This window comes from Variovorax beijingensis, assembly GCF_003951285.1.
In the GTDB taxonomy this organism is placed as follows: domain Bacteria; phylum Pseudomonadota; class Gammaproteobacteria; order Burkholderiales; family Burkholderiaceae_C; genus Variovorax; species Variovorax beijingensis.
In genome coordinates, this window is record NZ_RXFQ01000002.1 from 1 (window position 1) to 57,671 (window position 57,671).

The 57,671-nt window shown below is 69.3% G+C and carries 40 protein-coding genes (1 of these 40 running past the window's edge); 18 read left to right on the forward strand and 22 right to left on the reverse strand.

Features of this window, described 5'->3' with window-relative positions:
• Window positions 1-572 (reverse strand): nucleotidyltransferase family protein (locus EJO66_RS03160; protein WP_164547766.1); only part of this gene is annotated, 572 nt, incomplete at its 3' end.
• A gap of 47 nt (window positions 573-619) precedes the next feature.
• Between EJO66_RS03160 and pdxH the strand changes: the two genes are divergently transcribed.
• Window positions 620-1,300 carry a pyridoxamine 5'-phosphate oxidase gene (gene pdxH, locus EJO66_RS03165; RefSeq protein WP_206168829.1) on the forward strand — a complete coding sequence of 227 codons (681 nt, stop codon included), beginning with the start codon at window positions 620-622 and terminating at the stop codon, window positions 1,298-1,300.
• Between the two features lie 6 nt (window positions 1,301-1,306).
• Here pdxH and EJO66_RS03170 read toward each other — a convergent pair whose 3' ends face one another.
• Entirely contained in the window at window positions 1,307-2,512 is a 1,206-nt protein-coding gene (locus tag EJO66_RS03170; protein WP_223262150.1) for an OmpA family protein, read from the reverse strand.
• Window positions 2,513-2,536: 24 nt separating this feature from the next.
• Here EJO66_RS03170 and EJO66_RS03175 point away from each other — a divergent pair, with 24 nt between their 5' ends.
• Window positions 2,537-2,890 carry a hypothetical protein gene (locus EJO66_RS03175; protein WP_125964604.1) on the forward strand — a complete coding sequence of 118 codons (354 nt, stop codon included), beginning with the start codon at window positions 2,537-2,539 and terminating at the stop codon, window positions 2,888-2,890.
• A gap of 89 nt (window positions 2,891-2,979) precedes the next feature.
• Here the strand turns inward: EJO66_RS03175 and EJO66_RS03180 are convergent, their stop codons facing one another.
• From EJO66_RS03180 to msrA, 4 genes are all read right to left on the reverse strand, one after another.
• The gene (locus EJO66_RS03180) at window positions 2,980-3,930 is read right to left on the reverse strand and encodes an AEC family transporter (protein WP_124955965.1); all 951 of its coding nucleotides are present in this window, start codon (window positions 3,928-3,930) and stop codon (window positions 2,980-2,982) included.
• Between the two features lie 46 nt (window positions 3,931-3,976).
• Window positions 3,977-6,085, reverse strand: a complete 2,109-nt coding sequence (locus EJO66_RS03185; RefSeq protein ID WP_125964605.1) for a TonB-dependent receptor — start codon at window positions 6,083-6,085, stop codon at window positions 3,977-3,979.
• Window positions 6,086-6,161: 76 nt separating this feature from the next.
• Window positions 6,162-6,560, reverse strand: a complete 399-nt coding sequence (locus EJO66_RS03190) for a hypothetical protein (RefSeq protein ID WP_125964606.1) — start codon at window positions 6,558-6,560, stop codon at window positions 6,162-6,164.
• A 25-nt stretch (window positions 6,561-6,585) separates the two neighbouring features.
• Window positions 6,586-7,137, reverse strand: coding sequence for a peptide-methionine (S)-S-oxide reductase MsrA (gene msrA, locus EJO66_RS03195; RefSeq protein ID WP_124955971.1), 552 nt, complete (start codon window positions 7,135-7,137; stop codon window positions 6,586-6,588).
• Window positions 7,138-7,237: 100 nt separating this feature from the next.
• Between msrA and EJO66_RS03200 the strand changes: the two genes are divergently transcribed.
• The 4 genes from EJO66_RS03200 to EJO66_RS03215 all read left to right on the forward strand — a co-directional run bounded on the left by EJO66_RS03200 (window position 7,238) and on the right by EJO66_RS03215 (window position 10,596).
• Complete coding sequence (locus tag EJO66_RS03200; protein WP_125964607.1) at window positions 7,238-7,915, forward strand: TetR/AcrR family transcriptional regulator; 678 nt, start codon at window positions 7,238-7,240, stop codon at window positions 7,913-7,915.
• 90 nt (window positions 7,916-8,005) lie between these two features.
• Window positions 8,006-8,683: a protein-L-isoaspartate O-methyltransferase family protein gene (locus tag EJO66_RS03205; RefSeq protein WP_125964608.1), complete on the forward strand. Its 678-nt coding sequence runs from the start codon at window positions 8,006-8,008 to the stop codon at window positions 8,681-8,683.
• A 14-nt stretch (window positions 8,684-8,697) separates the two neighbouring features.
• A complete protein-coding gene (locus tag EJO66_RS03210; RefSeq protein WP_124955977.1) occupies window positions 8,698-9,036 on the forward strand; it encodes a rhodanese-like domain-containing protein in 339 nt (112 codons plus the stop codon).
• A gap of 21 nt (window positions 9,037-9,057) precedes the next feature.
• The gene (locus tag EJO66_RS03215; protein ID WP_125964609.1) at window positions 9,058-10,596 is read left to right on the forward strand and encodes a TolC family outer membrane protein; all 1,539 of its coding nucleotides are present in this window, start codon (window positions 9,058-9,060) and stop codon (window positions 10,594-10,596) included.
• A gap of 15 nt (window positions 10,597-10,611) precedes the next feature.
• Here EJO66_RS03215 and EJO66_RS03220 read toward each other — a convergent pair whose 3' ends face one another.
• Both EJO66_RS03220 and EJO66_RS03225 read right to left on the reverse strand, forming a co-directional pair.
• Window positions 10,612-11,988 carry a 3-deoxy-D-manno-octulosonic acid transferase gene (locus EJO66_RS03220; RefSeq protein WP_125964610.1) on the reverse strand — a complete coding sequence of 459 codons (1,377 nt, stop codon included), beginning with the start codon at window positions 11,986-11,988 and terminating at the stop codon, window positions 10,612-10,614.
• Window positions 11,989-11,993: 5 nt separating this feature from the next.
• Window positions 11,994-13,376, reverse strand: coding sequence for a phosphomannomutase/phosphoglucomutase (locus tag EJO66_RS03225; RefSeq protein ID WP_125964611.1), 1,383 nt, complete (start codon window positions 13,374-13,376; stop codon window positions 11,994-11,996).
• 112 nt (window positions 13,377-13,488) lie between these two features.
• Here EJO66_RS03225 and EJO66_RS03230 point away from each other — a divergent pair, with 112 nt between their 5' ends.
• The 3 genes from EJO66_RS03230 to EJO66_RS03240 are packed head-to-tail and all read left to right on the forward strand — an operon-like array spanning window position 13,489 to window position 16,590.
• The gene (locus EJO66_RS03230; RefSeq protein WP_124955985.1) at window positions 13,489-15,093 is read left to right on the forward strand and encodes a DNA-3-methyladenine glycosylase 2 family protein; all 1,605 of its coding nucleotides are present in this window, start codon (window positions 13,489-13,491) and stop codon (window positions 15,091-15,093) included.
• A gap of 6 nt (window positions 15,094-15,099) precedes the next feature.
• Window positions 15,100-15,594, forward strand: coding sequence for a methylated-DNA--[protein]-cysteine S-methyltransferase (locus EJO66_RS03235; protein ID WP_124955987.1), 495 nt, complete (start codon window positions 15,100-15,102; stop codon window positions 15,592-15,594).
• 27 nt (window positions 15,595-15,621) lie between these two features.
• Window positions 15,622-16,590, forward strand: a complete 969-nt coding sequence (locus EJO66_RS03240) for a DMT family transporter (RefSeq protein ID WP_124955989.1) — start codon at window positions 15,622-15,624, stop codon at window positions 16,588-16,590.
• On the opposite strand, the gene EJO66_RS03245 is transcribed toward EJO66_RS03240, so the two are convergent.
• Window positions 16,565-17,218: a DUF1345 domain-containing protein gene (locus tag EJO66_RS03245; protein ID WP_124955991.1), complete on the reverse strand. Its 654-nt coding sequence runs from the start codon at window positions 17,216-17,218 to the stop codon at window positions 16,565-16,567. The two genes, EJO66_RS03240 and EJO66_RS03245, sit on opposite strands and share 26 nt — an antisense overlap.
• 218 nt (window positions 17,219-17,436) lie before the next feature.
• On the opposite strand from EJO66_RS03245, the gene EJO66_RS03250 reads away from it, so the two are divergent.
• The 4 genes from EJO66_RS03250 to EJO66_RS03265 all read left to right on the forward strand — a co-directional run bounded on the left by EJO66_RS03250 (window position 17,437) and on the right by EJO66_RS03265 (window position 20,256).
• Window positions 17,437-18,276 carry a hypothetical protein gene (locus tag EJO66_RS03250; protein WP_124955993.1) on the forward strand — a complete coding sequence of 280 codons (840 nt, stop codon included), beginning with the start codon at window positions 17,437-17,439 and terminating at the stop codon, window positions 18,274-18,276.
• A gap of 183 nt (window positions 18,277-18,459) precedes the next feature.
• Window positions 18,460-19,164, forward strand: a complete 705-nt coding sequence (locus tag EJO66_RS03255) for a glutathione S-transferase N-terminal domain-containing protein (protein ID WP_125964612.1) — start codon at window positions 18,460-18,462, stop codon at window positions 19,162-19,164.
• Between the two features lie 240 nt (window positions 19,165-19,404).
• Complete coding sequence (locus tag EJO66_RS03260) at window positions 19,405-20,022, forward strand: RNA polymerase sigma factor (RefSeq protein WP_124955997.1); 618 nt, start codon at window positions 19,405-19,407, stop codon at window positions 20,020-20,022.
• Between the two features lie 15 nt (window positions 20,023-20,037).
• Window positions 20,038-20,256 (forward strand): iron dicitrate transport regulator FecR, encoded by a 219-nt coding sequence (locus tag EJO66_RS03265; protein ID WP_124955999.1) that lies wholly within the window; start codon window positions 20,038-20,040, stop codon window positions 20,254-20,256.
• A 10-nt stretch (window positions 20,257-20,266) separates the two neighbouring features.
• Here EJO66_RS03265 and EJO66_RS03270 read toward each other — a convergent pair whose 3' ends face one another.
• On the reverse strand, window positions 20,267-20,503 hold the full coding sequence (locus EJO66_RS03270) for a hypothetical protein (RefSeq protein ID WP_047785419.1): 237 nt from the start codon (window positions 20,501-20,503) through the stop codon (window positions 20,267-20,269).
• Complete coding sequence (locus EJO66_RS03275; protein ID WP_125964613.1) at window positions 20,500-22,191, reverse strand: cyclic peptide export ABC transporter; 1,692 nt, start codon at window positions 22,189-22,191, stop codon at window positions 20,500-20,502. The genes EJO66_RS03270 and EJO66_RS03275 overlap by 4 nt, the downstream gene beginning before the upstream one ends.
• Window positions 22,192-22,389: 198 nt before the next feature.
• On the opposite strand from EJO66_RS03275, the gene fhuF reads away from it, so the two are divergent.
• From fhuF to EJO66_RS03300, 5 genes are all read left to right on the forward strand, one after another.
• Window positions 22,390-23,169, forward strand: a complete 780-nt coding sequence (fhuF, locus tag EJO66_RS03280; RefSeq protein WP_223262151.1) for a siderophore-iron reductase FhuF — start codon at window positions 22,390-22,392, stop codon at window positions 23,167-23,169.
• A gap of 101 nt (window positions 23,170-23,270) precedes the next feature.
• Window positions 23,271-24,116 carry a formyltransferase family protein gene (locus EJO66_RS03285; protein ID WP_124956004.1) on the forward strand — a complete coding sequence of 282 codons (846 nt, stop codon included), beginning with the start codon at window positions 23,271-23,273 and terminating at the stop codon, window positions 24,114-24,116.
• Complete coding sequence (locus EJO66_RS03290) at window positions 24,113-25,153, forward strand: GNAT family N-acetyltransferase (RefSeq protein WP_125964615.1); 1,041 nt, start codon at window positions 24,113-24,115, stop codon at window positions 25,151-25,153. Before EJO66_RS03285 ends, EJO66_RS03290 begins: the two co-directional genes overlap by 4 nt.
• 43 nt (window positions 25,154-25,196) lie before the next feature.
• A complete protein-coding gene (locus tag EJO66_RS03295) occupies window positions 25,197-26,540 on the forward strand; it encodes a lysine N(6)-hydroxylase/L-ornithine N(5)-oxygenase family protein (RefSeq protein WP_125964616.1) in 1,344 nt (447 codons plus the stop codon).
• Between the two features lie 162 nt (window positions 26,541-26,702).
• Window positions 26,703-28,871, forward strand: a complete 2,169-nt coding sequence (locus tag EJO66_RS03300; RefSeq protein WP_124956010.1) for a TonB-dependent siderophore receptor — start codon at window positions 26,703-26,705, stop codon at window positions 28,869-28,871.
• A gap of 77 nt (window positions 28,872-28,948) precedes the next feature.
• On the opposite strand, the gene EJO66_RS03305 is transcribed toward EJO66_RS03300, so the two are convergent.
• The 11 genes from EJO66_RS03305 to EJO66_RS03355 form a co-directional block, all read right to left on the reverse strand.
• Entirely contained in the window at window positions 28,949-33,022 is a 4,074-nt protein-coding gene (locus tag EJO66_RS03305; RefSeq protein ID WP_125964617.1) for a non-ribosomal peptide synthetase, read from the reverse strand.
• Complete coding sequence (locus EJO66_RS03310) at window positions 33,019-40,899, reverse strand: non-ribosomal peptide synthetase (RefSeq protein WP_125964618.1); 7,881 nt, start codon at window positions 40,897-40,899, stop codon at window positions 33,019-33,021. Before EJO66_RS03310 ends, EJO66_RS03305 begins: the two co-directional genes overlap by 4 nt.
• A complete protein-coding gene (locus tag EJO66_RS03315; RefSeq protein ID WP_125964619.1) occupies window positions 40,899-44,240 on the reverse strand; it encodes a non-ribosomal peptide synthetase in 3,342 nt (1,113 codons plus the stop codon). Before EJO66_RS03315 ends, EJO66_RS03310 begins: the two co-directional genes overlap by 1 nt.
• Window positions 44,237-48,799: a type I polyketide synthase gene (locus tag EJO66_RS03320; RefSeq protein ID WP_125964620.1), complete on the reverse strand. Its 4,563-nt coding sequence runs from the start codon at window positions 48,797-48,799 to the stop codon at window positions 44,237-44,239. The genes EJO66_RS03315 and EJO66_RS03320 overlap by 4 nt, the downstream gene beginning before the upstream one ends.
• Window positions 48,799-54,108 (reverse strand): non-ribosomal peptide synthetase, encoded by a 5,310-nt coding sequence (locus tag EJO66_RS03325; protein WP_125964621.1) that lies wholly within the window; start codon window positions 54,106-54,108, stop codon window positions 48,799-48,801. Before EJO66_RS03325 ends, EJO66_RS03320 begins: the two co-directional genes overlap by 1 nt.
• Window positions 54,109-54,128: 20 nt before the next feature.
• Window positions 54,129-55,121 (reverse strand): TauD/TfdA family dioxygenase, encoded by a 993-nt coding sequence (locus EJO66_RS03330; RefSeq protein ID WP_125964622.1) that lies wholly within the window; start codon window positions 55,119-55,121, stop codon window positions 54,129-54,131.
• Complete coding sequence (locus EJO66_RS03335) at window positions 55,118-55,807, reverse strand: 4'-phosphopantetheinyl transferase family protein (RefSeq protein ID WP_125964623.1); 690 nt, start codon at window positions 55,805-55,807, stop codon at window positions 55,118-55,120. Before EJO66_RS03335 ends, EJO66_RS03330 begins: the two co-directional genes overlap by 4 nt.
• Complete coding sequence (locus tag EJO66_RS03340; protein ID WP_125964624.1) at window positions 55,785-56,522, reverse strand: thioesterase II family protein; 738 nt, start codon at window positions 56,520-56,522, stop codon at window positions 55,785-55,787. Before EJO66_RS03340 ends, EJO66_RS03335 begins: the two co-directional genes overlap by 23 nt.
• 5 nt (window positions 56,523-56,527) lie before the next feature.
• Window positions 56,528-56,785, reverse strand: coding sequence for an MbtH family protein (locus tag EJO66_RS03345; protein WP_124956028.1), 258 nt, complete (start codon window positions 56,783-56,785; stop codon window positions 56,528-56,530).
• Between the two features lie 102 nt (window positions 56,786-56,887).
• Window positions 56,888-57,091, reverse strand: a complete 204-nt coding sequence (locus tag EJO66_RS03350; RefSeq protein ID WP_124956030.1) for a DUF4880 domain-containing protein — start codon at window positions 57,089-57,091, stop codon at window positions 56,888-56,890.
• A gap of 96 nt (window positions 57,092-57,187) precedes the next feature.
• Window positions 57,188-57,671 carry the 3' portion of a sigma-70 family RNA polymerase sigma factor gene (locus EJO66_RS03355; RefSeq protein WP_124956032.1) on the reverse strand. It continues 62 nt past the right edge of the window, so 484 of the gene's 546 nt are visible here — the last part of the coding sequence; its start codon lies off the right edge, out of view; it ends in the stop codon at window positions 57,188-57,190.

Below are 57,671 nucleotides of genomic sequence, written 5' to 3' on the forward strand. Positions count from 1 at the left end.
CTCGCCGGCCCCGCCGAGCGCGCCAGCCAGAGCGCCTCTGCAGCTGCCAGGGCCTCGGGCGTATCGATGTCGGTCACGATGCCGACATCGTCCACCACGAGGTCGGCCACGGCATCGATGGCGCGCATCGCCTTCAGGATGGAGGATGCGCCCAGAGGCCCCTTCAGCGCCGCGAGCTGCGCGCCGCAGCCGGCCGAGAAGCCGACCGGATGGCCGCGCTCGCCCCTGTATTGCGGCTGCACCGCGCGCACCCGGCCGGCCAGCGCGCCGGCCACGGTCCGCAGCGTCTCGGGGCGCACCAGCGGCAGGTCGCCCGGAAGAATGAGCCAGCCGGCGGCATCCGGCGTGGCACGCACCGCGGCGGCAATCGAGTCGCCCATGCCTGGATGGCCGGCGTCTTCGAGCCGCCACGGCAGGCCGCTCGCACGCACCGCGTCCAGCGTGCGTTCCAGCAGCGGCTTGCCCGCCAGCGGCGCCTGCAGCTTGGGGCCGGCGCCGCCGGCCGCGATGAATCGCTCGCCGCGGCCCGAGGCCAACACGATCACCAACGGGGAATTCGCCTTTGTCGCCATGCGCCGAGTATGTCCGCGGAATGCCCGCGGTGCCTTGCGGCGGCGCAATGCGCAACAATGCCGGCATGAGTTCTGCATCTTCTTCTCCAACCAGCGAAACGCTGGCCGCGCTGCGCAAGAGCTACGAGCGCGCCGAACTCGGCGAAAACCACAGCGCCGAAGATCCGCTGAAGCAGTTCGAGCGCTGGCTCGGCGAAGCCATCGACGCGCAGGTGCCCGAGCCCAACGCCATGACGCTGTGCACCGTGGGCGGCGACCTGCGGCCTTCCAGCCGCATCGTGCTCATCAAGGGCTATGACGCGCGCGGCATCGTCTGGTACACCAACTATGAAAGCCGCAAGGGCCGGGAGCTCTCGGGCAATCCGTACGCGGCCCTGCAGTTCCACTGGGTAGAGCTCGAACGCGTGGTGCGCATCGAGGGCCGCGTGGAAAAGGCGAGTGCAGAGGAAAGCGACGCCTACTTCGCGAGCCGCCCGCTCGACTCGCGCATCGGCGCCTGGGCCAGCCCGCAGAGCGAGGTGATCAGCGGCCGCGACGTGCTGGTCAAGAACGCGGCCGTGGCCGCCGCCAGGCACCTGCTCTCGCCGCCCCGCCCGCCGCACTGGGGCGGCTACCGGCTCGTGCCGGACCGCTGGGAATTCTGGCAGGGCCGCAAGAGCCGCCTGCACGACCGGCTGCGCTACCGGCTCGAAGGCGCCGACTGGGTGCGCGAGCGGCTGGCCCCCTGAACCGCGTCAAGCCTCGCAGGGAGCGACTTTGAACTCGACGCGGCGGTCGAGCGCATCGCTGGCATCGTCGGCACCGGTGCCCACAATGTTCTCGCGGAAGCCCATGCCGGACTCGCGCAGCTTCTTCGACAGCGGCGGTGCCTCGCCCACCAGCCGGGTCTTCACGCTGAGCGCGCGCTGCAGCGAAAGGCGCTCGTTGACCGACTCCGAGCCGGTGCGGCTCGTGTGGCCGGTGACCACCACGCAGGAGTCGATCTGCGCCGCCTGGCGCGCGATCTGCCGCAGCCACATCGGATAGGCGGCGCTGATCTTCGGGTCGGCCAGGAAATCGGTCGAGCCGGGCTTGAACAGGAACTTCACGCTCAGGTTGTTGGTTTCCAGCCCGAGCCGCGCCAGGGTGCCGAAGGTCTTCTCCGCATCGGCCGTCCGGCCTAGCTGGGACTGCGTCAGATACAGGCCGCTGTAGATGCGCAGCTGCTGGCCGTCGGGCCGGCGCGAAGCGGCCTCGTAGCGGCTGAGCGCCTCGCTCATGCGGCCGGCTTCGTAGGCGGTGGTGGCCTCCTGCAGCACGGTCGACGTGGGCAGCCGCTCCAGGTAGAGCGCATCGGCGGCCTGCCCGGGCTGCGTTTCGGCGGTGCGGATGTAGCCTTCCACGCCGCGGTCCTTGCCGTTCACCGGGCTGTCGCGGAAGAAGGCCGTGGGCCGCGTGTCGAGCGTCGCGTCGCTGATGCGCGCCACCGATTGCGCGATGACTACGCCGCTCCTGATCTCGGTCAGCGCCAGGTTCAGGCGATAGCGGCCCTCCGCCGAGTCCTTGTCGCGCACCAGCGTGCCGTTGAGCACGTACTGCGCGCGCTCGATCTCGGCGTTGTTGAAGGGCGTGACGGTGAACTGCCTGAACTGCGACTGCATGCGCTGCACGATGCGCTGCTCGGCCACGCGCGTGACCTCGGTCTGCTGGCCGCTCGCGCCCTCGAGCAGAGGGTCGATCACGATGCGGCTCTGCTTGATCGACGACTCCACCTTGGCCAGGAAGGCCGGCAGCTTCTGCGTCTGCACGATCAGGTCGTCCACCGCCTGGTTGACGGCCTGCTCGAATGGCATGGCATTGCCCGGCGCCGGCCGGTGCGCGCAGGCGGCGCAAAGCAGCGCGGCGCACGACAGCGCCAGCGCGCGCATGGCCGTACGGATCGGGTGGGTGGTCTTCATCATCAGCATTGGCTCCTCAAGATCTTCATGTCTTCGTCCGACAGCGGCTCCCCCACCGCTGCGCGCATGTTGATTTCGCTGCAGCGCCTGGCGGATGGCGGCCTTTTCGGGGCCGGGGCCTTCTCCGCCTCCAGCGGCTGTGGCACAGCCACGGCAACCGCCTGCGGCTTCGGCCTGGCGCTCGGCTTCGAAGCCGGAGCGGGCGGCGGCTTCGGCTGCACCGGGCTGGCCACGGGTGCTGGCTCGCGCGGCACAGCGGCTGAAAGGCAGGGCGTTCGACACGGCTTCGTATCGGCGGCCGCCGGCATGGCGCCGCCGCACAGCGCGATCACCATCGCAATCGGCGCCATGGCGGAAAACGGCGAAGACCGCGGCTGGTAAATCATCAGCGGGCAAATGTAGAGCGAGAGGCGCCGCCCGCCATCTCGCCAAATGGCCACCCTGCCGAATGGCCTAGGCCGGGAAAAGCCTCAAGGCAGCCATTGCACCAGGGTCATGACCAGCGTCAGCGTCGCGAGGGCAAGCACCGTCGACACCGCGACGCTGGCCGTGACCAGGTCTTCCGATGTGCGGTAGCGCTGCGAAAAGAGAAAGACGTTGGCGCCGATCGGCAACGCCGCCGCCACCACCATCACGGTGAGCGGTGTGCCGTGCACGCCCAGCAGCCAGCCGATGCCGGCCACCAGCAGCGGATGCAGCAGGTTCTTCACCAGCGCCTGCACCGTCGCTTCGCGCCAGTGCCGCCCGACGGGTGTCAACGCAAGCGTGATGCCCACCATCACCAGCGCTACCGGACCGAAGGCCTGGCCAAGCAGCAGGATCGGCTTGTCGAGGAAATCGGGCATTGCGAGCCCGGTCTGCGCGAACAGCAGCCCCGCGATGATCGGCATCGGCACCGGATGGATGATGGCGTTGCGCAGCGCGCGCAGCACCGTGCGCGCCATGGGGCGCTTCTCGTGGCCGTCCCGCTGCGCATGCTCGCGCGCCACCGCCAGTTCGAGCACGACCGTGGCGCTGGTCAGCAGCACCAGCGAATGCAGCGAGATCAGCGTGAGCAGCACCACCATGCCCTGCTCGCCATAGGCAAGGCCGACCAGCACGATGCCGATCATCACCGTGTTGCTGTAGGTGTTGGCCAGCGCAATGACGGCTGCCGTGCGGTTGAAGCCGCGCAGCGCCAGCGTGCCCGCGAACAGCAGGCCCGAGGCGATGAAGTACGCCGCCACGGGCTTCAGGCTCAGCTCCTGCACGTGCACCGTGCTCATCGCGCGGAAAAGCAGCGCCGGCGCAAGCAGCAGGAAGATCAGGTTGGAAAGGTCCTTGACGGCGTTGCCGCCGATCCAGCGGCGCCGGCCGGCCAGGTAGCCCGCCGCGATCAGGACGACGACCGGCAGCAGCGAAGAGATGACAAACGAATTCACCCGCCGAGGATAGCCCCTTGCCTGCGGGCAACGCCGGCGGGTTCGTTCAGAAGGTCACGCGCAGGCCGAGCTTCAGCGAACGCCCCGGCAGCGGCGCGTTCGGGTACACCGTCGTCGTCAGGATCGAGGTCGGGCTGTAGGCCAGCTTGTTCGTGATGTTGTCGATGCGCGCATACCAGGTGAGGTTGGCGCGCTGCACCTTCATGCGGTAGGCGATCGAGGCATTCCAGAGCGTGTAGGCATCGGTTTCGCGCGCGCCGACGCTCGGCACGTGGCGCTGCGCCGCGTTGTAGTCGAAGCCCAAGCGTGCGCTCCAGGGGCCGTTGCCGTAGGCCAGCGTCGCGCCCGCGCGGAACGGCGCGATGCGCGGCAACGGCTCGCCGGTGTCGAGGTTCTTGGCACGCACCACGTCGCCGCGCCATTCGAGGTCGAGCGTCGAGGCATCGGCCAGCCGCCCGAAACCGTCGGTGCCCAGCAGGCGCAGGTTGCCGCTCGCCTCGATGCCGGTGAAGCGCGCGCGCACGCCGCTGTAGAGGTACTCGGCCAGCGTGTCGGTGGCTTCGGGATCGGTCACCACCTGGCCTTCTTCGTCGAGCGTGCGGCCCGATGCCGTCAGGCCGATGTAGTTGCGAAAGCGCGTGACGTAGGCATTGACGCGGGCCGTGTTGGCGCCCGACTTCCATTGCGCGCCGACGTCGAAGCCGACCGACTTTTCCTTGTCGAGGTTCGGGTTGCCGACCTCCCAGGCGGCCGTTGCCACGTGCGGGCCGTTGGCGAGCAGCTCGTAGTCCTTCGGAGCCCGCTCGGTGTAGGCCAGGTTCGAGGTGAGCTGCCACTGCGGCGTCAGGTTGACCAGCGCGCCCACGGCCGCGCTGTGCGGGTTGAACGTGCGCTCGCCGATGGCAAAGCGCGTCACGGTCGGATCGTCGGGATAGCCGAGCGAAGCGACGCGGACCTTCTCGGTGCGTGCGCCAAAGCTCAGCCGGCCCCAGGAAGTGCCGAGTTCCTCGTACAGGAACAGCGCATTGGAACGCGTGCGGCTGTGCGGCGCAAAGGCTTCCGCGCCGTCCGCGGCAAAACGGTTGCTCTCGCTCGCGAAGCCGACCAGGCCCTCGAAGTTGCCGATCTTCTGGTGGCGCGCCTCGATGCGCAGGTCGTTGCTCATGTTCGAGAAGGTGGTGCCGGCCTCGCGGCCTTCGTACTCGGTGTGGCGGTAGTTGGTGTGGCTGGCCTTGACGTGGATGCTGCTGATGAAGCCGCCCGGGCGCCACTCGCCTTCGATGGCCTGGCGGTCGGACTTCATGCCGATGGTCACGTCGTCCTCGGCCACGGTGCCATAGGTGCTGCGGTAGGTGCTGGCCGAGGCGCCGATCCAGCCCTGATCGAAGAACAGCGTGCCGCCCACCGCGCCGCCATGCGCCTCGTTGGCCGAATTGCAGATCTTGCGCGCGAGCCAGGGCCGGCCGGGCTTGCTGCACTCCAGGTCGATGGGCACCGAGACATCCTTGGAGTCGCGGTTGAACGCATCGACGTGCAGTGCGAAGCGGTCGTTGCCGCCTTCGAGCACCACGCCGCCGTTCTTCTCCTTGTTGCCGGTGGAAAAGCCCAGGTCGGCACGGCCGCCGAAGCCGTTGATCGGCTCGCTCGGAATGCGGTTGTCGATCACGTTGACCACGCCACCCACCGCGCTGCCGCCGTACTGCAGCGCCGACGGGCCGCGCAGCACCTCGACGCGTTCGGTGACCAGCGCGTCCATTGGCACCGCATGGTCGTAGCTCAGCGACGAGGCGTCGGGCGCGCCGCCGCCGTTCTGCAGGATGCGGATGCGGTCGCCGTCCAGCCCGCGGATGATCGGCCGGCTGGCGTTGGGGCCGAAGTAGCTGCTGCTCACGCCGGGCAGGTTGTCGAGCGTTTGGCCCAGTGTCGATTCGGAGCGCATCAGGAGCCTGTCGCCCGATAGCGTGGTGGTGGGCGCGATCAGTTCGCTCGCGCCCAGCGGATTGCCGGTGACGGCAATCTCCGGCAGGACTGGTGCAGCTGCCTCGGCGGGCTGCGCCTGGAGTCCCGGTTGGGGCTGGGCCTGGGCCATGGCCGCGAAGGAGGCCAGCGAAAGAACGGCAGCGCCGATGGCGTTGCGACGGAAATTGGGAATCATGATGAACACTCGTTGAACCAAGGGGCGATCGCCGCCATCCGCAAGGCGCGGAGCAGCAACCGGAACACAGGGGGATTCAGCGAGTGGAGGGCGGGCCGCGCGCGTCGAACAGCGCAACCCAGCGGGCGATGGCCTCGCCCTGCAGGTAGGCAAAGGTGGCCGAGGGCAGCAGCACCGGCAGCACCACCATCGGCACGCCGGGCGCGCCCGAACCGTGCGAGAGCTGGTCGTAAAGCCGGCATTCGGCGTCGGAGTGGTCGCCGAACAAGTCGCCGACGCCGTGGGCCGCATGCTCGTGCGCGCCCTCCGGGTGCGCCGCCAGCGCAGCCGCGTGGGCCTGCGCCATGCCGGGCACGTGCAGCGTCCGGTGGATCAGCCCCAGCGTTCCCGCGAACCACAGCGCAACCACCAGCGCGACGGCGATCGCGCGGATCGGCAGGATCGGCCGGTTCGGGGCGGGGCTGGCGATGTGCACGGAAACAGGGCCTGGAAAGGAACGATCAGGCCTTGACGCGCGATGCGAAGGTCTTCTGGAACTTCTCGACCTTGGGCCCGACCACGAAGGCGCAGTAGCCCTGGTTCGGGTTGTTCAGGAAGTAGTCCTGGTGGTAGGCCTCGGCCGCCGAGTAGTTGGCGAGCGGCGCCACCTCGGTCACGATGGGAGAGCCGTAGGTCTTGCTCGCCTCGATCTCGCGGATGACCTCCTGGGCCGCCTGCTTTTGCGCATCGCTCATGAAATAGATGCCGCTGCGGTACTGCGTGCCCACATCGTTGCCCTGGCGGTTCAGGCTCGTGGGGTCGTGCACCACGAAGAATATCTCGAGAATCTCGCGCAGGCTGATGGCCGCAGGGTCGAATTCCACCTTCACCACCTCCGCATGCCCGGTGCGGCCGGTGCAGACCTGCTCGTAGCTCGGGTTGACGGTCTGGCCGTTGCAGTAGCCCGACTCGACGTCCACCACGCCCTGCACCCGGTCGAACACGGCCTCGGTGCACCAGAAGCAGCCTCCGCCAAGCACGATGGTCTCAGTGGGCGACGATGAAGAGGACATGGCTGCTCCGGCAGGTGGGGAAAAAGCGAACCCGATATTGTCGCGGCTTGACGGGCCGGATGCTGGTCACTACATTACTAACCCGTTAGTCATTAACATCATGCCGACCCCCCGATTCTTTGCCGACAAGATCTGCCCGGTGCGCGCCAAGCGCGAGCGCCGCAAGGAGGCGCGTCCGGGCGAACTGCTGGCGGCGGCGCTCGACCTGTTCGTCGAAAAAGGCTTTGCCGCCACCCGCGCCGAGGAAGTGGCGGCGCGCGCGGGCGTCTCCAAGGGCACCCTCTTTCTTTACTTTCCCAGCAAGGAAGAACTCTTCAAGGCCGTGGTGGTCGAGAACCTCGGCGGCCGGTTTGCCGAGTGGAACGACGAGTTCGAGGCCTTCGAGGGCACGACGGCCGACATGCTGCGCTATTGCATGCGCGTCTGGTGGGAGCGCGTGGGCATGACCAAGGCCTCGGGCCTGACCAAGCTCATGATGAGCGAAGGCACCAATTTTCCCGAGCTGGCCGAGTTCTACCGCAAGGAGGTGGTGCGGCCGGGCCATTCGCTGCTGCGGCGCATCCTGCAGCGCGGCATCGACCGGGGCGAATTCGCGCCGGTCGACATCGACCACGCCATCTACGCGGTGGTGGCGCCCATGGTCTTCCTGATGCTCTGGAAGCACTCGGCCATGGTCTGCGTCGACGCGGAAACCTCGCTCGACCCTGAAAAATACCTCGCCACGCAGGCCGAGACCGTGCTTTACGGCCTCACCCGGCAGCCCGGAGCCGCCGCATGACGCGCAAATGCATCGCCGGGCGGCCGCGGGCCCGCGCCACGCAACCTAAAATTGAAGGTTTGTCCTGAGCCCCACAAGGAAAAGCCTCCCATGAACCCCACCCCCTCCCTCGAGCGCCTGCGCTTCAACATGATCGAACAGCAGATCCGGCCCTGGGATGTGCTCGATCTGGAAGTCCTCGACCTGCTGGCCTCGATCCGGCGCGAAGACTACGTGCCGGCCGAGCACCGCGCGCTGGCCTTCTTCGACATGGAGATTCCGCTGGGCGACGGCTCCGTTCCCGGCCAGGTGATGCTCTCGCCCAAGGTCGAGGCGCGCATGCTGCAGGACCTGCATGTGCAAAAGCACGAGTCGGTGCTCGAGATCGGCACCGGATCGGGCTTCATGGCCGCCCTGCTCGCCCATCGCGCGGCCCAGGTGCTGTCGCTCGAGATCGATCCCGCGCTGGCCGCCCGCGCCGCCGAAACGCTGCGCCGCAACGGCGTGTCCAATGTCGAGGTGCGCAATGCCGACGGCGCCGTGCCGCTGCCGAGCGGCCCGAGCTTCGACGTGATCGTGCTCAGCGGCTCGGTGGCGCGCATTCCGCAGAACCTGCTCGGCTCGCTCAAGGTGGGCGGCCGCCTTGCCGCCATCGTGGGCGAGGAGCCGATGATGCGCGCCCACTTCGTCACCCGCACCAGCGAAAGCAAGTGGGACACCGTCCAGCCCTGGGACACCGTGGCGCCGCGGCTGCTCAACTTTCCCGAGCCCTCGCGCTTCTCGTTCTGAACGGGTATCACCGAATGATCGACCAAGTCCGCCCCGCCGATCTTGCCGCCTGGTTTGCGCAAAACCCGGAGGCGGCGCCCGTGCTGCTCGACGTGCGCGAACCCTGGGAGCTGCAGACCGCCAGCGTTGCGCCGCAGGGCTTCACGCTCGTGGCCATCCCGATGAACGAGATTCCGGCGCGGCTTGCCGAGCTCGACGAGGGCCTGCGCATCGCATGCCTGTGCCACCACGGTGCGCGCAGCCAGCGCGTGGCGGCCTTCCTGAGCCAGAACGGCTTTGCCGAGTTGGCCAACGTGGCCGGCGGCATCGACGCCTGGTCCGCACAGCACGATCCCTCCGTGCCGCGCTACTGATTCTTTCTTCAAGGACGTTCAATGCCTTTCAGGCCCAGGCTTTTGCCTCTTTCCGCAGCGCTCGCAAGTCTCTTTGCCACCCTGTTCGCGCTGCCGGCCCAAGGCCAGACACTGAACGAACTCTACGAATCCGCACGCGGCTTCGACGCCACCTACCAGGGCGCGCGGGCCCAGTACGACGCGAGCGTGGCGCGCGCCGCGCAGGCCAAGGCCGGCATTCTTCCGGCCGTGGGGCTCACGGCCGGCGCCACGCGCAACAACCTGGACATCGACACGCTCACCGGCACCGGCCGTGGAACGACCACGCCGCGCGACTTCACCACGCAGAACATCGGCATCAACGCCACGCAGCCGCTGTACCGGCCCGCCAACTGGGCCACCTATGAACAAGGCAAGCGCCAGGCCGAGATCGCGCAGGCGGTGCTCACCATTGCCGAGCAGGACCTGATCGTGCGCGTGAGCCAGGCCTACTTCGACGTGCTCGCAAGCCAGGACAGCCTGACGCTGGTGCGCGCGCAGAAAGTGGCGGTGGCCGAGCAGCTCGCATCGGCCAAGCGCAACTTCGAGGTCGGCACCTCCACCATCACCGACACGCGCGAAGCCCAGGCCCGCTACGACCTCGTCATTGCGCAGGAAATCGCCGCCGAGAACGACCTGCAGGTGAAGAAGGTCGTGCTCGACCAGCTGGTCGGCCGCCCGGGCAGCGTGCCGGTGCCGCTGGCACAGCCGGTGGTGCTGCCGACCGCCACGCCGGCCAACATCGAAGCCTGGGTGGCGCAGGCCGAGGAGGCGCACCCGGCCATCCGACAGGCGCAGCTCGGGCTCGACGTGGCCGGGCTCGAAATCCGCAAGGCCGAAGCCGGCCACAAGCCCACGCTCGACGCCAACCTGGGCTACAACATCACGCGCAATCCGCACGGCACCAGCACCAGCACCGTGGGCACGCGCATCGATGCCGCCTCGGTCGGCGTGGTGTTCAACCTGCCGCTTTTCGCGGGCTTTGCCACCGAGAACCGCATCAAGGAAACGCTCGCGCTCGAGGACCAGTCGCGCAGCGTGCTGGAAGGCACCCGCCGCAGCGTCGCGCAGGCCACGCGCGCGGCCTACCTCGGGCTGGTGTCCGGTGCGGGCCAGGTCAAGGCGCTCGAGGCGGCCGAGGCATCGAGCCAGAGCGCGCTCGATGCCAACCGGCTCGGCTACCAGGTGGGCGTGCGCATCAACATCGACGTGCTCAATTCGCAGAGCCAGCTCTACCAGACCAAGCGCGATCTCGCGCAGGCGCGCTACAACGTGCTGCTGGGCAACCTGAAGCTGCGCCAGGCCAACGGCACGCTGACGGTCGACGACATGAACGCGATCAACGCGACGCTGGCGAAGAACGGCAGTACGGCAGCTTCACCTGCGCCCGGCGAACAGCCGCAGGCCGCGCCTTCGGTGCCCGTGGCACCGCCGCCCATTCCCGTGGTGCCGCCGGTGCCGGTGCAGCCGTTCAACCCGCCGGCACCGACGATGCCTTCGGCACCGCCGCCGCCGGTCATCCTGAATCCGCCGGTGCGCTGAGGATCCGGCCCGCGGCTACTCGAGCGTGGGTTCTGCCCGCGCATCCTCGAGCGGCGCGGCTTCGGTTGCCACCGGGTCGGCGGCCTGCGCGATAGCCAGCACCGCCGCTGCCGTGCGTTCGGCGGCGCCGCGGTTCGACGACGAGAAAGCCAGCGCGGCCTCGGCCATGGCAGCGCGCCGCTCGGGGTTCTCGACCAGCTTGAGCGCCGCGGTCACCGCCTGCTCCATGTTCTCGACACGCAGCGAGGCACCGGCCGCCAACGAGAGCTGCGCCGCTTCGGCAAAGTTGAAGGTCGAGGGGCCCATGACCACCGGGCAGCCGCAGGCGGCCGGCTCGATGAGGTTCTGTCCGCCCAGCGGTTCGAAGCTCCCGCCCAGCAACGCGACGTCGGCCAGGCCGTAGTACAGCGCCATTTCGCCGAGCGAATCGCCCAGCCAGATCTCGGCGTCCGACGGCTCGCCCGCGGCGCTGCGGCGCGCCACCACAAAGCCTTCGGCTTCGATCAGCGCGGCCACTTCGTCGAAGCGCTGCGGATGGCGCGGCACGATCATCCACTGCACGTCGTGCACGCGCTTGGCGATGGAGCGGATGGCGCCCTGCTCGGGCGGCACGGGCGCCGTGGCGCCGAAGCGCCTGAGCACGTCGAGCAGCATGCGCTCCTCGCCGTCGCGCGAACTCGCGAGCACCACCATGGGCTTGGGCAGCCGCTCGCGCAGCGTCACGGCCGCGGCCAGCTGGCGCGCATCAGGCGAAGCGTCGAACTTGAGGTTGCCGTAGATGCCGGCCACCTTGGCGCCCAGCGACACCAGCCGATGCGCGTCGGCCTCGGTCTGCGCCCACACGGCGGCCAGCGCCGAGTACGCGGGCCGCGCGAGCCAGCCGAGGCGTTCGGCCGCGGCCAGCGATTTTTCGTTGAGCCGCGCATTGGCCAGCACCAGCGGAATGCGGCGCTCGGCGCAGGCGGCGGCCATCTCGGGCCAGACCTCGGTTTCCATCAGCACGCCGATGCGCGGCTGGAAGCGATCGAGAAAGCGCTGCACCGCGCCGGGCATGTCCCAGGGCTGCCAGACCTGCGTGTCGCCGGGTTCGAGCAGCTTGGCGCCCTCCTCGCGGCCGGTCGCGGTGCCGTGCGTGAGCAGGATCGGTATGCCCGGGTATTGCCTGCGCAGCTCAGCGATCAGGATGGCGGCGGCGCGCGTTTCGCCGAGCGAGACCGCATGCACCCAGCACTGGCCCTCGCCGATGGTTGCATCGTCGTAGCGGCCGAAGCGCTCCTCGACGGCCACGCCGTAGCCGGGCTCGGCCTGCGCCCTGCGCCGCAGCTTGCGGCGAACCAGCGGTTGCACGGCGGTGGTGAAGGCGCCGTAGAGGCGCAGCAGCAGCGAACGCACGGTGCTCAGTGCGACGCTTCGGCCAGCGTCGCGTCAGCCTTGACGGTTTTGAGGAGCGCGAGCATCTCGGCTTCGATGCGCTTGAGGGCTGCATCGGTCTGGCCTTCGAACCGCAGCACCAGCACCGGCGTGGTGTTGGAAGCGCGAATGAGCCCGAAGCCGTCGGGCCAGTCGACGCGCAGGCCGTCGATGGTCGAGACCACCGCGGGGGCCGCGAAGCTCGCGCCTGCGACGAGCTTGTCGACCACCGCATGCGGTTCGCCCTCGGCGCATTTCACGTTGAGCTCGGGCGTCGAGAAGCTGGTGGGCAGCGCATTGAGTGTGTCGCTCGCATTGGGTGTCTTGCTCAGGATCTCGAGCAGGCGGCAGCCCGCATAGGTGCCGTCGTCGAAGCCGAACCAGCGCTCCTTGAAGAAGATGTGGCCGCTCATCTCGCCGCCCAGCGGCGAATCGATTTCCTTCATCCTGGCCTTGATCAGCGAATGGCCGGTCTTGAAGATCATCGGCTTGCCGCCTGCGGCCTCGATGGCCGGCGCCAGGCGCTGCGAGCACTTCACGTCGTACACGATGGTGCCGCCCGGCACGCGCGAGAGCACGTCCTGCGCAAAGAGCTGCATCTGGCGGTCGGGGAAGATGTTCTGGCCGTCTTTCGTGACGATGCCCAGCCGGTCGCCGTCGCCGTCGAAGGCCAGGCCGAGTTCGGCGTCGCCCGAGGCCAGCGCGGCCATCAGGTCCCTGAGGTTCTCGGGCTTGCTCGGATCGGGGTGGTGGTTGGGAAAGTCGCCGTCGACTTCGCTGAACAGTTCGGTCACTTCGCAGCCGATGGCACGGAAGATGGCCGGGGCCGAGGCGCCCGCAATGCCGTTGCCGGAATCGACCACGATCTTCAGCGGGCGGGCCAGCTGGATGTCGCCGACGATGCGCTTCGTGTAGGCGTCGGTCACGTCGACCTTGCGCACGCTGCCGCCGGGGGCGAGCCTGGCGGTGCCTTCTTCCATCACCTTGCGCAGGCCCTGGATCTCGTCGCCGTGGATGGCGCGTCCCGCCAGCACCATCTTGAAGCCGTTGTAGTCCTTGGGGTTGTGGCTGCCCGTGACCTGGATGCCGCTGGTGCACAGCGTGTGGGCCGCGAAGTAGAGCATCGGCGTGGTCACCGCGCCCACGTCGATCACCTCGATGCCGGCGGCCACCAGGCCGCTGATCAGTGCTTCGGCGAGCGCGGGCCCCGAGAGGCGGCCGTCGCGGCCCACGGCCACGGCCTTTTCACCGGCGGCGCGGGCGGCGCTGCCGAAAGCCCGGCCGAGCGCTTCCGCGACCTCGGCATCGAGCGTGACGGGCACCACGCCTCGGATGTCATAGGCCTTGAAAATCGACGCACTGAGTTGCATGAAGAGGCATTCCCTGTAGGTTCTTGAGAACGGGCCATTGTAGGCAAGCGCCTGGGGGCCCACATGTCCGAAAACGGCCAGTTGAAACGAGTCGAAACCGTATCATTTGCCCATGCCTACCTCACATGCATCCACCGACGCACTCGAGAGCGACGCCTGCTACCTGGCAATGAAGACGCACGATGCGCGCTTCGACGGCTCGTTCTTCACCGCGGTGACCTCCACCGGCATCTACTGCCGGCCGGTCTGCCGCGTGAAGCTGCCGCGGCGCGAGAACTGCCGCTTCTTCCGCCACGCGGCGCAGGCGGAGGCCGAGGGCTTCCGCCCCTGCCTGCGCTGCCGGCCCGAGCTCGCGCCGCGGGCGGCGAGCTGGTCGACCGAAGATGCCTCGCGCATCCTCGCGCTGCAGGCCGCGCGGCTCATCGACGAGCCCGATGCCTGGTCCGAGGACGGCCCGGGCGCGGCGCAGATCGCCGCACGGCTCGGCGTGAGCGACCGCCATCTGCGGCGCATCTTCGAGGCGCAGTTCGGCGTCTCGCCGCTGCAATACCTGCAGACCCGCCGCCTGCTGGCCGCCAAGCAACTGATCGCCGACACGCGCCTGCCGATGACGCAGGTGGCGCTGGCCAGCGGCTTTGCGAGCGTGCGCCGCTTCAACGCCGCATTCCTGGAGCACTACGGCCTCAACCCGAGCGCGCTGCGGCGTGCCGGCGGTGCCGGGGGCGGCGAGGGAAAGGCCATCGAGGTGCGGCTGGGCTTTCGCCCGCCCTACGACGTGGGCGCGATGCTCGGCTTCTTTGCGCGGCGCGCGCTGCGCGGCGTCGAGCTGGCCACCACGGCCGATGGCAGGGAGCCCGCCAAGGGCAGCACGCCCACCTTCGTTCGCCTGGCCCGCACGCTGCGCGTGCAGCAAGGCGGACAGGCGCACGCCGGCTGGCTGCAGCTGCGCTTCGACATGGAGCGCGAGCAGATGCTGCTGTCCGTCAGCGACTCGCTCGCCGCGGTGCTGCCGATCGTGATCAGCCGCGCACGCGCCATGCTCGATCTCGATGCCGAGCCGATGGCCATCAACGCCGCGCTGCACGAGGCCTTTCCGCATGGCGACGGCTTGCGCGTGCCCGGCACGGTCGACGGTTTCGAGCTGGCGGTGCGCGCGGTGCTGGGCCAGCAGGTCACCGTGGCCGCGGCGCGCACGCTGGGCTCGCGGCTGGTGGAGGCTTTCGGCGAAGCCATCGCCACGCCCATCGAAGGCCTGAATCGCCTGTTTCCCACGCCCGCGGCACTGGCGGCCGCGAGCGGCGATGCACTCGGCAAGCTCGGCATCGTGCGGCAGCGCCAGGCCGCGCTGCAGGCCATCGCGCGCGAGGTCGCAGGCGGCAAGCTCGCGTTGCATGCGGGCGCCGACGTGCCTTCGACCATCGCCGCGCTGCAGGAGCTGCCCGGCATCGGCGCCTGGACCGCGCAGTACATCGCGATGCGCGCACTGCGCTGGCCCGACGCCTTTCCCGCAGGCGACGTGGCGCTGCAGAAAGCGCTGGGCGTGAGCACCGAGCGTGCGGCCAGCCAGGCGTCGCAGGCCTGGCGGCCCTGGCGCAGCTATGCGGTGCTGCGCGCCTGGCATGCGCCGGCGCCCTCCTCTCCCGCTGCCGCCGCAGCAAATCCCTTGGCGGCGGCAGAGCCTTTCAACAACCTCGCTACGGCAGGCGCCTCCGCCTGAAATGCCATGAAGTTCAAGAGCAAAGTCATCTATACCTCGCACATCGACACGCCACTGGGCGGCATCACGATGGCGGCCACCGACGAAGGCCTGGCGGGCGTCTGGTTCGACCAGCAGCGCCACTGGCCCGACACCACGGGTTGGCAGACCAGGGACGACCACCCCGCGCTGGTCGAGGCCGGCGCACAGCTGCGCGACTACTTCGCAGGCAGGCGCGACACCTTCGACGTGAAGCTCGACCTCTCGCACGGCACCGCGTTCCAGCAGAGCGTGTGGCAGGCGCTGCTCGCCATTCCGGCGGGCAAGACCATGACCTACGGCGCGCTGAGCGTGAACGTGGGCAACCCGGCCGCGGTGCGCGCCGTGGGCGCGGCCGTCGGGCGCAATCCGATCAGCGTGATCGTGCCCTGCCACCGCGTGCTCGGCGCCGACGGCTCGCTGACCGGTTACGCTGGCGGGCTCCACCGCAAGACCGCACTGCTGGAACTCGAAGCGAAGTAGAGCCCGCCGCAGGGCCGCGAAGACCTTATGCGCACCACAACAAACGACAACACCACCGCCCTCCCGTCGCCGAAGCCCAAGCCCTGGCTCATCGACCTCGTGCTGCTCGGCGCGCTCTGGGGGGCGTCCTTTCTCTTCATGCGCATCGGCGCGGCCGAGTTCGGCGCCTTGCCGGCGGCTGCGGTGCGCGTGGCGGTGGCCACGCTGTTCCTGTTGCCGCTCCTGTTCATGCGCGGCCACGGCACGGCCCTGGCACAGAACTGGAAGGCGTCGATGGCCATCGGCGTGCTGAACTCGGGCATTCCGTTCGCGCTGTTCTGCTTTGCGCTGCTGACCATCAACAGCGGCCTGGCGGCGGTGATCAATGCCACGGTGCCGATGTTCGGCGCGCTGGTGGCGTGGGCCTGGTTTCGCGACCGACCCGATGGCTCGCGCATCGTCGGCCTGGTCATCGGCTTCGCCGGCGTCGCCATGCTGGCGAGCCGCAGCGCGGGCCTGCACGCCAATGCCGACGACAGTGCCGCGCTGTGGGCCGTGCTGGCCTGCCTCGGCGCCTGTGCCAGCTACGGCGTGGCGGCCAGCGCCACGCGGCGCTATCTGGGCGGCGTGCCCGCGCTGGCCACCGCCACCGGCAGCCAGATCGGCGCCACGCTGTTCCTCGCGCTTCCCGCGCTGTGGTTCTGGCCCGCGCAGATGCCGAGCCTGCGCGCCTGGCTGGCATTGCTGGCGCTGGGCATCGCATGCACCGGCCTCGCGTACATCCTGTTCTTCCGGCTCATCGCCAATGCGGGACCGGCGCGCGCGCTGACCGTGACCTTCCTGGTGCCGGTGTTCGCGGTGTTCTACGGCGCCGTGTTCCTCGGCGAGAACATCACGCAGTGGATGCTGATCTGCGCGGCCGTGATCGTCTGCGGCGTGGCGCTGTCCACCGGCATCGTGAAGCTCTGGCCGCGCGCGGGCGGCGCGGCCGCTACATCGCCCCCGCGACCACGTTGACCGACAGCGCGAGCACCAGCATGTTGAAGGCGAAGGCGAGCACGCTGTGCACCAGCGTGAGGCGCCGCATCTCGCGCGAGGTGGCCTGCACGTCGGACACCTGCGTGGTCATGCCGACCACGTAGGCGTAGTACAGAAAGTCAAAATAGTCCGGCTCTTCCTTGCCCGGAAAATCCAGCCCGCCATCGGGCGAGCCGTCGCGCTGGTCGATGTAGTAGCGGTGCGCATAGTGGAAGGCATAGATCGTGTGCATCATGAGCCACGAGCCCACCAGCGCCACCAGTCCGAGCGCGATATGGCCCGCCCGCGCCGGCCCGCTCATCAGCTTGACCTGCTGCAGCAGCATCGCGATGGCCACCACGCTCGCCGCGATGACCACCAGCATCGACACCAGGATCACCACATTGGGCTGGTCCAGCGACTGTGCGCGCGCGCGGGTGCGCTGCGCATCGAAAGTGTCGGCCAGCCACCACGTGAGCAACAGGAACACCGCCGCGCTGGTGCACCAGCCCGCGAGTCCGCGCGCCATGGCGTCGAGCGGCCACGGGATGGCCGCGACGATGGTGCCCGCCACGCCGGCATAGAGAAGACGCTGCGGCCCGGTGGTGGTGGACAGATTTTTTCGCATCTTCAAAGCTTACCTTGAGTACTTTTTCAGGCGTGCGATTGCCTGGGTCGCCATCGTCCTACACGCACAGCGGCAATCGGCGCATGGGCTTTGTGCAAGGGGGCTATTAACTTGGCGGTCATCAACAGGGAGCAACCGCCCGGAAGACTGGCGCGCACACAAATTGCGTGTCGAGCCCGAGGCGTATTTTTTTGCCTTCTCCTCTTAAGGATCTCTCCATGCTGTTGCTCCGCTCCTGCCCGCTTGCCAGTCCCGCAAGGTTGACGAAGCTGGGCGCATTGGCTAGCGCCGGATTTCTCTTTGCTCCCGCACTGGCCTGGGCCGAGCCGTCGCCCGCGCTGGACCGTTTCAGCTTCTCGGTGGGGGCCTTCAGCGCCGATCCCAAATTCAACGCATCGGTCAGCTCGCCGTACGGCGCACTGCGCACGCGCGACCTGGAGCCCGGCCGCGTGACCATGCCGCGCGTCACGGCCGACCTGCTGATCGGCGACAGCCATGGCCTCTCGTTCGACTACTACCGCTACAAGCGCGACTACTTCGGCCAGGCCGCGGGCAGCGACTCCTTCGGCGGCTTCGGCACGCTCAGCGCGGTGGGCAATGCCAACATCAACGTGAAGCTCGACTTCGCCAAGCTCTCGTACAAGTGGTGGCTCGGCTCGGGCAACACGGTGTTCGGCCTGGGCGCCGGCGCCGCCTACTACAGCATCGACGTCGGCACGAACGCCAACGTCGCGGTGAACGGACGGATCCGCACGCTGAACGAGGATGCGAGCGACAACGCCGTTGCGCCGCTGCTCGAACTGGGCGTGCGGCATGCCATCAACCCCGACCTGCGCCTGTTCGCCGACCTCTCCGGCGTGCGCAAGGGCGGCGGCCGCTTCCACGGCAACATCTACAACGCCAGCGCGGGCGTGGAGTGGTTCCCGGCGAAGAACGTCGGCGTGGTGCTGGCCTATGGCGTCACGAACATCGACCTCGCGCGCGAGAGCAGCACGGCGGAGACCCGCGTCAAGGTCAAGCTGCACGGGCCCTCGGCCTTCGTCAAGGCACGGTTCTGAGGCTCCCGCGGAGCGTTCGACACGCCTGGCAAAAAGCGCGGCCGGCAAGCGCGCGCTCGCGACATCGACCTACACTGGCTTTGTCGCACCCTCCACCGAGGTCGAGACGGCCCTGATGACCTGGCTGGGCCATCCGGACCCGGCGGGCGCGGCGCTCCCAACTTCGCCTTCGATGAATCTTCCATGACCGACCTGTCCCGCTTTCCCGTCACCCAGAAATGGCCCGCGCTTCACCCTGACCGGCTGCAGCTGTATTCGCTGCCCACGCCCAACGGCGTGAAGGTGTCGATCATGCTGGAGGAAACCGGCCTCGCCTACGAGCCGCACCTGGTGAGCTTCGAGACGCACGACCAGATGTCGCCGGAATTCCTCTCGCTCAATCCGAACAACAAGATCCCCGCGATCCTCGACCCCGACGGGCCCGGCGGCAAGCCGCTTGCGCTGTTCGAATCGGGCGCCATTCTTCTGTACCTGGCCGACAAGACCGGCCAGCTCATTCCGCAGGATGCGGCGGGCCGCTACGAAACCATCCAGTGGCTGATGTTCCAGATGGGCGGCATCGGCCCGATGTTCGGCCAGCTCGGCTTCTTCAACAAGTTTGCCGGCAAGGACTACGAGGACAAGCGCCCGCGCGACCGCTACGTGGCCGAATCGAAGCGGCTGCTTGGCGTGCTCGACAAGCACCTGGCCAACCGCGCATGGATCATGGGCGACGACTACACCATCGCCGACATCGCCTCGTTCCCGTGGATCCGCAACCTGATCGGCTTCTACGAAGCGGGTGATCTGGTGGGCTTCAGCGAGTTCAAGAATGTGGCACGCGTGCTCGAGGCGTTCGTGGCCCGGCCGGCCGTCGTGAAGGGTTTGGGCATTCCCAAGCGCGTTTGACCGGCCTTCGGGGTTGCACTGGCGCCCAGAACGAAAACAAAGCTACTCACTTTTCGAATCGCGTGTCTTTTTCAGGCACGCGCACGGGGTTCCCGCGCCTTTTTCGGCTTCGCCCAGGAGCGGTTGGGGTTACACTTCAATAAGAATAATTCTTATTCAATCGCCCGAGCCACCCCGCGCCACGCGCCGGTGGCCGGCCCAGGGAAACCCACACGTTGATGCTTGCGAGAAGGCGATCGAATGCGCGACCTCGTCCAGGAACTGGTAGCTCACTATGCGGACTTGCGCCGGCAGCTGACGCGCGACCTGCGCGACCCGCACTACGCGGCGGACATCGCGCAATCCAGCTTCGAGCGCGTGTATGCGCACGCGCTCAAGATGAACAAGGACATCCGCATCGATGCGGCGCCGGACGGCACGCAAGGCTCCGGCGGCATCGAATCGCCCCGCGCCCTGCTCTTTCGCGTGGCGCGCAACCTGTGCGTGGACGATGCGCGCCGCCGCAAGGTGGCACAGGACTGGATCGGCACGCATTTCAACTCGGGCTCGCGCCAGGTGGTGCCGTCCTGCGAATTCATCGCGTCCCAGCAGCAGGTGCTGGCACGCGTGGTCGAGACGCTCGAAACGCTGCCGCCCCGGCGGCGCGAAGTGTTCCTGCTGTTCCGGGCCTACGGACACACGCGCGCCGAAATCGCCCAGCAACTGAACATCACCGAGATGGCGGTCGCCAAGCACCTGCTGCGCGCCGCCATCGACTGCTCGCGCGTGTTCGCCCGGCTGCGTTCGGAACTGGTCGAGCAGCCGGTCGTCTCGATGCGCCCGGGCTTCGACGCAGCGTTCGCCGAAGACTTCGCCTGACCGGACGGCCGCACCGTGGCAAGCGTCCCGAACGAGAAGCTCATCGAGCGGGCCCTCGCGCTGATCGTGCAGGGCGAGATCGCTGCTGCGCAAGACGCCGCCATGGCCGCCCGCCTGGCGCTCGCGCGGTGGCGCAGCCGGTCGGCGGAGCATGCGGCCGCAGCCCAGGAAGCGCGGCGGCGCTGGGACGCCCTCGGCGGCATCGCGGCGGAGCTGCGCGACCTGCAAAAGTAGCGGCCGGACTTCACTGCAGGCGCCCCTCTTCACGCAGCGCCTCCTGCATCGATGGCTTGATCAGCGCGGCCCCGGCCAGCGCCCACAGGGTGAGCACATCGTCCAGCGCGCAGATGTTCCCGGGGTCCACGCCGAGCCAGCGGATGAGCTCTTCGGCGCGCTCCGGCGAGGGCGAGTCGTGCAGCGTGCAAAAGAGCGTCCACGCGGCGTCGAAGGCAGGATCGTCGGGCACACGGTCACGCATCATGCAGCCAGGCTTTCGAGCGGGACGTACGCCTTGTCTTCCTCGATCTTTCCGGCGCGCATCGTGACCACGCGGTCGGCCAGGTGGAAGTACCTGTCGTCGTGCGAGATCACCACCAGCAGATGCCCCTTGGCGCGCAGTTCGGGCAGGAGCTCCGTGTAGAACAGATGCCGGAAAGCCGGATCCTGGTCGGCGGCCCATTCGTCGAACACCAGCACCGGGCGGCCTTCCAGGTACGCATGCACCAGCGCCAGCCGCTTGCGCTGCCCAGTCGAAAGATCGGTGGTGGTGAAGGCGCCGTCCTTCACGCTCACCTTGTGCGCGATTTCCAGGCGTTCCAGGTAAGGCAGCGCCGTCTGCGGCAGCGTGGCCGTGCCCGCGCCCTCTTCGCCGGCCGCCAGGTCCTCGAACAGGTAGAAGTCCGAGAACACCGTCGTGAACAGCTGCCTGTAGTCGTCGCGCCCTTCTGGCGTCACCACGCCGCCGTCGAGCAGCACTTCGCCGCCGTGCGGTGCATAGAGGCCGAGCAGCAGCTTGATCAGCGTCGTCTTGCCGGAGCCGTTGTCGCCCACGATGAACACCATCTCGCCGGGCCGGAGCAGCAGGTCGATCGGTCCGAGCGTGAAAGCCTCGCCGCCCTCGGGCGCATCGAAGCCGTAGCGCACGCCGCGCATGGCGATCTCGCGGTTCAGCATGACACCGTTGGATGCGCGCTCCAGGTGCAGATGCGGCTCCGGCGTTGCAAAGCGCGCCGACAGGTCGGCGATGCGCCGGAATGCGATCTTGGCCCGGCCCACGCCCGGCAGAGCGCCCGCGATCTGGTCCACCGGCCCCTTCAGGAACAGCATCACCAGCACGAAGCCGCTCAGCACCGCGGGCTCGGTCGGCCGGAACGCGGCCCAGCCGAGGATCAGCGCGATCAGCAGGAAGAACAGCGCCGAGCCGAAGGCCGTTGCCATCACATAGGTGTTGATGGCGCGTCCGTTCACGGTGCGGATGTTGTCCACGATGCGCTCGATCTGCCCGCCGAACATCCGCGTGCGGCGGGCGCGGTGCATGCGGAATTCCTTCGCGCCTTCGCTGATCGCGCGGTAGGTCTTGTGCAGCTGCTCCTCGTATTCGCGCGCTTTCCAGAAACCCGCCTCGGCGCGCACCTGCGCGCGTGTCTGGATGGTCGCGCCGATCGCGAGCGCCACCACCAGCAGGCAGAACAGCGGCAGCGACAGGTAGGCGAGATACGCCAGGCAGCCCAGCGCAATCGCGAACGCGATGAGCGTGGACGACAGCACGAAGGCCACGTCGCTGATCATGTCCACGTCTTGCGACAGCACCGGCATCAGCCGGTGCGTGCGGTAGCGCTCCAGCGCGTCGATGGGCGCCGAGAGAATCTTCTGCGCGAGGCTCTTGCGCACCTGCGCCACGAGCCGCTGGCCGACGAAGTTGGTCGACACGTCCGAGGCCATGCGTCCCAGCAGCGCCACCGCGCACAGCCCGACGAAGGTCAGCAGCAGCCCGCCCGCCATGCCGCCCTCGCGGTTGAGCACCTGGTTGATGGTGCCCAGCAGCGCGACGGTGGCCGCACCCGCACTGATGCCCGTGACCGCGGACAAGAGAATCCACGGAAGAAACGGCTTGAGCAGGCGCCCGAGTTCGGAGGTGCTGCCACGGGGGGTCGTGGTGGTCGGTGTCATGCAAAGGCTCTTTCCGCCCACCCGGGGCAAAACGGCTTGAAAACGGCCATGCCCTGTCGACATCGCCCGGGCGGCTGCAGGCCGCTTACTGCATAGACGGTTGGGTCCGGGCAATGTTCATGCGATGCGCCGATGAACACCGCCGCCGCCAAACCGTCTTCAAGGGATGCACTCCCCTCACCTCTTGCAGGCCGCCTCGTGATCGCGCTGCTGGAACCCCTGTTCCCGGGCGCACTGGCCGTGCATGCCGAGCGGCTGCAGTGCGCAGACGCGGTACCGGCCGGCGCGCTGCGCGTGGCGGACCTGGCGCATTCGCGCCCGCTCCTGGCCGACGTGCTGCACCTTCACGCGCGCGCGCGTGGCGCGGCCGGCGCGCGCGACCTGCGGCCGGTCGCCTCGGCGTGGAGCCTGGACTACCTCTCCGCACTGCTCCCCCCCGTGGTGGCCGCCGCCAGCGTGCTGCAGCATGTGTTTCCGGTTTCCGCGGAGCACATCTGGGTGCGGCTCGACGACAAGGGCACGCCCTCGAGCTTTCATGTGCTGCACCTGGGCGATGCGCGCCGCGGCGCCGACGCTGCGCAGCGCTATGCGCCGCTGCTGTGGCAGCACCTGCAACCGCTTTTCACTGCCCTGTGCAGCCTCACGCGGCTGGCGCCCAAGATCCTGTGGGGCAACACCGCGCGGCACCTCGAACCGATCTTCGACATGGCGCTGGCCGCGACCGGCGGTGCAGCCCACATCGCGCACGACCGCGACCGCCTCCTGCACCACCCCGCCTGGCCGGACGAGGCCCGGCCGGCCAACCCCCTGCACGCCCGCTGCCGCGAGGTGCGGCCGGTCGACGCCGGCCAGGGCCGGCCGGTCAAGCTGCACCGCCAGTGCTGTCTCTATTACCTGCTTCCGTGCGAGGACTACTGCGGCGCCTGCCCGCTCGCGCCGCAGCACCGCAAGAGCGCCGGCGAGATCCTGCAGCCGTGAACAGATGGCGCGCTGCCACGTCTTCTCCTGAAGGCCCCAGGCCTGCCTGCTCCCACACCCAAGCCAACTCCAACGCCGATCCATCCTTTCACGCCACACCCATGTCCAAGGCAAAGCTCGTCTACATCCTGTCCTTGAGAAACGCGGCCGCCGACAAGGCCGGCCAGTACATCGACTTCAAGGGCACGCAGCGCTACATGGCGTCCCCGCTCGAATACCTGGCCAAGGCACTGGACGAAAGCCCGCTGGGCGAGGCCTATTCGCTCGAAGGCGTCGTCTACGACGACGACGAAGGCTCGCCGCGGGACCGCGCGGCGCTGCAGGACTACGGCTTCTCCTGCCAGCCCGGCCGCCAGTGGATCTTTCCGGGCGACCTGAGGGCGCAGGGCAAGCTCGTCAACGGCATGCTCCACGCGGTGCCGTCCGAATACCGGCGGCTTCCGCTCGATGCCAAAGAGCGGCCCGCCGCCAAGAGCGCCTTCGAGCGCCGCCTGCTGGACAAGCTGCTCACGCTGCAGGCCGACATCGTCGTGCTCGATGGCCTCCTGGTCATCCTGGACGAGCTCGTGCGCCCGGGTGCGCCGTTCCACCGCAGGATCGTCAACATCCATCCCGGCATCACGCGCATCGAGTCGCCCTACGAGCGCCGCGGCGCCCGCGCCACGCTCGATGCGCTGCACGGCGCCAGGGGCCGCAAGGTCGTGAACTGGCAGACGATGGAAAGCATCGCCGCCCCACCGCTGCTGAAGACCGGCGCCTCGCTGCACTACGTGGACAACGGCATCGACTCCGGCGAGGTCATCCACGACGTGCTCGGCACGCACATCGACCCCGGGGACTCGATCCTCGAATTGCGCTGGAACAACTTCAACCACAGCCTCTTTCCGGCACTCCACCAGGGCCTGGCCCTGCTCGCGAGCCACCGGTCCACCGAAGGAACCCCATGACTCTCACCTCCTACGCCGACGGCACGCCGCACGACATCACCCTGGACGGCGAGATGCTCGCCGTGCGCAGCCGCCAGGGCGAAACGCGCTCGATCTGGAAGCTCGCGATCGGCGGGGCCGATGCCGCGCTCCAATGGGTCGACGGCAGTGCGGCCTCCACCCCTCACCTGCTCGCGGCCCTGGAAGCCGCCTTCGAGCACTGCCCTGCGCACAAGAGCCTCGCGGTGGCGGCGCCTGCGCTGGCCGAGGAGCTGACCCACACCGGCGTCCTGCTCGCGTCGCAGGGCGGCGGCGTGCGCGCCTTTCGCGACATGCTCTGGCAGCAGCCGCGCCTGTGGCTTCCCACCGTTCATGCCCCGATGGCGCAGCGCTATGCGCTCACCAACGGCAAGGTGCATCCGCTGCGCTCGCCCAAGCCACGCGGCGTGCTCTACCAGCGCTTCATTCCATGGCTCGGCAAGACCTTCTCGTTTCGCAGCATCGACTTCGAGCGCGACCTGGCCATCTTCAACCGCTGGATGAACGATCCCGACGTGGCCGAGATCTGGGACGAAGAAGGCGACCTGGACAAGCACCGCGCCTACCTCTCGGGCATCGACCGCGACCCGCACATGTACTCGATGATCGCGAGCTTCGACGGCGAGCCCTTTGCCTACTTCGAGATGTACTGGGCCAAGGAAAGCCGCATCGCACCCTTCTACGACGTGCAGGACTACGACCGCGGCTGGCACGTGCTGGTCGGCGAGCCGTCGTTCCGCGGCAAGGCCTATGCCACCGCGTGGCTCACTTCCATCTCGCACTACATCTTCCTGTGCGACCCGCGCACCCAGCGCGCCGTGGGCGAGCCGCGCATCGACCACGTGCAGCAGATCCGCAACCTCGACAAGTCGGGCTACGCCAAGGTGAAGGAGTTCGACCTGCCGCACAAGCGCGCACAGCTCGTGATGATGCTGCGCGAACGCTACTTCATCGACGGCCTCTGGCTGCCGCGCAGCGACGCGCCGGCGGCAACGGCCGCGCCCGCCAAGCCCGTTTAACCCGCCCAACCGCTCAACCGCTTCGCAGCAAAAGGAATCCGCCATGGTCATCCACGACGTCATCGGCATCGGCTTCGGCCCCTCGAACATCGCGCTGGCGATCGCGCTCGACGAGAAGCGGCGCGACGGGCGCCGGCTCGACGCGATGTTCATCGAGAAGCAGCCCGCCTTCGCCTGGCACAAGGACATGATGCTGGAGCATGCGCACATGCAGATCTCCTTCCTGAAGGACCTGGCCACGCTGCGCAACCCGACCAGCCGCTTCACCTTCATCAACTACCTGCACGAGAAAAAACGGCTGCAGGACTTCATCAACCTGAAGACCTTCTTCCCAAGCCGCCACGAGTTCAACGACTACCTGGCCTGGGCCGCCGCGCAGTTCGAGGATGCCTGCGTCTACGGCGAGGAAGTGTTCGAGGTGCTGCCCGAGGTCGAGGCCCACGAGGGCGACGTGACGCTGCTGCGCGTACGCTCGCGCGACCGCACGGGCCATGTGAGCGAGCGCCTCGCGCGCAACCTCGTGGTGAGCATCGGCGGCATGCCCAACATTCCGGACTGCTTCCGGGCGCTGCGCAGCGACCCGCGCGTGTTCCATTCGAGCACCTACCTGCAAGGCATCGCCGCGCAGGACGGCGCGCAGAAAATCGCGATCGTCGGCGCCGGCCAGAGCGCCGCGGAAATCTTCATGGACCTGCAGGGCCGCCCCCATGCGCCGCAGGTCGACCTCGTCATGCGGGCCCGCTCCATCCGCCCTTCGGACGACAGCCCCTTCGTGAACGAGGTCTTCAACACCGAGTTCACCGACTACATGTACAGCCGGCCCGACGACGAGCGCGCCGCCCTGCTCGAGGAGTTCGGCCACACCAACTACGCGGTGGCCGACCTGGAACTGATCCAGCAGATCTTCAAGATGTTCTACCAGCAGAAGGTGCGCGGCGAAAACCGCATGCGTTTCCTGCGCCGGCACGACATCCACGCCGCACACGCCACCGCCGACGGCATCCACCTGACCATGTGCGACCAGAACACCGGCCGCGAAAGCACCTCGCGCTACGACGCCGTGGTGCTGGCCACCGGCTACGCACGCGAGCAGCACAAGGAACTGCTGACGCCCCTCGCACCGTACCTGGATGGTTTCTCGGTGGACCGCCACTACCGCGTGCGCAGCACCGGGGACTTCCGCCCCGCCATCTTCCTGCAGGGCGCCTGCGAGTCCTCGCACGGCCTGAGCGACACGCTGCTGTCGGTGACCTCCGTGCGCACGGGGGAGATCGGCAGCGCGTTGCTGAAGGCCATTCCGGCGATGCCAGGTACAGCGGGTGCGGCCAGCGCCGGCCGCAGCGAACGCCAGGCCGTCCGCATCCAGGCAGCCGCCGAGGCCCGGTGACGCGGGCGAGCGGGTACGTGCTGAAGCATTTGGTACAGGGTGTCTCTCTTTTTGTAGTTCAAACGTCTCATGTACGGAAGCGCCAGAACTGCGGGATCCGGCAGGCCTTGCGCTGAAACCCGAACACGTCGTTTTTTCACTGCTCCTGGAGTACCTCAACCTATGCGTCCCCTGCCCCGACCCCGCTTGCTGAGCGCCGCGCTTGCCTCGGCCTTCGGAACCGCCTGCACCCTCTGGGCGGCTCCCGCCTTCTCGCAGGACAGCAACCTGCCGGCGGTGACCGTCACTGCCGATACGGAAGCGTCGGCCAAGGGCCATGTGAACGGCTACGTGGCCAAGCGCAGCGCCACCGGCACCAAGACCGACACCCCGATCCTGGAAACCCCGCAGTCGATCTCGGTGGTCACGGCCGACCGCGTGGCCGCCATCGGCGCCACCACCGTGAAGGACGCGCTGGGCTACACGCCCGGCGTGAGCACCACCGTCTTCGGCGCCGACTCGCGCTACGACTGGATCTCGATCCGCGGCTTCGACGGCTATGCGCCGGGCTTCTACCTGGACGGCATGCCCCTGCGCAACAACGGCAACTGGGGCGTCTGGCAGATCGAGCCCTACGGCATGGAGCGCATCGAAGTGCTGCGCGGACCGGCCTCGGTGCTCTACGGCCAGGCCAGCCCCGGCGGCGTGGTCAACGTCGTGAGCAAGCGTCCCACCACCGAGCCGCTGCGCGAAGTGCAGCTGCAACTGGGCAGCAACCACCGCACCCAGATCGCCGCCGATTTTTCCGGCCCCATCGATGCCGAAGGCAAGCTCAGCTACCGCCTGACGGCCGTCGGCCGCGACAGCAAGCTGCCGGCCGCCAGCATGGACGACGACCGCTTCTACATCGCGCCCTCGCTCACCTGGCGCCCCTCGGCAGACACCACGCTCACGCTGCTGTCGCACTTCAACCGCGTGCGTGGCGGCGTGTACACGCGCGGGCGCCCGACGGTGGGCTCGCTCGTTCCGACGCGTTTCGGCAACTACATTCCCGACTCGCTCTTCGTGGGCGACCCCAACTTCAACCACTTCGACGTGGACCAGTGGATGGTCGGCTACGAGTTCGAGCACCGCTTCAACGACACCTTCACCGCGCGCCAGAACCTGCGCTACGGCCGGCTCGACGTCGACTACGGCGCCGTGCAGGGCCGCACGATCGTGCCGCTCAACAGCAACGTCTCCGATCCGCGCAACTACCAGATGCTGCGCCGGAGCATCTCGGGCAGCCGCGAGAGCGTCTCGACCTTCACGCTGGACAACCAGCTCGAAGCCAACTTCGTCTCGGGCGACTGGAAGCACAAGGTGCTGATCGGCCTGGACCACCAGCGCACCGGCATCGAGCAGGCCAGCTACAGCGGCGGCAGCGCGCCAAGCATCAACATCTACGCGCCCGTGTACGGCGGTCCGTTCTTCGTGCCTGCGCCCTATGTGGACGCCAACACCCGCCTGACGCAGACCGGCCTGTACATCCAGGACCAGATCAAGTGGGGCGAGCGCTGGAGCCTCACGCTCGGCGGCCGCTACGACCGCGCCTCCACGATCATCCACAGCAACCTGGACGGCACGCGCAGCGACATCCCCGAGCACAAGTTCACCAAGCGCGGCGGCCTGGTCTACACCTTCCCGAGCGGCTGGGCGCCCTACCTGAGCTACTCCGAATCGTTCTCGCCCTCGGCGCGCCTGAACCCGGACACCAAGAGCCCGTTCAAGCCCGAGACCGGCCGCCAGTACGAAGCCGGCGTGCGCTACCAGCCCGTGGGCACCACCGACAGCTACAGCGCCGCCATCTTCGACCTGCGCCGCCAGAACTACATCACCGCCGACGCCAACTTCCGCCCGCGCCAGACCGGCGAGGTGCTGGTACGCGGCCTGGAACTCGAAGCGGCCTTCCAGCCCGTCAAGCGCATGAACGTGACGGTGTCCTACGCCTACACGCCCAAGGTCGAGATCACGGCCAGCAGCACGCCGAGCGAAATCGGCACGCCGCTGCTCGCGGTGTCCAAGCACCGCGCCGCGCTCTGGGCGGACTACCGCTTCGACAACGGCTTCAAGGTCGGCCTGGGCGCGCGCTTCAACGGCTCGAACCGCGGCGACCTGAACAAGGCGCCGATCCAGGTGCCTTCGTACACCGTGTTCGACGCAATGATCGGCTACGACATCGACCGCTGGAGCCTTGCGCTGAACGTGCGCAACCTGGCCGACAAGACCTACTTCGCGAACTGCGACCAGTACGGCAACTGCTACTACGGGGACCAGCGCAAGGTCACGGCCACGGCCACCTACCGCTGGTAAGCCGCGCGGCAGGCCTCCAAAGGCACAAGGGGACGCAGCTGGCGCTGCGCCCCCTTTTTTGCGTGCTTTCTTCCGGCTCAGGCCGATTGCGCGGCCAGGCCTGCCTGCACGGCGCCATGCGCCGCGTCGGCCTCGCGCAACAGCCCCTTCAGCGAAGCGCACAGCGCGGGGTGGCGAACGATGTCCAGGTGATCGGCCTGCGGCAGCACTTCGGCCGAGACCACCGGCGCGTGGTCGGCCCAGTTGCGCAGCGTCTCCTCGCGGCGCAACGAGCTGTCCGCGAGGAACACGTGCAGCGGCAGCGGCGAACGCGCGTAGGCGTAGCGCGCGGCCTGAACGCGCTTGTCGAGCGTCGTCCACAGCAGGTACTCGGCCGCCTCGTCGCCGGTGCCGTCGAGCGGCAGCGGCTGCGCCGGGTTCAGCACCTGCTCAGCCACCCAGGCAAGCTCCCCGTCGTCCATGCGGGCGAAGAGCGCCTTCCAGTGCCCGGCCATTTCCGAGCGGCCCAGCCACTGCGCGAGCATCTCGTCGGCCTGGGCGCGCCGGGCGGCGTCGAGCGGCGCCGAGGCGCGCAGCGGCGCGGTCTCGAACACGTCCAGCATGCCGGTGAACACGATCTCGATGCGTCCCTGCAGTTGCCGCGCGAGCTCGAAGGCCAGGTCGCCGCCCGACGACCAGCCCAGCAGCGCGCAGCGCCCCTGGGTGGCCGTGGCGAGGATGAAGCTCGCGTACTCGGCGGCCAGCGCCTGGAGGTCGAACCCGCGCCAGCGCTTGCGCGTGTAGACGTGGCTCACGAAGCCGTACACCACGCGCTCGCCCTGCAGCGCCTGTGCGAGCGGCAGGAACTCGCGCGTGTTCACGATGAGGCCCGGCAGGCAGAACAGCGGCACGCCGTTGCCGCTCGCGCTCAGGCAGACGGCATCGTGCGAACCCTCGAACTTCTGCCGCAGCCGCTCGGCGAGGCTGCCGAGGCTGCTGGCCTGCATCACATCCGGCAGGCTCAGCTGGCCGCCGCCGGGCAACTGCTTGCGGATGCGCGCCACCAGCTTCAGGCTCAGGATGGAGTCGCCGCCCAGCGCAAAGAAGTTGTCGCCGCGCGCAATGCGGTCCACGCCGAGCACCTGGCTCCAGATGCGGGCCAGCGCCTCTTCGGTCGGGCCCTGCGGGGCGTCGAAAACGCGCGCGGGCTCGGGCTGCGCCGGGCGCGGCAGCGCCTTGCGATCGATCTTGCCGTTGGCCGTGAGCGGCAGCGCGTCGAGCAGCACGATGCGCTCGGGCACCATCCACGCCGGCAGGCTGTCCGCCAGCGCGCGCCTCAGTTGTTCCACGTCGGGCGAAGTGCCCGGCCTGGCAACCACGTAGGCGCGCAGCACCATGCTCTCCTGCACGCCCTGCTCCGCGACGACCACGGCATCGGCCACGCCATCGAGCTGGCGGATGCGGCCTGCCACTTCGCCCGGCTCGACGCGGTAGCCGCGAATCTTCACCTGGTCGTCGCTGCGGCCGAGAAACTCCAGCGTGCCGTCGCTGCGCTGGCGCACGCGGTCGCCCGCACGGTACAGGCGCTGCCCGTCGCCGAAGGGGGAAGCAACAAAGCGGTCGGCGCAAAGGCCGGCGCGCGAAAGATAGCCGCGCGCCACGCCGGCACCGCCGATGTAGAGCTCGCCCGCCATGCCCGGCTGCACGGGCTGCAATGCGCCATCGAGCACCCAGGCGTCCATGTTCGCGATAGGCTTGCCCAGAGGCAGGTTGCCGGTTCCGTCAGCCTGCGCCGGCGCGGCATGTGTCAGCATGCCGACCGAGGTCTCGGTCGGCCCGTAGTGATTGAAGATGCGCAGGTCCGGCCGCAGCGCCCGAATGGCCTGCAGCGTCGCCGCGTCCGTCGCCTCGCCGCCCAGCACGAGCGCGTGCGACGGCAGCACCGCGGCTGCGCGCTGCGCGTTCAGCAGGCCCTTCAGGTGGCTGGGCACGATCTTCAGCACGCCTGCGCGCGTCTTCGCCATGCTGTCCGCAAACGCATCGGGATCGAAGGCCGCCTCGCTCGAGACGAGGTGCAGCGCACCACCCGAGCACAGCGCACCGAACAGCGAGGTGTGGCCCAGGTCCGCCGCGACGGTGGACACCATCGCGAAGCTCTCGCCCTCGGGCAGCGACAGCCGCGCGAGCACGCCCTGCACATAGTTCGCCAGCGCGCCGTGGTGAACGACCACGCCCTTGGGCCGGCCGGTCGATCCCGAGGTGTAGATCAGGTAGGCCGCCTGCGCTGGATGCACCGCACGCGCGCGATGCGGCAAGAAACCGCCCGGCACGTCGAAACCCACCTGCATGCACGGCAGCCTGGCCTGCCCCGGCTTGCCTCCGGACACCAGCACCAGCGCAGCGCCGCAATCGGCCAGCAGCTCGTCGATGCGCTGCTGCGGCAGCGCCGGGTCGATGGGCACGTAGGCGCCGCCGGCCTTCAGCACCGACAGCACCGCCAGCACGAACTCGGGCGTGCGCTCCATGCAGACGGCCACGCGCTGCTCGGCGCCGATGCCGCGGCTTTCGAGTTCGGCGGCCCAGTGGCCGGCCGCACGTGCCAGTTCATCGAAGCTGTGCGCGCGGTCGCCGAAAGTGAGCGCCGTCGCGCCGCCACGCCTTGCGGCCGCCTGGTCGAACAGCGACAGCACGTTGTCGGCGGGCCAGGATGCGCGTTCGCCGCGCAGGCTCGATTCGCCGGCCAGTTGCACGCCGCTCAACGCGCGCGCCGGGTCGGCCGCGACCTGCGCGGCCAGGCTGCGCAACGCATCGGCCAGCCGCTCGATGGTCGCACGGTCGAAGATGTCCGCGGCATACGCGAGAACGAAGGACAGCGCGCTGCCGGTATCGACCAGGTCGAAGCTCAGGTCGAAGTGCACTTCGTCCACGCCGATGCCGTGTGCGGCAGCGGCCGGATCGGCGGGCGCAGCCCCCGCCGCCTGCTGCGTGGACTTGATCTGGAACAGCGGATGCACGCCCGGCGTGCGCTCCAGCGCCAGCGCCTCGACCAGCATGTCCAGCGGCAGGTCCTGGTGGCTCTTGGCTTCGAGCACGCGTTCGCGCACCTGCGACAGCAGCGCGACAAAGCCGGCCGCGGGGTCCACCTTCATGCGCAGCACCAGCACGTTGGTGAAGTGGCCCACCAGGGCGGCCAGCTCGGGACGGTCGCGCGTGGCCGAAGGCGAGCCGATGCACACGTCGCGCTCGCCGCAGTAGCGGTAGACCAGCAGGCCGAGCAGCGCGATTGCCACCATGTATGGCGATGCGGCGTGCTTGCGCGCCAGCTCCTTCAGTCGCTGCGACACATCCGGCGGCAGCGCGAAGCTGATCTGCCCGCCGCGCGCATCGCGCGCCTTCTGGCGCGGACGGTCCAGCGGCAGCGGCGTGCTTTGCGGCGCACCCCGCAGCTGTTCGCGCCAGTACGCGGTTTGCCTTTCGAGTTCGCCGGCTTCGAGCCACTGGCGTTGCCACACGGCGTAGTCGGCGTACTGCAGGGCCGGTGCCGCAGGCTGTGTGCTCCCGGCGGGTGCCGCGAGCAGCGCCTGCAGTTCGGCGACGAGCAGCGCCACCGATTGGCCGTCGGCCGCGATGTGATGCACCGCGAGAAAGAGTTCGGGTGCGCCGTCGGCAAAGACGTTCAGTTCGCCGCGAAAGACAGGGCCGTGTTCCAGGTCGAACGGCCGCGCGCCGAACCCGGTGGCGGCAGCCGCAAGCTCGCGCTCGCTGTCCGCGCGCGAGCCAGTCCATTCACGCACCGCCCAGCCGAAGCGATGCCCGGGGTCGATGTGCTGCAGAGGCTGCCCTTCGGCGCCGGCCGGGTAGGTGGTGCAGAGCACCTCGTGCCGCGCAACCAGTTGGGCGAGGCAGGCTTGCACCTGCTGCGGCGTGCACGACAGGGGCAGCGCCAGCCGCCCCGACAGGTTGTACGCCGGCGACTGCGGCGCGCGCTGCCACACCAGCCACAGGGCGCGCTGCGCATAGGCCATCGGCACTGGCGCCGCGGGATCGCGCGGCACGATGGGTAGCGCGTCGAAGCCCACGCCGCTCGCGCGCAGCTTCTCGAGAAACACGCGCTGCTTGGCCGCAGGCAACGCAACGAAGCGGCGCGAGAGCGCGGTCATTTCCAGGCTCATAGGTCTTCCATCTCCAGTTCGCCCAGGAGGGCATCGATGCGGCCGATGCCGCGGTCTTCAGAGACCGTGGCGCCCGCCGGCAGTTCAGTGACCGCGGCCGAAACGGCGGCGGCGAACGCCATCAGCGAGGGTTGCTCGAACACCGAGCGCAGCGGCAGCTCGATGCCGAAGCGCCGTTTGGCACCCGACACCAGTTGCACCGCCAGCAGCGAATGGCCGCCGAGCTCGAAGAAGTTGTCGTGGCGCCCCACGCGCTCCACGCCCAGCACCTCGGACCAGATCGCCGCGAGCGCGGTCTCGACCTCGCCCTGCGGCTCGGCAAAGGCCGTGTTGCTCGCAAACTCCGGATCGGGCAGCGCCTTGCGGTCGACCTTGCCGTTCGCGTTGAGCGGCACCGCGTCGAGCCGCACGATGGCCGAGGGCACCATGTAGTCGGGCAGGTGCTGCGAGAGCCGTTCGCGCAGCACCGCGGCGTCCACCTCCCGGCCGGCCCGCGGCGACACATACGCGACGAGCCGCGCACCCGCCGGGCCGTCCTTGGCCAGGACCACCGCTTCGCGCACCTCGGGCTGCGCCTGCAGCTGCGCCTCGATCTCGCCGAGTTCGATGCGAAAGCCCCGGATCTTCACCTGGTGGTCGATGCGCCCCAGGTAGTCGAGCTGGCCGTCGGCGCGCCAGCGCACGAGGTCACCGGTGCGGTACAGCCGGCTGCCCGGCTCGCCGAAGGGTGCGGCGATGAAGCGCTCCGAACTCAGGCCGGCACGGTTGAGATAGCCGCGCGCCAGGCCTGCGCCGGACACGTGCAGCTCGCCCGGCACGCCCACGGGCAGCGGGTTGAGGTCGCTGTCCAGCACCCAAAGGCCGAGGTCCGGGATGCACACGCCCACGGGGCTGCGCTTCTCGTCGAGGTCGGCGCGCACGATGGGCCGGTAGGTCACGTGCACCGTCGTCTCGGTGATGCCGTACATGTTCACCAGCTGCGGCTGCGCATCGCCGAAGCGATCGATCCAGGGCCGCAGGCTCTCGGGCTCCAGCGCCTCGCCGCCGAAGATCACGCAGCGCAGCGCAAGGCGTTCGCCGTCATCCAGCGCCGGGCTGTGGATCAGCTGGCGGAAGGCCGATGGCGTCTGGTTCAGCACGGTCACGCGCTGTGCGCGCAGCAACGCCGCGAAGTCGTCGGGCGAGCGGCTCACCCAGTACGGCACGATCACCAGCTTGCCGCCGGTGCACAGCGCACCGAAGATTTCCCACACCGAGAAGTCGAAGGCGTAGGAATGGAAATTCGTCCAAACATCCTGCGGGCCGAAGCGGAACCAGTCGCCGGTGGCATCCAGCAGGCGCGCCACGTTGCGGTGCGTGAGCTGCGCGCCCTTGGGACGGCCGGTCGATCCCGAGGTGTAGATCACGTAGACGAGGTGGTCGGCGTGCACCGCCACATCAGGCGCGTGCGCCGGCTCGCCGCGCAGGTCGAGCGCGTCGAGCTCCAGCACCTGCAGGGCATCGCCCACCGGGAGCTTCGCCTTCACATGGCTTTGCGTGAGCAGCAGGCGGATCGCGCTGTCCTCGATCATGTAGGCCAGCCGGTCGGCGGGGTACTCGGGGTCCAGCGGCACATAGGCGCCGCCGGCCTTCAGGATCGCGAGCAGGCCCACCACCATGCCGATGGAACGCTCGACCGCGATGCCGACTTTCACCTCGGGCTTCACGCCGAGCGCGACCAGCCGATGCGCCAGGCGGTTGGCGCGGGCGTCGAGCTCGCCATAGCCGAGCGTCTCGTCGCCGAGCACGAGCGCGATGGCTTGCGGGTTCGCCTGGGCCTGGCGCTCGATCCAGCGGTGCACGGGCTCGGCATCGCCCCTTGTATTGCGCATGGCTTTGCCCGGTGGCGGCAGCTTGTCCGCGAGCCCCACGTCCCCCAGCTGCGCGTCCGGCGCGTGGGCCAGCAGGCCGAGCAGCCTGTCCATGTGCGCGGCCAGCCCGTCCACCGCCGCTTCGTCGAGCTGGCTGCGCGCATGGCTGTAGCTCAGCGCCAGCGTGTCGGCCTGGTGCACGGAAAGGGTCAGCGGATAGTTCGTTTCTTCGCGGTTGCGCACCTCGCCGAAGCGCAGGCCGCCGGGTGCCTGCTGCTTCAGCGCCTGGTCGAGCGGATAGTTCTCGAACACCACCAGGCTGTCGAACAGGTCCTGCCCGCCCTGCCCGGCCCAGCGCTGGACTTCGTAGAGCGGCGTGTGCTCGTGGTCCTGCGCCGCGAGGTTGCGCGCCTGCAGCGCCCGCAGCCAATCGCCCACGCGCTGGTCCGGCTGCAGCGTGGCGATCACCGGCAGCGTGTTGATGAACAGGCCCAGCATCTGCTGCGCGCCGGGAAGATCCACCGGCCGGCCCGCCACGGTGGCACCGAAGCTCACGGTCTGCTGCCCCGTGTGACGCGCCAGCAGCAGCGCCCATGCAGCCTGCACCAGCGTGTTGAGGGTCACGCGTTCGCGCCGGACCGCTTCGAGCAGCGCGCGCGTGCGCGGCGCGTCGATCTCGTGGCGGTGCATGCCGTGCCCGCCCTGTTCAACCGCTGGCTTGGGCAAGGTGTTGGCCAGCCAGGTGGGGCCTTCGAGGCGGGCGAGTTCCTGGCGCCAGTGGCGCTCGTCGGCAGCGCCGTCGCGCCCTTGCAGCCACGCGATGTAGTCGGCATAGCGGCCAGCGGGGGCCGCGGGTGCTTCGCCGGCATAGTGCCGCAGCACCTCGCCCATGAGCTGCGACGTGCTCCAGCCGTCGAGCAGCAGGTGGTGCATGGTCCAGACGAAGTGGTACCGGTCATCGCGAACGCGCACCAGCACGAGCCGCATCAGCGGCGGCCGTGCGAGGTCGAAGCCCTGCGCAAGCTGCTCGCCGGCCAGCGCGTCCAGGGCCTCGGGCGCGTCGGCGCGCTCCCGCCAGTCGTGTTCGGCCAGCGGCACCTCGACCTGCCTTGCCACCCATTGCCACGCGCGCTCTCCCTGGACGAACCCGGTGCGCAGCACCTCGTGCCGCTCGAGCACCGCGTGCCAAGCCGCCTTGAAACGTTCGGCATCGAGCCCATCGATGTCCACGCGCAACTGGTTCAGGTAAGCGCTGCCGCCGGGCGCAAGCAGGCTGTGGAACAGCATGCCGGCCTGCATCGGGGAGAGCGGGTACAGGTCCGCAAGGTTCGCCACCGGCAGTGCCAGCGCGTCGAGCTGCGGCTGGTCGATGGCGGCCAGCGGAAAGTCGGCAGGTGTCACCCCTTCGGCATCGCCAGTGCAATGCCGCACCAGCGCTTCGAGTTCCTCGCGGAAGCGCTGCATCCAGCCCTCGACCGCGTCGCGGTCGTGGCGTGCGCGGCTGTAGCTTGCGCGCAGCGAGAGCTCGCCGCCGTAGACCTGGCCGTTGATCGAGAACTCGTGCGTGAGCGGCGCGCCGCCATCCACCGGCGCGCCGCTGGGCTCCTGCGCGAGGCTCCATTGCGCCTGCGCATCGGCACCGCTGTTGTCGAACTGGCCAAGGTAGTTGAAGACCACCTGCGCCCTGGGCAGTGCGCGCATCGCCTGCTGCTGCGCGGCATCGCCCAGGTGCTTGAAGACGCCATGCCCCACGCCCTTGCGCGGAACGCGGCGCAGGTCTTCTTTCACGCGCTTGAGTGCCTCGCCTTGCGCGCCGAGCGGATCGAGCGCCACCGGGAACAGCGCAGTGAACCAGCCGACGGTGCGCGACAGGTCGATGTGCGCGAACAGGTCTTCGCGGCCATGGCCTTCCAGATCGACCAGCAGCCTGTCGTGCCCGCTCCAGCCGCACAGCGCGCGGCCCAGCGCCGTCAGCAACAGGTCGTTGGCCTGTGTGCGGTAGGCCGCGGGCGCATCCTTCAGGAACGCCTCCGTGGTGGCCTGGTCGAGCCGCAACTCGACGCTCTCCTGGTCGGCCGCGGTGTTCGATCCATGCGGACGCATGCATGGCAGCGCGGCCGGCACGTCGGCCAGCGCCTGCCAGTGGGCGAGCTCGTCGCCATGGGCCTGGGCATAGCCCTGCAAGGCAACGGCCCAGTCCTTGCAGCTGCTGCTCGTGGCAGGCAGCGCGACGGGCTGGCCCGCGAGGCTCTGCCGGTATGCGGCCTGCAGGTCTTCGAGCAGGATGCGCCACGACACGCCATCGACCACCAGGTGGTGAACGACCAGCAGCAGCCGCGAGTCGCCGTCCGGCAGCTCGATGGCGAGCGCACGGACCAGCGGGCCGCGCGCAAGGTCCAGGCTGCGCTGCGCCTCTTCGCACAGCGGCGCCAACTGGGCCGCATCCGCCGCGCGCCGCACCCACACCAGCTCCGCGAGCTGGTCTTCGGGCACGCTCCCGAAGGCCTCGTAGGACTGGTGCCACAGCCCGCCGGCGTCCTGCCGGTAGCGCAGGCGCAGGCTGTCGTGCTGCTGCACCACCGCGCGCAGCGCCTGCCTGAAGGCCGGCAATTGCAGCGGTTCGCGGTTCTTCAGCAGCACCGCCTGGTTCCAGTGTGCGCGCACCGGCATGTTCATCCCGAAGAACTCATGCTGGAACGGCAGCAGCGGCGCTTCACCCTGCACGTCGCCCACCGTGGCACGCAACGCATCGACCACCACTGCGACGGCCGCGAGCTGCGCCACCGTCTGCCGCTCGAAGACCTGCCTGGGTGCGACCTTCCAGCCCGCCAGGCGCAGGCGCGCCACGATCTGCAGGCTCAGGATCGAATCGCCGCCGAGCTCGAAGAAGTTGTCGCCGCGGCCCACGCGCGCGAGACCCAGCACATCGGCCCATACCGCCGCAATGGCCTCTTCGGCCGCACCCTGCGGCGGCTCGAAAGCCTGGCCGTGCTCGGCGGCCGGCTCCGGCAGCGCCTTGCGGTCGACCTTGCCGCTCGGGGCGAGCGGCAGCGCATCGACCACCACCAGCGTACCGGGGACCATGTAGTCGGGCAGCGCGCGGGCGAGCCGCTCCTTCAGCACGGCCGCATCGGCGAGCCGGCCGGCCTGCGGCGACACATAGCCCACCAGCCGCGCACCGCCCGGCCCGGGCCTTGCGACCACCACGGCTTCGCGCACTTCGGGCTGGGCCAGCAGCTGCGCCTCGATCTCGCCGAGCTCGATGCGAAAGCCCCGGATCTTCACCTGGTGGTCGATGCGCCCCAGGTATTCGAGCTGCCCGTCGTCGCGCCATCGCACCCAGTCGCCGGTGCGGTAGAGGCGCCCGCCTTCGGCATCGAAGGGGTCCGCCACGAAGCGCTCGGCCGTGAGCGGCGCGCGGTGCAGGTAGCCGCGCGCCAGGCCCTCGCCACCGAGGCAGAGCTCGCCGGCCACGTTGCGCGGCACCAGGTTCAGGTCCGCGTCGAGCACGTAGGCGCTGCGGTTGCCCACGGGTCGGCCGATGGGCGCATAGCCTTCGGAGAAGCTGGCGGTGCTCTCGACCTTCCACAGCATCGGCGTGACAACCGCCTCGGTCGGGCCGTAGCCGTTGATCAGCAGTGCGGGCTTCAGGTGCCGGCACACGGCGTCGAAGCCTTCGCGCGACATCGCCTCGCCGCCGAAGGAGTACAGGTGCACCGGCGGGCAGCGGCCGGTGTCGCGCGCCCAGTTGGCCAGCTGCCGCAGGTAGGCCGGCGGGAAGCCGGCGTTGGTCACGCCGTGGCGCTGCATGGCGTCGAGCGTCTGCTCGGCGCTCCAGAGCGAGCCATCGCGCAAGAGCAGCGAGGCGCCGCAGCACAGCGCGGTGAAGAGGCGCTCGTGCGCCCCGTCGAACGAGAACGACAGGAAGTGCAGCTCACGCGACTGGGGCCCCATCTCGTAGAGCACCGCGGTCTCGACGCAGTGCGCGGCGAACGGGCCGTGCGACACCATCACGCCCTTGGGCATGCCGGTCGAGCCCGAGGTGTAGATGATGTAGGCGAGATTGCCCGCATGCACGGGTACGTGGGGTGCGTCGTCGGGCTCGCCGCCCAGGTCGGGGGTGTCCAGCTGCAGCACGCGCAGGCCGTCCCGCAGCGGCAGGCCTGCCATCACATGGCTTTGCGTGAGGAGCAGCGCAATGCCGCTGTCCTCCACCATGTAGGCCAGGCGGTCGGCGGGGTACTCCGGATCGAGCGGCACATAGGCACCGCCGGCCTTCAGGATGCCGAGCAGGCCGACCACGATATCGAGCGAACGCTCCACCGCGATGCCGACGCGCGTCTCGGGTTTCACGCCCATCGCGACCAGCCGGTGCGCCAGGCGATTGGCGCGGCGGTCGAGTTCGCCGTAGCTCAGCACCTCGTCGCCGAAGAGCAGCGCGGGCGCATCCGGGTGCGCCTTCGCGTGCCGGGCCATCAGGTGGTGCACGGGCTCGGTGCTGTCATCACCGGAATCGTTCACGCCCCATGTCGCGAGCCGTTCCCTTTCGCCCGCGGTGAGCAGGGCGATGTCTCCCACCGCCTGTTCGGGCCGTTCGGCGAGCGCGCGCAGCACGCCCAGGTAGTGCGCGGCCATGCGGGCGATGCTCTCGGGGTCGAACAGTTCCTGCGCCACATGGAAACTCGCTTGAACGTGGCCTTGCGCGTCTTCGACGGTGCTCAGGGTCAGCTCGAACTGGGCCGTCTGCGTGCCGATCTCGTAGTCCTGCAGCGTGAGGCCGGGCAGCTTGGCGAGCGCAGCCTGGTCGCGGCGCTGGTGGTTGAACATCACCTGGAACAGCGGCGCCGTGCCCAGGCTGCGTTCGGGCTGCAGGGCTTCGACCAGCTGCTCGAACGGCAGGTCCTGGTGGGCCTGCGCGCCGAGTGCCGCCTCGCGGGTTTGCTGCAGTGCCTGCCGCAGGCTGGTGCGGCTGCCCAGCACATTGCGCAGCACCTGCGTGTTGACGAAGAAGCCGATGACGCGCTCCGACTCCACCCGGTGCCGGTTGGCCACGGGCACGCCGACGCGGATGTCCTGCTGCGCGGTGTAGCGGTGGAGCAGCACCTGCAGCGCGGTGAGCAACACCATGAAGAGCGTGCTGCCCTCGGCCTGCGCGCGCCGGTGGAGCGCATCGACAACAGGCTGCGGCAACGCCATCTCGTGGCGGGCGACGCGGTACTTGCCGTCGCTGCGCCGCGCGTGGTCCGTGGGCAGTTGCAGCACCGGGTGCTCGGCGCCCAGTTGGGCCTTCCAGTAGTCGAGCTGGCGCTCCTTCTCGCCGGCCTCGAGCCAATGGCGCTGCCAGAGCGCGTAGTCGGCGTACTGGACCGGCAGGGGCGCGAGCCGCGGTGCCTGCCCGGCTGCGCGCGCACGGTATTGCAAGGCGAATTCATCGACCAGGATCTGCATCGACCAGCCGTCCGACACGATGTGATGCATCACCACGACCAGCAGGTGTTCGTCGGCGGCCAGGCGGATGAGCGCCACGCGCAGCAGCGGACCGACCGTGAGATCGAACGGCGTTTCGGCCAGGCGCACGGCCGCTTCCCGCGCGCGGGCCTCGCGCACTTCAGCATCGATGCCCGAGAGATCGGTGAACGGAATCTCCAGCGCCATGGCCTGGCGAATGAGTTGTTCGACATGGCCCTCGGCATCTGCCTGGAACACCGTGCGCAGCGACTCGTGGCGTTCGAGCAAGGCGTCGAAGCTGGCCTGCAGGGCCTGCACATCGAGCAGGCCCTTGAGCTTCAGCCCGCCCGAGATGTGGTACGCCGAACTGCCGGGCTCCAGCTGCCACAGAAACCATTGGCGCAGCTGCGCATACGAGGCGGGGCACCGTGCCTGCGCCGCCGCATCGCGCGCGAGGATCGGGAACTGCCCGATGGCCAGGCCCTCCGCGCGGATCTTCTGGTAGACCGCGCGGCGCTGCGCCGGATTGAGGCCCGAGAAGCGCTTGCCGATGTGAAGGTGGGTTGCCGTGATTTCCATCAAGCGATCTCCAGACTGTCGATGAAGGAATCAATGTCCGAAAGGGATTGGGCGACGGGCTTTCTGGCCGCCGCTGCGGCGACGAGCCCCGCCATGGCGGCGAGCACCGGGTGCTGGAAGACGTCCTTCACGGAGAGCTCCGCATGCATCGTGCCCTGCACGCGGGCCACCATCTGCACCGACATCAGCGAATGGCCGCCGAGTTCGAAGAAGTTGTCGTGGCGGCCGACGCGCGCCGCGCCGAGCACTTCGGCCCAGATGGCGGCGAGCGCTTCTTCCACCTCGCCCTGCGGTGCTTCGTAGGCGCGCTCGCTCGCCAGCTCGGGTGGCGGCAGCGCCTTGCGGTCCACCTTGCCGTTCGGGTTGAGCGGCAAGCTGTCCAGCACGACGACGAGCGCCGGCACCATGTAGTCCGGCAGCACGCGGCTGAGGCGTTCGCGCAGTTGCGCAGCGTCGACGGCCTGTCCCGCCTGCGCCGAGACATACGCCACGAGCCGTGCGCCACCCGAACCCTGGCTGGCGACGACGACAGCCTCGCGCACTTCGGGCAGCGCGAGCAGCTGGGCCTCGATCTCGCCGAGTTCGATTCGAAAACCGCGGATCTTCACCTGGTGGTCGATGCGCCCCAGGTAGTCGAGCTGCCCTTCGCCGTTCCATCGCACGAGGTCGCCTGTGCGGTAAAGGCGCGCGCCCCCGGCCATGCCGAAGGGGTCGGCCACGAAGCGCTCGGAGGTGAGCCCCGCGCGCTCCACATAGCCGCGTGCAAGCCCGATGCCGCCCAGGTAGAGCTCGCCCGCCACACCCGGCGCGACGATGTTCAGGTCGGCATCGAGCACGAAGGCCTGCGTGCCGGCAATGGGCCGGCCGATCGGCACCTGGCTGCGGCCGTCGCTGCGACAGGTCCAGTGCGTGACGTCGATGGCCGCCTCGGTGGGGCCGTAGAGGTTGTGCAGCGCCGCTTGCGGCAGCCGCTTGAAGACGCCCAGTTGCGCCTCGGCGGGCAATGCCTCGCCGCTGCAGACGATCTGCCGCAGGCTGGTGCAGGCCTCGATGCCATCGTGCGCCAGGAAGGCCTGCAGCATCGAGGGTACGAAGTGCAGCGTGCTCACGCCGTGGCGCTGGATCAGTTGGGCGAGGCGTGCGGGCTCGCGGTGATCGCCGGGAGCCGCCACGGCCAGCCGCGCACCGGCCATGAGCGGCCAGAAGAACTCCCACACCGACACGTCAAAGCTGAACGGCGTTTTCTGCAGCACGGTGTCCGCGCCATCGATGGGGTAGGCCGCCTGCATCCATGCCAGCCGGTTGTGCAATGCCGCGTGCCGGTTGGCCGCGCCCTTGGGGCGGCCGGTGGAGCCCGAGGTGTAGATCACGTAGGCGAGGTTTTCGCCGTTGAGCACGGCTACGGGGTCGGTCTGCGCCATGGCCTGGAGGTCCAGCGTGTCGAGCGCGAGCGCAGACGCGCCGGCCGGCAGCGCAAGGCGATCGGCCAGGCTGCTGTGCGTGAGCACGAGGCCGAGCTTGCTGTCTTCGACCATGTAGGCGATGCGCTCCGCCGGGTACTCGGGGTCCAGCGGCACGTAGGCGCCGCCGGCCTTCAGGACCGCGAGCAGGCCTGTCACCAGTTCCAGACTGCGCTCCAGCGCAACGCCCACCTTGACCTCGGGGCCCACGCCCTCCTCGATCAACCGGTGCGCGAGCCGGTTGGCGCGGCGGTTGAGTTCGCCGTAGCTGAGCGATGCATCGCCGAAGAGCACGGCGACCGCATCCGGATGCCGTGCCGCCTGCTGTTCGATGAGGCGGTGCACCGGCATGGCCTCTCCGTGGCTGTGCGTGTTGACGCTCCACTGGCCAAGCTGCGCCTTTTCCGTGTCGCCCAGCAGGTCGAGTTCGTTCAGCGTCGATGCAGGCCGCGCGGCCAATGCTTCGAGCACGCGGGCGTAGTGGCCTGCGAGCCGCTCGACGGTCTGCGGCTCGAACAGCTCGGCCGCATAGCGGAAGTTGGCCTGGATGCCACCGTCTGCACGCTCGATGGTTTCCAGCGTGAGTTCGAACGGTGCAGCGCGCTGGGCGAGGTCGATCCGGCGCACGCGCAGTTCGGGCCAGCCTTGCAACGGCCGGTCGCCCTGGCCGAGGTGGTTGAACATCACCTGGAACAGCGGCGAGCCCGCATGCCCCCGCTCGGGGCGCAGGGCCTGCACCAGCCGCTCGAACGGCAGGTCCTGGTGCGCCTGCCCCTCGAGCGACACGCCCTGCACCTGCAGCAGCAGGTCGGCCAGGCGCATCTGCCCGTGCATGCGCGCATCGAGCACCACTGTGTTGATGAAGGCGCCGATGACCCCCGAGGTCTCCGGCCGGCCGCGCCCCGCCACGGGCACGCCGACGCGGATCGCCGGCTGCCCGGTGTGGCGGAACAGCAAGGCATGGAACGCGGTGAGCAAGGCCATGAACAGGGTGCCGCCCTGCTCGCGGGACTGGCGCTTCAGCGCCTCCACGAGCGCCGCCGGCACGTCCAGCGTGTGCTGCGCCGCGCTGTAGTCCGCGTCGGCGGAGCGCGGCCGGTCGGTGGAGAGCGCGAGCACCGGGTGGCTGTCGCCGAGCCGGCCGCGCCAGTAGGCGAGCTGGCGCTCGCCTTCGCCGTCGTCCAGCCACTTGCGCTGCCACCGGGCGAAGTCGACATAGCGGATCTCCGGTTGCGGCAGCGATGCCGGTAGGCCTTGAACGCGCATCGTATAAAGCTGCGCCAGTTCGTCGAGCATCAATTCGACCGACCAGGCATCGGAAATGATGTGATGCATCATCAGGAGCAACTGGTGCTCGCCGTCCGCCATCTTCAGCAGCGTGCCGCGCAGCAAGGGGCCGGCCCTCAGGTCGAAGGGCGTGCGGCAAACGTCCGCCACCGCCTCGGCATAGCGCGAATCGCGCGCCACTGCGTCGAGCGCGGCCAGATCGATGAAGGGAATCCCGATCTCGACCGCCGCCTGGATGCATTGCTCGGGCAGCCCCCCCTCCCCCGACCGGAAGACGGTGCGCAGCGCCTCGTGCCGCGCCACGAGCGCCTGCATGGCCTCGCGCAAGGCAGCGATGTCGAGCGGCCCCGAGAAGCCGAGCCCGCCGCCGACGTGATAGGCGGTGTTGCCCGGGTTCAGCTGCCACAGGAACCACTGCCCCTGCTGCGCGAAGGACACGGGAGCGGCGCCCTGGGCGCCATCGTCCGGGCTGCGCACGATCGCCGCGCGCGCCGGCGCCGGGGCCGCCTCGCGCTTCAGGCGCTGCTGCAGCAGGCTCAGTTGTGCGGGCGTGAGCCGGGCGCGTCGTTCGGAAAGGTTCGGTATCTCGCTCATGGTGCGCTGTCTTCGATGGTTTCTGCGGTTTCGGCTTCGCGTTCGATGTCCTCGATCAGGCGCAGCTCGACCAGGGTCGCCAGCTCGGCGATGGTCGGCGCCTTGAAGAATGCGGCGGGATGCAGCTCCACGCCGTAGGCCTTGCGCACACGGGCCAGCAGGCGGATGGCGAGCAGCGAATCGCCGCCCAGCTCGAACAGGTTGTCGTGCACGCCCACGGGCACGATGCCCAGCGCATCGCTCCAGAAGCCGGCAAGCGCTTCTTCCAGCTCACCCTCGGGGGCGGCATACGGCGTCTGCAGCACGGGGCGCGAATGGCCGGTGCGCACCTCGGCCACGGGCGCGTCGTCGAGCGAATCGAACAGGTCGTCCAGCGGCCGCAGGCGTGGCGCCAGCGGAGAAACGGACACGATGGTTTGCGGCAGGTCGGGGCCGTTGGCGATGCGCTCGAAGGCGAGCACGCCGGTGCGTTCGTCCAGGCCCACGCCCTCGGGCAGGTCCATGTCGACCGCCACGCCGACATCGCGCCACGCATCCCAGTTGACCGAGAACAGCGGCAGCGGCGAGCTGCGGCGGCTGGCCGTGGCAAGTGCGTCCAGATAGGCATTGGCGGCGGCGTAGTCGCTGCGGCCGAGGCCGCCGATGAGCACCGAGATCGACGAGCAGAACAGCACGAAGTCCAGCGGCTCGGTGCGTAGCGCATCGAGCAGCGCGAGCGTGCCCGCGATCTTGGGCGCGAAGGCCGCTTCGACCAGTGCCGGCGTGCGCTGGGCGATCATGCCGCGGTCGGGGTGCACGACGGCATGCACCACGCCATGGACCGCGCCGAAGCGCGCATGCACGGCCGCGAGCGCGGCGCGCAGTTGGGCGGCATCGTTGACGTCGGCCGCCACCGGCAGCACCTCGGCGCCGTCCGCTTCGAGATTGATCAGTTGCTGCAGCTTGCGCCGCAGCACCACGGGCTGGCCGGCATCCGCAACGAGGTGTTCCCAATCGCTGCGCCCGGGCAGCGGCGTGCGGCCGAGCAGCACGAGCTTCGCTTTCCAGGTGCGGCTCAGGTAGCGCGCCATCGCCAAGCCGACGCCACCCATGCCACCGGTGATGAGGTAGACGCCGCCTTCGCGCAGGCGCTGCCTTGCGGCGGGCGCGGGCACGTCGGGCAGCGGCGCATAGCGCTTGAGCCAGCGATGCGGCCCGCGGTAGGCAACCAGGAATTCATCCGGCGCTGCCCATGCCTCGTCGGCTACGCGGCGCGCGAGGCCGGCCTCGGCTGCGCTCTCGGGCGCGGGCAGCACCACGTCCACGACGCGGCAGGCAATCGACGGGTACTCCTGGCCCAGGATCTTCGCGAGGCCGAGCAGTGTGGCCTTCTCGGGTGCGAGCGGCTCGGTGCCGGCAACATCTTCGACGCGATCGGTGACGATGGTGAGCGCGATGGTCCTGCGGCCCGCTGCGCCCGCCGCATCGAGCGCGTGCGCGAGTGCGAGCAGGCTGAAGTAGCCGGCCTCGAAGAGTTGCACATGCGATGCCGCGGGCCGGTCGCCGTCCAGGCTCCACAGGTGATGCAGGCGCAGCACCGGCCCGGCCTCGGCTTCGACCTCGCGCAGCAGCGCTTCGTGGTCGGAGCGCTCGCCCGCGCGCAGGGCGTACTGGCCCGGTGCGGTGCGGGCAAAGCGCGGTCCGCGCAAGGCCAGCACCACTTTTTCACCGCGCTCGCGCAGGGTGCGCGCGAGCCGGTCGGCGAAGCTGTTCGCATCGCCGAGCACCAGCGTGCAACCTGCGCGTCCCTCCTGCTTTTCAGCGGGCGGAAGCGGTGCGCTGCGCTCCCAGAGTGGCACATAGAAGAGGTTCGGCGTCGTGCTCTTCGCAGGCTGCGCAGCCTCGCCCGCCTCGATCCAGAAGCGCTTGCGCTGGAAGGCATAGGTGGGCAGCGGCACGCGGCGCCGGCTTGCGCCCTCCGCGCGGCAGGCCGCCCAGTCGATGTCGACGCCTGCGGTCCACAGTCCCGCCACCGCAATGGCCAGCTGCTGGGCGTTGCGCGCTGTTTGCTGCTGGTGGGCCTGGCTCGCCCAGATGCCCGCGGCCTCGCGGCTCTGCGGATGCTGTCGCGCGAGGCCCGCGAGCGTTTCGCCGGGGCCGACTTCGAGCACCACGCGGCCCGGCGCTGCGAAGATTTGGCGCAGGCCGTCGGCGAAGCGCACGGTGCCGCGCAGGTGGCGGCCCCAGTACGCCGGGCTCGTTGCCTGCGCTTCGGTGATCGGCTGGCCGGTCGCGTTCGACAGGAAGGGAATGCGCGGTGCATGGCGCGGCAGCGAAGCGATCAGCTGCTCCAGCTCGGCCACGATGGGATCGACCAGGTTCGAATGCGAAGCGATGGCCACATGCAGGCGGCGCGGCAGTTGCTGGCGCGCGCGCAGGGCCTCTTCGGCGCGCTCGATGGCGTCCAACGGGCCGGCCAGCACGCAGAGCTGCTCGCCGTTCACCGCGGCCAGGTCGCAGCCGTCGCGAAGGAATTCAGCCAGCGCCGATTCAGGCAGCGAAACCGCTGTCATCGCGCCCGCCGCAAGCGTCTGCATCAGGCGGCCGCGCGCGGCGACGATGCGCAGCGCGTCTTCGAGCGAGAACACGCCTGACAGGCAAGCCGCCACGTATTCGCCAAGGCTGTGGCCGAGCATCAGCGCGGGCTGCACGCCGCAGCTCATCCACCAGCGCGCCATCGCATATTCGACGGCGAACAGCGCGGGCTGCGCGTATTCGATGCGGAACAGCCGCTCGTTCGCCGCGGCTTCGTCGCCGTCGGCCGGAAACACCAGCGCGAGCAGGTCGATGCCGCAGCCGGCCTTCAGCAGCGCGGCGCAGCGGTCGAGCTCTTCGCGGAACACGGCGCTGTCCCGATAGAGCGCCTCGCCCATGCGTGCATGCTGCGTGCCGCCTCCGGGGAACAGGAACACCACCTCGGGCGCGGCGGCGGGCGCGCGCGACGACAGGGTCATCGGCGAAGCCAGCATCTCCGAGGCCATCGCCGGCTGGCTGGCCACCACGGCGCTGCGCCAGGCGAAGGGGCGGCGTCCGCTTTGCAGCGTGTGGGCCACATCGCCCAGCGCCAGCTCCGGATGGGCCTGCAGATGCACCGCGAGTTGCGAGCGGCCCTGCACCAGCGCGGCTTCGTCCTTCGCCGACACGGGCAGCACGTGCCAGCCGGACGCGGGCTTTGCCGCGGGCACTGCCGGCGCCTCTTCGAGCACCACATGCACGTTGGTGCCGCCGATGCCGAACGAGCTCACGCCTGCGCGGCGCGGCGCCCTGCCTTCGGGCCATGGGAGCAATTGCGCATTGACGTAGAACGGACTGGACGCGAAATCGATCTGCGGGTTCGGGCTCTCGTAGTGCAGGCTGGGCGGCAGCATGCGGTGCTTGAGCGCCATCACCGTCTTGATGAGCCCGGCCACGCCGGCCGCGGCATCCAGGTGGCCGATGTTGGTCTTCACCGAACCCACGGCGCAGAAGCCGCGGCGCGCAGTCTCGGCGCGAAAGGCCTGCGTGAGCGCGGCGAGTTCGATCGGGTCGCCGAGCGTGGTTGCGGTGCCATGCGCCTCGATGTAGCCGATGGTGTCCGCGGGCACGCCCGCGATGAGCTGGGCCGCGCGGATCACCTCGGCCTGACCGTCCACGCTGGGCGCTGTGAAGCCGACCTTGGCGGCGCCGTCGTTGTTGGCCGCGCTGCCCTTGATGACCGCATGGATGGTGTCGCCGTCGCGCAGCGCGTCGTCCAGCCGCTTGAGCACCACGATGCCTGCGCCGCTGCCGATGATGGTGCCGGCCGCCTTCGCGTCGAAGGCGCGGCAGTGCCCGTCAGGCGAGAGGATGGCACCGGCCTGGTAGCGGTAGCCGCCTTCCTGCAGCAGGTTGAGCCACACGCCGCCGGCCAGGGCCATGTCGCAGTCGTGGCTCAACAGCGCCTGGCAGGCCGTGTGGACCGCGGTGAGCGACGTGGAGCAGGCGGTCTGCACCGTCACCGCGGGACCGCGCAGGTCGAGCTTGTACGACACGCGGGTGCACAGCGAGCCGCCCGAGTTGCCGCTCATGAGGCCCAGCAGGTCGGCGATGCCGCTCGCCGCGCCGAGGCCGAACGACGGCAGCAGGTTGCGGATGAGGTACACGTTGGCGCCTTCGCCCGCGTACACGCCGACCTTGCCCGGCCAGCGTGCGGCGTCGCAGCCCGCATGCTCCAGCGAGGCCCAGGCGCATTCCAGGAAGATGCGCTGCTGCGGGTCGAGGGTTTCGGCCTCGCGCGGCGAATAGCCGAAGAAGCCGGCATCGAACTTGTCGAAGCCTTCGAACATCACGCCGGCCTTCACGTAGTCGGGGTCGTCCAGGAGCGACTGCGGCACACCTTGCGCGCGCAGCTGCTCGTCGGTGAAGCGGGAGACCGAGGCCACGCCGCCCTGGATGTTGCGCCAGAAGGCGTCCACGTCGTCGGCGCCGGGGAAGCGCCCGGCCATGCCGACGATGGCGATCTCGATGCCGCTCGGCTCGGAGGATTCGAAGGGGTGGGACATCAGTTGACTCTCTCTGCCGCTTTGCGGCGTTGAAGCATTGCGGCGCGCTGGCGAAGCGCCCGGTCGTCGCTCGCCGCGGCCGCGCTGGCCGATGCGGCGGCACGCGCAGGCGCCTGCTCCAGCCACTGGACCAGCGATTGGACGGTGGGGTACTTGAAGAGATTGACCACGGGGATGGCGGTGTGCAGCCGGTCTTCCAGCAGCCGGTGCGCGCGGATCAGCAGCAGCGAGTGGCCGCCCAGGTCGAAGAAGTTGTCGTGCAGGCCGACCTGCGCGACCTGCAGCACCTCGGACCACACCGCGGCCACCGTCTGCGCAACATGGCCCTGCGGCGCCTCGTAGGCCTGGCCGCTGGCAAGGACCGGCTCGGGCAGCGCCTTGCGGTCCACCTTGCCGTTGGCGTTCAGCGGCAGCGCATCGAGCACCTCGAAGGCGCGCGGGACCATGTAGTCGGGCAGCACCTGCGCAAGCCGCTCTTTCAGCACCGCGGCGTCGATGGTCTCGCCCGCATGCGGCGCGAGGTAGGCGACGAGCCGCGCGCCGGCCAGGCCTTCCCTGGCCACCACGACAGCTTCACGCACGGCAGGCTGCGCAAGCAGCTGCGCCTCGATCTCGCCGAGCTCGATGCGAAAGCCCCGGATCTTCACCTGGTGGTCGATGCGGCCCAGATACTCCAGCTGTCCTTCGCCATTCCAGCGCACGAGGTCGCCGGTGCGGTAGAGCCGCCCGCCGCCGACGCTGTCGAAGGGATCGGCCACGAAGCGCTCGGCGCTCAGGCCGGGCCGCTTCAGGTAGCCGCGCGCGAGGCTGATGCCGCCCAGGTACAGCTCGCCCGCCACGCCCTGCGGCACGAGGTTGAGGTCGGCATCCAGCACGTGGGTGCTGGTGTGGCTGATCGGCTCGCCGATGGGCACCTGGCTCCGGCCGTCGTTGCGGCAGGCCCAGTGCGTGACGTGGATGGTGGTCTCGGTGGGGCCGTAGAGGTTCTGCAGGCCCGCGCCGTGCAGGCGCTCGAGCGTTTCCTTCTGCGTCTCGGCCGGCATCGCCTCGCCGCCGCAGATGATGTGGCGCAGGCGCGTGCTGGTCTCGATGCCCTTGTGCGCGAGAAAGGCCTGCAGCATCGAGGGCACGAAGTTGAGCGTGGTGACCTGGTGGCGCTGGATCAGTTCGACCAGGCGCGCCGGGTCGCGGTGATCGCCGGGGTTGGCCACCACCAGCCGCGCGCCCGAGGTCATCGGCCAGAACAGCTCCCACACCGACACGTCGAAGCCGAACGGCGCCTTGTGCAGCACGGTGTCGGCGCGCGTGAGCTTGTAGATGCCCTGCATCCACGCCATGCAGCTGTGCAGCGCGCTGTGGCGGATGGCCGCGCCCTTGGGCTTGCCGGTGGAGCCCGAGGTGTAGATCACGTAGGCGAGGTTCTCGATGTGCAGGCCGACCTGCGGATCGCTCTCGGGCTCGGCGCCGAGATCGGCGGCATCGACTTCCAGCACCGTCAGCGCGCGGCGGTCGGGCACGCAATCGGCCAGGCTGCGCTGTGTGAGCAGCAGGCCGATGCCGCTGTCCTGCACCATGTAGGCCAGGCGCTCGGCGGGGTATTCGGGATCCAGCGGCACATAGGCGCCGCCCGCCTTCAGCACGCCCAGGATGGCGATCACCATCTCGACGGAGCGCTCCATCGCGATGCCCACGAGCACCTCGGGCTTCACGCCCAGCGCGATCAGCCGGTGCGCCACGCGGTTGGCGCGGCGGTTCAGTTCCGCGAAGCCGAGCGACTCGTCGGCGAAGAGCAGCGCAGTGGCATCGGGCTGCGTGCGGGCCTGCCGCTCGATCATGCGGTGCACGGGCTCGGGCTGCGGCTCGCGGTGCGTGTTCACGCCCCATTGCGCGAGCTGCGCCAGCTCCGGCGCGCCGAGCAGTTCGATGTCGCCGATGGGTTGATGAGGACGATCGGCCAGCGCCTGCAGGATCGCGACGTAGTGGCCGGCCATGCGCGCGATGGTGTCGGGTTCGAACAGCTCGGCCGCGTAGATCAGGGCGAGCGAGAGCTGGCCGCCCGGCCGCTCCCGCGCTTCGAGCGTGAGCTCGAACTGCGCCGCGAGATCGGGCAGCACGTGGTCTTGCACGGCGATGCCGGGCAACTGGCCGAGGGAGCGGTAGTCCTCGAACAGGTGGTTGAACATCACCTGGAACAGCGGCGTGCGGCTCAGGCTGCGCTCGGGTTGCAGCATCTGCACGAGCTGTTCGAAGGGCACATCCTGGTGCGCCTGTGCGCCGAGCACCGCGTCCCGCGCCTGCGGCAGCACGCGCGATGCACCGAGACGGCCATGGATCGGGTTGCGCAGCACCAGCGTGTTGACGAACAGGCCGACCACGCCTTCGGCCTCCACGCGGTTTCGGTTGGCAATCGGCGCGCCGATGCGGATGTCTTCCTGGCCCGTGTAGCGGTGCAGCAGCGCCTGGAAGCCCGCCAGGAGCACCATGAAGAGCGTGGCACCGCCGGTGTCCGCGGCACTGCGCAACTGCGCGAGCAGGTTCGCCGGAAGCTCGAAGGCGTGGCGCGCGGCGCTGTAGCCGGCTTGCGGCTTGCGCGGGTGGTCGGTGCGCAGGTCGAGCACGGTGTGCGTGTCGCCGAGCTGCGTGCGCCACCAGGCCAGTTGCCGCTCGCCCTCGCCCGCCCCCAGCCACTCGCGCTGCCAGAGCGCGTAGTCGGCGTACTGGATGCGCGGCGCGGGCAGGCGCACGGCGCTGCCCTCCAGGTGCGCGGCGTAGCCCGCGGCCAGTTCGTCGATCAGCAACTGCATCGAGGCGCCGTCGGACACGATGTGATGCATCACCACGGCGAGCACATGCACCTCGTCGGCGGTGCGGATCAGCGCGGCGCGCAGCAGCGGGCCCTGCGTGAGGTCGAAGGGCCGGGCCTTGATGCGCCGCGTGGCTTCGTCCAATTGCGCATCGGCTTCGGCGCCGCGCAGGTCGACCAGCGCCAGTGGCACGGAGCCGTCCGGCTTGATCCATTGCTCCACGCTGCCATCGGCGCCGGCGCTGAACACCGTGCGCAGCGATTCGTGGCGTGCCACCAGATCGTCGAAGGCCGCCTGCAGGGCATCGACCCGCAACGCGCCCGTGAGGCGCAGTGCGCCACTCACGTGGTAGGCCGCGCTCCCGGGATCGATCTGCCAGAGGAACCACTGGCGCTCCTGCGCGTGCGAGAGCGGCAGCGGCAACAGCCGGCGCTCCGCAGGGAGCACGGCGATCGGCGCGGGCTGCGGGCGTACACCCTGCAACTGCAGTTCGCGGACGGCCGCTGCGCAGTCGCGAAGGCGCGGCTGCTCGAAGAGCCTGCGCGCGGGAAAGTCGATCTGCCAACGCGCACCAATGCGCGCGGCCGCCTGCGTTGCGGTGAGGGAGCTGCCGCCGCGGTTGAAGAAATGGGCATCGCGGCCAAGCGGGCGGTCATCCCCGTGCTTGCAGACCTCGCGCCAGATGGCGGCGACGGCCTGCTCGACTTCGTCGAGCGGCGCCTCGGCAACGGTCTCGACCGGACCTCCGCGCACGAAGGCGCCGTGCTGGTAGATGGCATAGGCGTCGGCGCTGCCGTCGAGCCAGCCCGCGCGGCAGGCACTGCGCTGCAGCTTGCCGCTGGTGGTCTTGGGCATGCCGCCGGGGTTGAGCAACAGCACGGCCGACAACGTCTCGCCGAACACTTCGCTCACGGCGGCGCCCAGCGCATCGACCAGTACCGCGGACGGCACCAGCTTCTGCATGCTGCGCGACACCTCGGCGGCCACGCCAATGCCTTCGCCGCCCGGCCCCTCTGCGGCGAAGACCGCGACACGGCCCTTGCGCACCGCATCGACCTCGGCCTCGATGAGCCGCTCGATGTCCTGCGGGTAGATGTTGTGGCCGCGGACGATGATCAGGTCCTTGATGCGGCCGGTGACGTAGAGCTGGCCCTCGTGCATGAAGCCGAGGTCGCCGGTGCGCAGCCAGCGCTGGCCGTCCCGCTCGACGAAGGTCTCGCGGGTCTCGCGCTCCTTGCCCCAGTAGCCGTGGCCGATGCTCGGGCCGCAGGTCCAGATCTCGCCGATCCTTCCGGGAGGCGCGGCCGAGAGCGATTCTGCATCGACGATCTCGATGCGATGGCCGGGCGCGACGTCGCCGCAGCCGACCAGCGCCGTGCCCTCGTCCGCCGGCGTTCCCGTGCCGCTGGCGAGGCCGGCGGCGGAAAACGCGGGCGCGACCAGGCCGCCGCCCCGGCGGCCGCCGGTGACGAAGAGCGTCGCCTCGGCAAGGCCGTAGCAGGGATAGACGGCTGCCGCATCGAAGCCCGCGGGTGCGAAGCGCGAGATGAACTCGATTTCTGTATCGGCGCGCACGGGTTCGGCGCCGGTGTAGGCCACGCGCCAGCTCGACAGGTCGAGCTGGGCCAGTTGCGCATCCTTCACGCGTTCCAGGCACAGGCGGTAGGCGAAGTCGGGGCCGCCGCTGAGCGTCGCGCGATGGCGCGAGATCAGTTCGAGCCAGCGCACCGGGCGCTCCAGGAAATAGCCCGGCGACGTGAGCACCAGCGGAATGCCGCTGTAGAGCGGCTGCAACAATCCGCCGATCAGGCCCATGTCGTGATAGAGCGGCGCCCAGGAGACGAAGCTGTCGCCCGGGCCGACACCCATGCTGCGCTGGATCGCTTCCTCGTTGGCCATCAGGTTGCCGTGCGTCACGATCACGCCCTTGGGCGCCGAGGTGGAGCCCGAGGTGTATTGCAGGAAGGCGACGTCGCCGCCCGCCGGCTCGAAAGGCGTCCATGCGTCGGCGAGCGAGATGTCCACGGTATCGACGGAAACGATGTCCGCATCGCCGAACTGGCGCAAGCCCGCGCTCATTGCATTCATCGCGCGTGCCATGGCCTCGGAAGTCAGCACGCAGCGCGCCTGCGAATCGGCGGCGATGCCGGTCAACCGTGCAAGGTGCTGCGGGCGCGCCGATTCCGGCGGGAACACCGGCACCGCGATCACGCCCGCGTAGAAGCAGGCCAGCATGCTCACCGCATAGTGGTCGCCGTTGTCCAGCATGACGAGGGCGCGCTCGCCCCTGGCGAACTGCTGCTGCAGCCGGGCCGCGAGTGCACGCACGCGGCGCTCGAAGGCGCCGTAGCTGATTGCCTCTGCACGGTCCGTGCCATCCACCGCGCTCACGACGGTGAGCCAGATGTCGTCGCGCCGCGCTTCGGCCAGCGCGCGAAGGTGCGCCACGAAGTTCTTCGGACGCGGCGAGATCGGCGCCTGCTGCGCCTGCGAGTTCTTTTCCATCCTGCGGACTCCCTGCGGTTCTAGAAGCGGCCCAGATTGCCGTGCGGCTCGGCCATGGCCACGATCACCTTGCGCGGCCCCTTGAACGGCGAACGCGCATGCGCCACCAGCATGTTGTCGAGCATCAGCACGTCGCCCTCCTCCCACGGGAAGGCCACCGTCTCCGCATCGAGCACGGCGCGCACCTCGTCGAATATTTCGTCGCCGATGGTCGAGCCATCGGCGAAGAAGGTGTTGCGCGGCACGTTCTCGATGCCGTAGATTTCTTCGAGCACTTCGCGCTCCTCGGCCTCGCGCGCAGAGATGTGGAACAGGTGGGCCTGGTTGAACCACACCTGCTCGCCGGTGACGGGATGCGTCTCCACGGCCTGGCAAAGCTGCCGGGTGCGCAGGCCGTCGTCGTCTTTCCATTCCCATGAGATGCCCGAGCGCTCGCAGAAGGCCTGGACTTCGGCGCGGCTTTCGGTGTTGAACACCTTCTGCCATGGCACGTCCATCTCGCCGAAGTTGCGCACGTACAGGATGCCGGGCTCGAAGCGCTTGCGGATGTGCTCGGGCATGCGGCGGTAGACGGCGCGGCTGTCGGCAATGGGCGTCTCGCCGCCTTCGGGCGAAGCGGTCACGCAGTGGAACCAGATCTTCATCGGCCACTCGCGCGTATAGGCCTGCTCGTTGTGCAGCGGAATGCTCTGGTGCGCCGGGTATTCGGTGGAGGTGTAGACACCCGCGCCGGTGGAGGCCGACACCGCGGAGCGCGGCGTGGAGGCGAACTCGTACTTCAGCAGCGGATGGCCGAACGACGAGGCGAATTGCTGGAAGGTCTCCACTGCCGGCACCGAGAAGCCGCGCAGCAGCACGCCGCCGGCGGCCAGGAGCGACTCCTCGATCTGCGGGCGCAGGCGTTGCACGGCCGAGAGCAGGTCTTCGCCGGCATGCGCGGGCGTCATGAGGACGGGCAGGTCGGAGCCGGCGGGCGCCTTGCTGCGCACGAGGCGGGTGAGCGTTTCATTCATGTCGATTCCTTGGCACGCCACGCGAGTGCGGCGGCATAGCCCGCGGGCGCATCGAGCGCCACGGCGTGAAGACCGGACCATTCGGGAACGGCGCATTCGAGGATGTATCGCCCATGCGCACCGGCATGGACACCGATGGATTGAAGGTGCTCGGCCACGCCGACGCCCACGGCCTTGAGCACCGCCTCCTTGCCGACCCAGCGGCTGTAGAGGGCCTGCAGTGGGTCGCCAGCTTCCTGCAGCGCGCGTCGTTCGCTGCCGGTGAAGGCGAGCGAGGCGACGGCCTCGAGGTCGACATTGCTCCTGCAGGCCTCGATGTCGATACCCACCGCACTCACCACGCGGGGATCACCAAGCGCGATGAGCGCATGGGCGCCCGAGTGCGAGACGTTGAAGAGCGGCGCATCGCCACCGGCCAGGTCGAGGAAGGGCTTGCGGTGCAGGCCCACTGCGAGCCGCACGTCGGCCGGCTGGCAGCCCACGCGCCGGGCAAGCAGGCCGCGAAGGGCCGCCCGCGTGGCCGTGAAGCGCACGCGGTCGGCGCTGCGCGCATACCTGTCGGCCTGCGCGCGCTCGGCGAGTGCCAGCAGCTGGCGCTCGGCCGAGACATCGGCATCCAGGTCGAGGTCGAGGCGGTAGACCTCGATGCCTGCGGGGAGCGGGTCAGGCCAGGACACGGGACGCATGGCGCTCTCCTGCAATGGCCTGGCCGAGTCGCTCGGAAAGTGCGGCCAGGAATGCCGTTTCGCGCTGCCGGATGAAGAAGTGGCCGCCGTCGAACCAGTCGAGCGTGAAGACACCGCCCGCCTCGGCCGACCATGCATGGACGGATGCCGCGTCGATGTCGTCCTCGCGTCCGGCAAAGACATGCACGGGCATGGGGAGCGGCGCTTCTTCGCGGTACCGGAAGCTCTCGCACACGCGGTAGTCGGCACCGAGCATGTCGAGCGTGATGCGCATGAGCTCCGCGCTCTCGAAGGCTTCCTCGGGCGTTCCGCCCTGCTTGCGCAACTCGGCCTCGAGCGATGCGTCGTCGGTCCTGCCGGCGAAGCGCGCGGGATCGCGCCGCGAAGGCGCACAGCTGCCGGAGGCGAGCAGCGCAAGCGGCAACGGGCGCCCCATCGACAGCAGCCGGCGCGTGACGCCATAGGCCAGCAACGATCCCATGCTGTGGCCGAAGATTGCGAAGTTGCCGCGCAGCATCTCGGCCTGTTCCGCGCAGACCTGCGCGACGAGCTCATCGAAATTCCGGACCAGGCGCTCGGACAGCCGGCCACCGCGGCCGGGCAACTCCACGGGCACGATGTGGACCCAGCGCGGCAGCAGACGCCGCCAGCGCAGGTACATCGTTGCGCTGGCGCCCGCACAAGGCAGGCACAGCAGCGAGACGCTCGCGTCCATGCGCGTCAACCCGCCGCGGTTTGGGCTGCGGTTCCGGTCGCCGGGTTCTGCTGCGCCATCCATTCGCGCAGCGAGCGCGGACGCATGTCGGTCCAGTTCTGCTCGACGTGGGCAAGCACGGTCTTCTTGTCGCCCTTCACGCCCTCGACCGCCGTCCACCCCTTCGGAACGGCCTTCCAGTGGGGCCAGATGGAATACTGGTCTTCGTGATTGACCAGAACGATGAAGGTCTCGTCTTCGCGATCGAAGCAGCTCGTCGACATGGGTGCGTCCTTGTGCGGTTGAACAGGGTGAAAGGCGATCGGGCGGCCCGGCGGGCCATCTCGTCGCTCCTGATCAACAAGACGTTTCAGGACGCGATCTGTTCACTCCCTGGCGGCCGGCGGCACCAGTCCGGCCAGCAGCCACAGCCGGGCGGCCCGATCGTAGGCCTTGCGGTGCAGCGGATCGGCAAGAAGCCAGGCCGTCATCTCGGCCCGCGCGCGGGCATCGAAGCTCTCGTGGTCGTGCTCGCGCTGCACCCACTGCCATGCGGTGCTCCAGATGGGATCGTCCTGTTCTTGTGTCATGCGTGAAGGGTGTGATGCATCACGCGACAGTACATCGGCACGCCGCGCGGGAGTTAAGGCTTTTACCCTACACCAATCCCACCGGCGTGCGAAGGCTCAGTCGTCCTCGAGCAGGCGGCCGCATTCCTTGATCGCCTGCGCCGCCTCGGCAATCAGGCCGTTCACCAGTCCAAGCGCGCATCCCAGGCGCTGCGCGATGTCGCGCTGGGTGAGGCCTTCGAGCCGGTAGAGCTCGAACACCAGGCGCGTGCGCGCAGGGAGCCCCGCGAGCACCTTGTCGATGGCCTGGATCGCCTGGCGTTCGCGCATCAGGCGGTCGGGCGTGGGCGGGCCGGCGACATCGAGCGCTTCGACATCGACATCGAAGGTGCGGTAGTTGGCCTCGACGGTGTGGCGCCGGCAGCAGTCGAGCGCGACATTGCGCACGACCTGGCAGCAATAACCAATCGGCCGATCGGCCTTGCGCACGCAAGGGCCGTCGGTGATCTTGAGGTAGGCGTCCTGCACGACATCGTCGGCCAGCTCCGCGGTGCGAACGATTCTTCGCGCCACGCGCAGCAGCTGGGCACGGTTCGCGATG

Excerpts from the sequence above, each read along its gene's own strand:
- pdxH (WP_206168829.1), top strand. The coding sequence starts at position 620 with ATGCGCAACAATGCCGGCATGAGTTCTGCATCTTCTTCTCCAACCAGC.
- EJO66_RS03170 (WP_223262150.1), bottom strand. The coding sequence starts at position 2,512 with ATGATGAAGACCACCCACCCGATCCGTACGGCCATGCGCGCGCTGGCG.
- EJO66_RS03175 (WP_125964604.1), top strand. The coding sequence starts at position 2,537 with ATGTCTTCGTCCGACAGCGGCTCCCCCACCGCTGCGCGCATGTTGATT.
- EJO66_RS03185 (WP_125964605.1), bottom strand. The coding sequence starts at position 6,085 with ATGATTCCCAATTTCCGTCGCAACGCCATCGGCGCTGCCGTTCTTTCG.
- msrA (WP_124955971.1), bottom strand. The coding sequence starts at position 7,137 with ATGTCCTCTTCATCGTCGCCCACTGAGACCATCGTGCTTGGCGGAGGC.
- EJO66_RS03200 (WP_125964607.1), top strand. The coding sequence starts at position 7,238 with ATGCCGACCCCCCGATTCTTTGCCGACAAGATCTGCCCGGTGCGCGCC.
- EJO66_RS03205 (WP_125964608.1), top strand. The coding sequence starts at position 8,006 with ATGAACCCCACCCCCTCCCTCGAGCGCCTGCGCTTCAACATGATCGAA.
- EJO66_RS03210 (WP_124955977.1), top strand. The coding sequence starts at position 8,698 with ATGATCGACCAAGTCCGCCCCGCCGATCTTGCCGCCTGGTTTGCGCAA.
- EJO66_RS03215 (WP_125964609.1), top strand. The coding sequence starts at position 9,058 with ATGCCTTTCAGGCCCAGGCTTTTGCCTCTTTCCGCAGCGCTCGCAAGT.
- EJO66_RS03225 (WP_125964611.1), bottom strand. The coding sequence starts at position 13,376 with ATGCAACTCAGTGCGTCGATTTTCAAGGCCTATGACATCCGAGGCGTG.
- EJO66_RS03230 (WP_124955985.1), top strand. The coding sequence starts at position 13,489 with ATGCCTACCTCACATGCATCCACCGACGCACTCGAGAGCGACGCCTGC.
- EJO66_RS03235 (WP_124955987.1), top strand. The coding sequence starts at position 15,100 with ATGAAGTTCAAGAGCAAAGTCATCTATACCTCGCACATCGACACGCCA.
- EJO66_RS03240 (WP_124955989.1), top strand. The coding sequence starts at position 15,622 with ATGCGCACCACAACAAACGACAACACCACCGCCCTCCCGTCGCCGAAG.
- EJO66_RS03245 (WP_124955991.1), bottom strand. The coding sequence starts at position 17,218 with ATGCGAAAAAATCTGTCCACCACCACCGGGCCGCAGCGTCTTCTCTAT.
- EJO66_RS03250 (WP_124955993.1), top strand. The coding sequence starts at position 17,437 with ATGCTGTTGCTCCGCTCCTGCCCGCTTGCCAGTCCCGCAAGGTTGACG.
- EJO66_RS03255 (WP_125964612.1), top strand. The coding sequence starts at position 18,460 with ATGACCGACCTGTCCCGCTTTCCCGTCACCCAGAAATGGCCCGCGCTT.
- EJO66_RS03260 (WP_124955997.1), top strand. The coding sequence starts at position 19,405 with ATGCGCGACCTCGTCCAGGAACTGGTAGCTCACTATGCGGACTTGCGC.
- EJO66_RS03270 (WP_047785419.1), bottom strand. The coding sequence starts at position 20,503 with ATGATGCGTGACCGTGTGCCCGACGATCCTGCCTTCGACGCCGCGTGG.
- EJO66_RS03275 (WP_125964613.1), bottom strand. The coding sequence starts at position 22,191 with ATGACACCGACCACCACGACCCCCCGTGGCAGCACCTCCGAACTCGGG.
- EJO66_RS03285 (WP_124956004.1), top strand. The coding sequence starts at position 23,271 with ATGTCCAAGGCAAAGCTCGTCTACATCCTGTCCTTGAGAAACGCGGCC.
- EJO66_RS03290 (WP_125964615.1), top strand. The coding sequence starts at position 24,113 with ATGACTCTCACCTCCTACGCCGACGGCACGCCGCACGACATCACCCTG.
- EJO66_RS03295 (WP_125964616.1), top strand. The coding sequence starts at position 25,197 with ATGGTCATCCACGACGTCATCGGCATCGGCTTCGGCCCCTCGAACATC.
- EJO66_RS03300 (WP_124956010.1), top strand. The coding sequence starts at position 26,703 with ATGCGTCCCCTGCCCCGACCCCGCTTGCTGAGCGCCGCGCTTGCCTCG.
- EJO66_RS03305 (WP_125964617.1), bottom strand. The coding sequence starts at position 33,022 with ATGAGCCTGGAAATGACCGCGCTCTCGCGCCGCTTCGTTGCGTTGCCT.
- EJO66_RS03310 (WP_125964618.1), bottom strand. The coding sequence starts at position 40,899 with ATGGAAATCACGGCAACCCACCTTCACATCGGCAAGCGCTTCTCGGGC.
- EJO66_RS03315 (WP_125964619.1), bottom strand. The coding sequence starts at position 44,240 with ATGAGCGAGATACCGAACCTTTCCGAACGACGCGCCCGGCTCACGCCC.
- EJO66_RS03320 (WP_125964620.1), bottom strand. The coding sequence starts at position 48,799 with ATGTCCCACCCCTTCGAATCCTCCGAGCCGAGCGGCATCGAGATCGCC.
- EJO66_RS03325 (WP_125964621.1), bottom strand. The coding sequence starts at position 54,108 with ATGGAAAAGAACTCGCAGGCGCAGCAGGCGCCGATCTCGCCGCGTCCG.
- EJO66_RS03330 (WP_125964622.1), bottom strand. The coding sequence starts at position 55,121 with ATGAATGAAACGCTCACCCGCCTCGTGCGCAGCAAGGCGCCCGCCGGC.
- EJO66_RS03335 (WP_125964623.1), bottom strand. The coding sequence starts at position 55,807 with ATGCGTCCCGTGTCCTGGCCTGACCCGCTCCCCGCAGGCATCGAGGTC.
- EJO66_RS03340 (WP_125964624.1), bottom strand. The coding sequence starts at position 56,522 with ATGGACGCGAGCGTCTCGCTGCTGTGCCTGCCTTGTGCGGGCGCCAGC.
- EJO66_RS03345 (WP_124956028.1), bottom strand. The coding sequence starts at position 56,785 with ATGTCGACGAGCTGCTTCGATCGCGAAGACGAGACCTTCATCGTTCTG.
- EJO66_RS03350 (WP_124956030.1), bottom strand. The coding sequence starts at position 57,091 with ATGACACAAGAACAGGACGATCCCATCTGGAGCACCGCATGGCAGTGG.